At 68.5% G+C, this 57,671-nt stretch carries 37 protein-coding genes (2 of these 37 running past the window's edge); 26 read left to right on the forward strand and 11 right to left on the reverse strand.

The annotated features are described in order from the left end of the window. Together EDD41_RS12660 and EDD41_RS12665 are read right to left on the reverse strand one after the other, a co-directional pair. Positions 1-599: the 5' portion of a DUF6803 family protein gene (locus EDD41_RS12660; protein ID WP_211336659.1), read on the reverse strand. The gene continues 58 nt to the left of window position 1, outside the view; the window shows 599 of its 657 coding nt (coding positions 1-599); its start codon is at positions 597-599; its stop codon lies beyond the left edge, outside the window. Positions 600-645: 46 nt separating this feature from the next. Continuing rightward, positions 646-1,398, reverse strand: coding sequence for an AAA family ATPase (locus tag EDD41_RS12665; RefSeq protein ID WP_094763248.1), 753 nt, complete (start codon positions 1,396-1,398; stop codon positions 646-648). 89 nt (positions 1,399-1,487) lie between these two features. Here EDD41_RS12665 and EDD41_RS12670 point away from each other — a divergent pair, with 89 nt between their 5' ends. Beyond that, a complete protein-coding gene (locus EDD41_RS12670; protein ID WP_170165375.1) occupies positions 1,488-2,708 on the forward strand; it encodes an MFS transporter in 1,221 nt (406 codons plus the stop codon). Between the two features lie 19 nt (positions 2,709-2,727). Continuing rightward, positions 2,728-2,937: a MerR family transcriptional regulator gene (locus EDD41_RS12675; protein WP_245995650.1), complete on the forward strand. Its 210-nt coding sequence runs from the start codon at positions 2,728-2,730 to the stop codon at positions 2,935-2,937. Here the strand turns inward: EDD41_RS12675 and EDD41_RS12680 are convergent. Then, entirely contained in the window at positions 2,902-4,227 is a 1,326-nt protein-coding gene (locus EDD41_RS12680) for a Na+/H+ antiporter family protein (RefSeq protein WP_094763245.1), read from the reverse strand. The genes EDD41_RS12675 and EDD41_RS12680 overlap by 36 nt on opposite strands. A gap of 158 nt (positions 4,228-4,385) precedes the next feature. On the opposite strand from EDD41_RS12680, the gene EDD41_RS12685 reads away from it, so the two are divergent. Continuing rightward, on the forward strand, positions 4,386-5,579 hold the full coding sequence (locus EDD41_RS12685) for a cutinase family protein (protein WP_123576158.1): 1,194 nt from the start codon (positions 4,386-4,388) through the stop codon (positions 5,577-5,579). Next, complete coding sequence (locus EDD41_RS12690; protein ID WP_170165376.1) at positions 5,576-6,280, forward strand: LmeA family phospholipid-binding protein; 705 nt, start codon at positions 5,576-5,578, stop codon at positions 6,278-6,280. The genes EDD41_RS12685 and EDD41_RS12690 overlap by 4 nt, the downstream gene beginning before the upstream one ends. Positions 6,281-6,282: 2 nt before the next feature. Here EDD41_RS12690 and EDD41_RS12695 read toward each other — a convergent pair whose 3' ends face one another. From EDD41_RS12695 to EDD41_RS12710, 4 genes are all read right to left on the reverse strand, one after another. Then, the gene (locus EDD41_RS12695) at positions 6,283-6,954 is read right to left on the reverse strand and encodes a potassium channel family protein (protein ID WP_123576160.1); all 672 of its coding nucleotides are present in this window, start codon (positions 6,952-6,954) and stop codon (positions 6,283-6,285) included. A gap of 7 nt (positions 6,955-6,961) precedes the next feature. Then, on the reverse strand, positions 6,962-8,299 hold the full coding sequence (locus EDD41_RS12700; RefSeq protein ID WP_211336660.1) for a TrkH family potassium uptake protein: 1,338 nt from the start codon (positions 8,297-8,299) through the stop codon (positions 6,962-6,964). Between the two features lie 86 nt (positions 8,300-8,385). Next, positions 8,386-10,095, reverse strand: coding sequence for a ribonuclease J (locus EDD41_RS12705; protein ID WP_123576162.1), 1,710 nt, complete (start codon positions 10,093-10,095; stop codon positions 8,386-8,388). A 20-nt stretch (positions 10,096-10,115) separates the two neighbouring features. Next, complete coding sequence (locus EDD41_RS12710; protein WP_170165377.1) at positions 10,116-11,720, reverse strand: peptide chain release factor 3; 1,605 nt, start codon at positions 11,718-11,720, stop codon at positions 10,116-10,118. Between the two features lie 116 nt (positions 11,721-11,836). Between EDD41_RS12710 and EDD41_RS12715 the strand changes: the two genes are divergently transcribed. Then, positions 11,837-14,089: a sensor histidine kinase gene (locus EDD41_RS12715; protein ID WP_123576163.1), complete on the forward strand. Its 2,253-nt coding sequence runs from the start codon at positions 11,837-11,839 to the stop codon at positions 14,087-14,089. Between the two features lie 82 nt (positions 14,090-14,171). Then, entirely contained in the window at positions 14,172-14,558 is a 387-nt protein-coding gene (locus EDD41_RS12720; protein ID WP_245995651.1) for a DUF2277 domain-containing protein, read from the forward strand. Positions 14,559-14,662: 104 nt separating this feature from the next. Here EDD41_RS12720 and EDD41_RS12725 read toward each other — a convergent pair whose 3' ends face one another. Further along, entirely contained in the window at positions 14,663-14,932 is a 270-nt protein-coding gene (locus EDD41_RS12725) for a hypothetical protein (RefSeq protein WP_094763238.1), read from the reverse strand. 414 nt (positions 14,933-15,346) lie between these two features. Between EDD41_RS12725 and dnaK the strand changes: the two genes are divergently transcribed. The 7 genes from dnaK to EDD41_RS12760 all read left to right on the forward strand — a co-directional run bounded on the left by dnaK (position 15,347) and on the right by EDD41_RS12760 (position 24,470). Next, positions 15,347-17,194, forward strand: a complete 1,848-nt coding sequence (dnaK, locus tag EDD41_RS12730; protein ID WP_123576164.1) for a molecular chaperone DnaK — start codon at positions 15,347-15,349, stop codon at positions 17,192-17,194. Between the two features lie 147 nt (positions 17,195-17,341). Beyond that, positions 17,342-17,941 (forward strand): nucleotide exchange factor GrpE, encoded by a 600-nt coding sequence (locus EDD41_RS12735; RefSeq protein ID WP_123576165.1) that lies wholly within the window; start codon positions 17,342-17,344, stop codon positions 17,939-17,941. Positions 17,942-17,963: 22 nt separating this feature from the next. Continuing rightward, the gene (gene dnaJ / locus EDD41_RS12740) at positions 17,964-19,133 is read left to right on the forward strand and encodes a molecular chaperone DnaJ (RefSeq protein ID WP_094763235.1); all 1,170 of its coding nucleotides are present in this window, start codon (positions 17,964-17,966) and stop codon (positions 19,131-19,133) included. Continuing rightward, positions 19,130-19,558, forward strand: coding sequence for a heat shock protein transcriptional repressor HspR (locus tag EDD41_RS12745; protein ID WP_123576166.1), 429 nt, complete (start codon positions 19,130-19,132; stop codon positions 19,556-19,558). The genes dnaJ and EDD41_RS12745 overlap by 4 nt, the downstream gene beginning before the upstream one ends. Before the next feature lie 151 nt (positions 19,559-19,709). Continuing rightward, positions 19,710-21,086 (forward strand): sugar porter family MFS transporter, encoded by a 1,377-nt coding sequence (locus tag EDD41_RS12750; protein ID WP_123577109.1) that lies wholly within the window; start codon positions 19,710-19,712, stop codon positions 21,084-21,086. Between the two features lie 28 nt (positions 21,087-21,114). After that, on the forward strand, positions 21,115-22,086 hold the full coding sequence (locus EDD41_RS12755) for a carbohydrate kinase family protein (protein WP_123576167.1): 972 nt from the start codon (positions 21,115-21,117) through the stop codon (positions 22,084-22,086). A gap of 104 nt (positions 22,087-22,190) precedes the next feature. Further along, complete coding sequence (locus EDD41_RS12760) at positions 22,191-24,470, forward strand: glycoside hydrolase family 3 C-terminal domain-containing protein (protein WP_123576168.1); 2,280 nt, start codon at positions 22,191-22,193, stop codon at positions 24,468-24,470. On the opposite strand, the gene EDD41_RS12765 is transcribed toward EDD41_RS12760, so the two are convergent. Then, positions 24,436-25,965: an aspartate:alanine exchanger family transporter gene (locus EDD41_RS12765; protein WP_245995755.1), complete on the reverse strand. Its 1,530-nt coding sequence runs from the start codon at positions 25,963-25,965 to the stop codon at positions 24,436-24,438. The two genes, EDD41_RS12760 and EDD41_RS12765, sit on opposite strands and share 35 nt — an antisense overlap. A 131-nt stretch (positions 25,966-26,096) precedes the next feature. Between EDD41_RS12765 and EDD41_RS12770 the strand changes: the two genes are divergently transcribed. The 7 genes from EDD41_RS12770 to EDD41_RS12800 all read left to right on the forward strand — a co-directional run bounded on the left by EDD41_RS12770 (position 26,097) and on the right by EDD41_RS12800 (position 31,455). Beyond that, on the forward strand, positions 26,097-26,789 hold the full coding sequence (locus tag EDD41_RS12770) for a response regulator transcription factor (protein WP_123576170.1): 693 nt from the start codon (positions 26,097-26,099) through the stop codon (positions 26,787-26,789). A gap of 10 nt (positions 26,790-26,799) precedes the next feature. Further along, positions 26,800-27,165, forward strand: a complete 366-nt coding sequence (locus EDD41_RS12775; protein ID WP_123576171.1) for a DUF2200 domain-containing protein — start codon at positions 26,800-26,802, stop codon at positions 27,163-27,165. Positions 27,166-27,231: 66 nt separating this feature from the next. Further along, positions 27,232-28,143: an ABC transporter ATP-binding protein gene (locus tag EDD41_RS12780; protein WP_123577111.1), complete on the forward strand. Its 912-nt coding sequence runs from the start codon at positions 27,232-27,234 to the stop codon at positions 28,141-28,143. A 272-nt stretch (positions 28,144-28,415) separates the two neighbouring features. Next, on the forward strand, positions 28,416-28,766 hold the full coding sequence (locus EDD41_RS12785) for a hypothetical protein (protein ID WP_123576172.1): 351 nt from the start codon (positions 28,416-28,418) through the stop codon (positions 28,764-28,766). A gap of 42 nt (positions 28,767-28,808) precedes the next feature. Further along, positions 28,809-29,513, forward strand: coding sequence for a sensor histidine kinase (locus tag EDD41_RS12790; protein ID WP_123576173.1), 705 nt, complete (start codon positions 28,809-28,811; stop codon positions 29,511-29,513). 17 nt (positions 29,514-29,530) lie between these two features. Further along, on the forward strand, positions 29,531-30,352 hold the full coding sequence (gene nadE, locus EDD41_RS12795; RefSeq protein ID WP_123576174.1) for an ammonia-dependent NAD(+) synthetase: 822 nt from the start codon (positions 29,531-29,533) through the stop codon (positions 30,350-30,352). Between the two features lie 2 nt (positions 30,353-30,354). Continuing rightward, on the forward strand, positions 30,355-31,455 hold the full coding sequence (locus EDD41_RS12800) for a S1C family serine protease (protein WP_211336661.1): 1,101 nt from the start codon (positions 30,355-30,357) through the stop codon (positions 31,453-31,455). A 48-nt stretch (positions 31,456-31,503) separates the two neighbouring features. Here EDD41_RS12800 and EDD41_RS12805 read toward each other — a convergent pair whose 3' ends face one another. Continuing rightward, positions 31,504-32,094 carry a DUF305 domain-containing protein gene (locus EDD41_RS12805; protein ID WP_123576175.1) on the reverse strand — a complete coding sequence of 197 codons (591 nt, stop codon included), beginning with the start codon at positions 32,092-32,094 and terminating at the stop codon, positions 31,504-31,506. Positions 32,095-32,420: 326 nt separating this feature from the next. On the opposite strand from EDD41_RS12805, the gene clpB reads away from it, so the two are divergent. The 6 genes from clpB (at position 32,421) to EDD41_RS12835 (ending at position 57,079) form a co-directional block, all read left to right on the forward strand. Next, positions 32,421-35,003, forward strand: coding sequence for an ATP-dependent chaperone ClpB (gene clpB, locus EDD41_RS12810; RefSeq protein WP_123576176.1), 2,583 nt, complete (start codon positions 32,421-32,423; stop codon positions 35,001-35,003). Positions 35,004-35,073: 70 nt separating this feature from the next. After that, positions 35,074-35,484 carry a hypothetical protein gene (locus EDD41_RS12815; RefSeq protein WP_148060563.1) on the forward strand — a complete coding sequence of 137 codons (411 nt, stop codon included), beginning with the start codon at positions 35,074-35,076 and terminating at the stop codon, positions 35,482-35,484. A 40-nt stretch (positions 35,485-35,524) separates the two neighbouring features. Then, entirely contained in the window at positions 35,525-36,328 is an 804-nt protein-coding gene (locus EDD41_RS12820) for a spermidine synthase (RefSeq protein ID WP_123576178.1), read from the forward strand. Between the two features lie 101 nt (positions 36,329-36,429). Then, positions 36,430-55,989, forward strand: coding sequence for a DUF7507 domain-containing protein (locus EDD41_RS12825; protein WP_123576179.1), 19,560 nt, complete (start codon positions 36,430-36,432; stop codon positions 55,987-55,989). Next, positions 55,986-56,426 (forward strand): hypothetical protein, encoded by a 441-nt coding sequence (locus EDD41_RS12830; RefSeq protein ID WP_123576180.1) that lies wholly within the window; start codon positions 55,986-55,988, stop codon positions 56,424-56,426. The genes EDD41_RS12825 and EDD41_RS12830 overlap by 4 nt, the downstream gene beginning before the upstream one ends. Then, positions 56,426-57,079, forward strand: coding sequence for a class E sortase (locus EDD41_RS12835; protein WP_123576181.1), 654 nt, complete (start codon positions 56,426-56,428; stop codon positions 57,077-57,079). The genes EDD41_RS12830 and EDD41_RS12835 overlap by 1 nt, the downstream gene beginning before the upstream one ends. 137 nt (positions 57,080-57,216) lie before the next feature. Here the strand turns inward: EDD41_RS12835 and pyrE are convergent, their stop codons facing one another. Then, a protein-coding gene (gene pyrE, locus EDD41_RS12840; RefSeq protein WP_123576182.1) for an orotate phosphoribosyltransferase crosses the window boundary here: on the reverse strand, positions 57,217-57,671 show its 3' portion. Its footprint extends 85 nt past the window's final position; the window shows 455 of its 540 coding nt (coding positions 86-540); its start codon lies off the right edge, out of view; its stop codon occupies positions 57,217-57,219.

The raw sequence follows: 57,671 nt of genomic DNA on the forward strand, positions 1-57,671 counted from the left end.
TGCTGCATCGGCTGGGCCTCGTGGCCCATGACGGCGGGGTCCAGCATGCCGAAGATCATCGCGATGTGGGCGACGACCAGGAAGATCGCGACAAAGGTGACGTGCAGGCGGCGTCGAGCGTGGTCGTCGCGGCCCAGCAGGCCCGTCTCCACCAGGGTGATGCCCACCATGGGGATGGCGCCCAGCAGGTAGGCCAGCACCGCGATCACGTCGGCGGGGCCACGCCACAGGCCCTTGCTGGTGAGGGGTCCGACGGCGTGGATGAGGAGGTGCAGCGTGATCCCGATCATCACCGGCCCGGCCACCAGCCCGGCCCAACGGCTCAGCGAGTGCACCCAGGCAGGGGCATTGCGGTTGAGCAGGATGACCAGTTCGGTGATGGCCAGCGTCTCGGCCAGCACGACGGGCACGGCCATGAAGAGCAGCAGGTTCCACGGTTGCTGGACACTGAGCAGCTCCATGTAGTGGGTCATCGGCATCGCCATGGCAGCGCCGGTGGTGCGGTCATGGGACAGCAGGGCCCAGGCCACGGCCACGACGGTGGCGATGGCCGCGAAGGTGAGGCTGCTGCGACGGGTGGGGGAGGTCTTCTCGTTCATGCCCATCAGCCTGTGCCGCGGGTCTCCAGCCAGCCCCAAGCCCACCTCAAGATCTGGTCAATCCTGGCGCGTCCCAGCCGCGCACATCGATGCCGTAGCGCGTGGGGTCGGCAAGGAAGCGGCGAAGGTGCTCGGCCTGGCCCAGGTCCCACCAGTCCACCGGCGCCATGCCCTGCTCGTCGAGTTGCAGCAGCTTCGCGCCCGGGGCCGCCGCGACGACGGGGGAGTGGGTGGCCACCAGCAGCTGCATCCCGTCGCGGGCCAACTGGCCCAGGGTCTGCGCCAGCGCCACCTGCGAGGTGAAGCTCAACCCGGCCTCGGGCTCGTCGAGCACCAGCAGGCCGGCATTGCGCATCTGCACCAGCCGGGAGTCCAGCAGTTGGTTGAAGGCCTGGCCGTGGGAGAGCTCGTGGAAGTGCTGCTCACCGTGCAGCGGCGGGTTCTCCTCCAGGTAGGTGAGCAGGCCGTGGATGGTCTCGGCGCGCAGGAAGTAGCCCCGCTTCGAGGCCCCCGCACCACGCACCAGCCGCAGCGCCTCGTGCAGTGGGGACTCCGATTCCCGGGTCCGGTTCTGCGCCCCGGTGCTGCCGCCCTCCGGGTTGAGCCCGAAGGCCAGGGCGATCGCCTCGACGATGGTGGACTTCCCGACCCCGTTCTCCCCGACCAGGATCGTCAACGGTCCCAGCTCCAGCCTGTCGCGCAAGAGCTGGGCGACGGGCGCCAGGGTGAATGGCCAGCCGTCGGGCCACCGGTCCGCGTCGGCGACGACCTCCCGGATGGGCAGCTGCTGGATCCTCATGCTCGAAGACTAGGGGCCGGTTCGGACATTTCCTTCCCGTACGGCGACGCTTTGCCCTGACGCAGCATCAGGGCGGAAGACTCATGGACGTGACCCAGAATCCGTCGCCGACGAGAACCCGCGGCGCCACCTTTCCCATCTATCTGGCGGCCAGTGCCGCCAGCCTGTTCGGCAATGCGGCCATCAACATCGTGCTGCCCTGGCTGGTGCTGGAGCGCACCGGCAACCCGTCACTCGCCGGGACGGTGGCGGCGGTCAGCGCCGTGCCGTCGGCCATCGCGGCCCTTGCCGGTGGGCACCTGATCGACCGCTTCGGCCGCCGCCGGATGAGCGTCCTGGCGGACATCGGCTCCGCGGCCTCGGTCGCGGCCCTGGCCGTCGTCGACCGGTTGACCGGCCTGGACCTGACCTGGTTCATCGTGCTGGGCATCACCGGTGCCCTCTTCGACCTGCCCGGCATGACGGCCCGCGAGACACTGATGGCCAATGTCAGCCACACCTCGGGCCGTTCGGTCGATGCCATCGCGGGTGCGCGGCAGGGTGTCTTCGGGCTGTCCTTCCTGCTGGGGCCGGCCATTGCGGGCCTGCTGCTCACCTGGCTGCCGGCCATCGGCGTGGTGTGGATCACCGCGGCCTGTTCCGCGTCGGCCGCGGTGCTGATCGCCGTGATGCCCTTGACCCCGATGCCGGAGGATCCAAGCCCCGAGGAAAATCCGCTGGGTGCGCTGGCGACGGTGCGACGATCCCGGCCGCTGACGCTGCTGATCGTGCTCAATGTCATCTCCACCCTGCTGGTGGCGCCCCTGCTGGCGGTGCTGCTGCCCGCACACTTCCAGGCCATGGGCCGGCCGGACCGCTTTGGCCTGTCGATGTCTGCCTTCGCCATCGGCACCGTGCTGGGCGGCGGTGTCTACGCCGGCCTGCTCAAGACACGACGCCTGGTGGCGTGGGTGGCGGGCAACCTGTTCTTCCTGCTCAGTTTCCTGCTGATCGCCCCGATGAGCGGATTCTGGCTGCCTGCGCTCGGCATGCTGGTGGCGGGCATCGGGCAGGGCATCCAGGGGCCGATCGTCTCGGTGCTGCTCACCGAACACGTCCCGGAGCGGCTGCGCGGACGCATCTTCGGGTTGCTCACCTCGCTGGGTGCGTTGGCCAGCCCCGTCGGCCTGGGCCTGATGGCCGTCCTGCTGGCGGGTCATCCGCTGCGGGTGGGTGGTTGGGCGCTGGCCACCGCCTGGGCACCCGTCGCCATCTGGGCCTGCCTCTCACCCGGGCTGAGGGGGTGGCTGGTCCGTGCTGACGATCAGTGAGGTGGCCCAGTATGCGGGAGTGAGCGTTCGTGCGGTGCGGCACTACCACCAGCTGGGCCTGCTCCCCGAACCCGTTCGCGACGAGCTGGGACACCGCCGCTATGACGCCGCCGCCCTGGTGATGCTGCGCCGGATCTCGACCCTGGCCGACGCGGGGGTGCCATTGCGACGGGCCCTCGACGAGGCGGTGGCCTCAGAGGACCATCGAAGCGACCCAACCGGCCAGTAGCAGCGGGATGTTGTAGTGCAGGAAGGTCGGCAGGACCGTGTCACGGATGTGGTCGTGCTGGCCGTCGGCGTTGAGGCCGGCGGTGGGGCCGAGCGTCGAGTCCGAGGCGGGAGAACCCGCGTCACCCAGCGCGCCGGCGGTGCCGATGATGGAGACGGTCGCCAACGGCGAGAAGCCCAGTGACGCGCACAGCGGCACGAAGATGGTGGTGATGATCGGCAGGGTGGAGAAGGAGGAGCCGATGCCCATGGTCACCAGCAGGCCGACCAGCAGCATCACGAAGGATCCCATCAGCTTGGAACCGCCGAAGATGTCGGCGCTGGCCTTGACCAGGGAGTCCACCTGGCCGGTGTCGGTCATCACCTGGGCGAAGCCCTGCGCGGCAATCATGATGAAGCCGATCATGGCCATCATCTTCATGCCGGAGTCGAAGACGGCGTCGGCCTCGCTCCACTTGATCACCCGGGCGGCGACGAAGACGGCGAAGCCCACCAGGGCACCCAGCAGCAGGGAGTCGGCCCAGATCTGGACGACGAGGCACAGCACCACGGCCGCCAGCGCGACGCCGATCCGGTAGGTGCTGACCGGCTCGCCCAGGTGCACGTCGCCCTGGCCCTCGATCGGGCGGTCCTCGTAGTGGCGGGGCTTGCGGTAGCTGAACAGCACCGCGACCAGCAGGCCGGAGGCCATGCCCAGCGCCGGGATGCCCATCGCCTTCATCACGTTGATGCCGTCGGTCTCCAGACCGGCCTTGTCGATGTTGGCGAGCAGGATGTCGTTGAGGAAGACATTGCCGAAGCCGTAGGGCAGGTACATGTAGGTGGTGACCAGGCCGAAGGTCATGATGCAGGCCAGCAGGCGACGGTCCACGTCGAAGCGGTTGAAGACCAGCAACAGCGGCGGCACCAGCAGCGGGATGAAGGCGATGTGGATGGGCACCAGGTTCTGGCTCATGATGGCGGCCACCAGCAGCACGCCCAGCAGGCCCCACTTGAGACCCTTGCTGCGGGCGCTGTCCTCGTCGCCTGCCTTGCGGATCACCCACGAGGCGAACGCCTGCGGCATGCCGGAGCGGGCGATGGCGACGGCGAAGGCGCCCAGCATCACGTAGCTCAGGGCAATCGAGGCGCCGTTGGCGATGCCCTCGGTGAATGACTCCATGGTGCGGGTCATGCCCATCCCGGCGCTGATCCCGCCCACCAGGGCCCCGAGGATCAGGGAGATCACGACGTGCACCCTCGCGAAGGACAGGGCGAGCATGACGACAACGGCGAGCACGACGGCATTCATGGGCAGACTCCAGGTGTGGGGGGGGGAATCGTGTTCACGGTAGTCGGTGACCGCTGGCCTGTCTCCTCGGCGGCCGAGCGTCGAGACATGGGGCGGGGTCGGTCCCGTGGGTACGGCTCAGGCGAGGGAGGAGAATTCCGAACTGGCAGGATGGAGCCATGACCCTGACCGCGCTCCGCAGCCGGGCCGTCGCACTGGCCGTGGCATGTGGTCTGTCCGGCGTCTGTCTGGCCGGGCCGGCCGTCCCCGTGCCCGGGGCCAGCGCTGCCGGAACCTGGTCCTCCGAGGTACTCTCGTCGTCGGAGGCCATGGGCGGTGGCTGCGCCGAACAGCTCTTCGTGGGGGTTCGCGGTTCCGGGGAGCCGGCGCCCTTCGGGCCCACCATCGCGTCGGTCCGGGACCAACTCTCGGCCACCGTCCCGCTGCGCACCACCGTCGTCTTCGTGGAGTACCCGGCAGTGTCACCGCACACGATGACCCAGGAGGAGGCCGAGAGCCAGCTGCTCGACCAGGACCCGGTGCGGGCTGGCTATGCGGATTCGGTGGCTCGGGGCGTGGCGAACCTGACCGAGCTGGTCATGTGGTCGGCGCAGTCCTGCCCGAAGCAGAAGGTGGTGCTGGCCGGCTTCTCCCAGGGCGCGCAGGTCATCACCACCGCCATGGGAGCCCCGCGGGTGGGAGGGGCTGTGACCACGGCGCTGCTGCTGGGCAACCCGTCGCACTTCCCGGGCCAGAACGTGCGCGAGCTCGACCAGCAGGTGGACACCCCGGCCATCGGGCTGGCCGCCGCCCTCGACTACCTGCGTGCCAAGTCCTTGCCAACTCCCACCACCGACCGCCGCACTGCCGTGCACAACCTGATCACCCATGTCTTCGAACTCCAGAAGGGCACCGTGACCACGGCAGACCTGGCCGGCACGCTGCAGCGCACCCGAGCGGTGCTCCCGGCCGAGGGTTATGCCACCACCTTCTCGGTCTGCCAGAGCGAGGACATGGTCTGCGACGCGGCGCCCGCGATGTCCCGGATCATGGCGTCCTCGAGCACCCTGAGCGACGAGTTCTCGCGCAGCCGCACGGTGCACAACGGCTATGGACCCGTGGTGGCCCGCCAGTCGCTGACCGAGATGGCGCGCATCCTCAATGCCGGGCCGAGCAGCAGCGCCCCGGCCCCGGCACCAGCCGAGGCGACGACCAGCTCCACCGCATCCTCCACCCCGGCCTCGATGGAGCGGGCCGGGAAGTTCGTCGCCCGGCCATGGGTCGCGGCCAGCCTCGGGGCGCTGGCGATGGCCGTCCTCGGGCTCGTCGGATCACTGGTGTGGCGGCGCTTCGGCGGGGGTGCTTCCCGATGAGCCTTCGCCGCCCTTCGCGCAGGGCACTCGCCCTGTCTGGCGCCGTGCTGGCGATGGTGCTCGCGCTGGTGGTCGCCGACTGGGTGGTGCGGCGCACCGTGGAGCAGCGGGTGGCCGCCGCGGCGGAATCCGTCGTGGGCACCCGCCCGAGCGTCGAGATCGGTGGCTGGTCTGCGCTGGTCGGCCTGGCCACGGACCGCTGGTCCAGCGTGCGGCTCACCGCGGAGCAGGCGAGTTCGACCATCGAGGGGCAGGACGTGCGGCTGGCGATGGACCTGGAGGGCCAGGGGGTGGAGGGTCTTGCCCGGGGCGAGACGATCACCACCCGGCGCGCCGTGGGCCATGCGACGCTCGGATGGCAGGACCTGGGCAGGCTGGCCCACATCAGGCTGGCCCCCGCGGGCGACGGTGGCGTCGTGGCCACCACCGATGTCACGGTGATGGGGGAGAGGGTCCCGATGCGGGTCGTCTCGCGCCCCACCATCGCCGTCGACGCGCAGCAGCTGCACCTGATGGAGGCCTCGGCCACTCTCGACGGGGTGGACGTGCCACCCGACGTCGTCAAGGGAATGCTGCCCCGGGTGCAGTCCAGGGTCGCTCTTCCGGCGCTGCCGGGGATGCGTTTCGTGACGGTGCAGGCGGAGACCGACGGGGCGCGGCTCGGGGTGGACGGCCGGGACCTGAGCCTTCGTCGGCCCTGACCTCAGCCCTGCGAGGCGAAGCGGTCCAGGTCTGGTTTGGTGCCCGAGATGATCAGGTGGTCTCCCTCGCGGATCACCGTGTCCGGTTCGGCATAGTGGAAGGGTTCGCCCTCCCTCTTCACCCCGACGACGGTGACCCGGTACTCGGTCCGCACGCCCGATTCGGCGAGGGACCGCTCCCAGGTGCTGGGCGGTGCGGTGACCCGGGCGATCGCGAAGCCGTCCTCGAACTCGAAGTAGTCGATCAGGTGGCGCGCCACCGCGTGTGCCACGCGCAGTCCCGCCGCGGCCTCTGGGTAGATGACGTGGTCGGCGCCCACCCGGTGCAGGATCTCCCCGTGGGTCTGGGAGGAGGCCTTGGCCCACACCTCCTTGATGCCGAATTCCTTGAGCTTGAGGACCGTGACCACCGAGGCCTCCACGTGGGCCATGCCCACCACAGCCACCGTCACGTGGCCCAGGCCCACCTGGTCGAGCGCCTCCGCGTCGGTCGCATCGAGCACCAGGACGTTGTCGAGCTCGAGGGCCAGCCGCGAGACCAGGGCGGGGTCCCGGTCGATGCCGAGCACCTCGACCCCCAGTTCGTTGAGTCGTCGGGCGGCGGCCCGGCCGAAGCGGCCGAGGCCCACCACCAGTGCCGTGTCGGGCGAACCGATCTGTTGCTTGCTGAACATGGCTGTCCTATCCGACCAGGGGGTCTTCTTGGGGAACTTCGTAGCGGCGTGGGCGGCTGTGCAAGGCCAGGGCGGTGGCCACCGTGACGGGGCCGACGCGGCCCAGGAACATCAGCACCATCAGCACGGCCCATGATCCCGGGCGGAGCAGGGGTGTCAGGTTCATCGACAGTCCCACGGTGCCGAAGGCGCTGATCACCTCGAAGGTCAGGGCATGCAGCGGCTGATTCTCCAGGCTTGCCAGCACCAGGATCGCGGTGAAGACGACGGCGGTGGCCAAGGTGGTCACCGCCAGGGCCTGACGGGTCAGGGCCGAGCTGATCTTTCGCCCACCGAAGACGGTCTTGGCCTCGCCGGCGATCTCGGTGGAGACGGCGAGCAGGAGCACCGCGACGGTTGTCACCTTGATGCCGCCGGCTGTGCCCGCCGAACCACCACCGATCAGCATCAACCCGAAGTTGATGGCCAGCGTCGGTTGGCTGGCCTGGGCGTAGTCGATGGAGTTGAAGCCGGCAGTGCGTGGGAAGACGCTCCCACCGAGCGCGCCGAGGGCCTTGCCGGACCACGACTGCCCGCCCAGGGTGCCGGGATTGTTCCATTCGAAGACGACGAAGGTGAGGTAACCCGCCACCAGCAGGGCCAGCGTGCCCAGCACCGTCAGGCGCAGGTGCACGGAGGGGACGCGCCGGCTGGTGTGGCCCCGGTGCCTTTCCAGCAGTTCCAGGTAGACGGGGAAGCCCAGGCCGCCGGCCACGATGGCCACACAGATCGGCAGTATCACGAAGGGGTCGGCGTTGAAGCTGACGAGATTGTCCGAGTAGAGCGCGAAGCCGGCATTGTTGAAGGCCGAGACGGCGTGGAAGAAGCCCCGCCACAGGGCGGAGGGCAGCTCGTACCCGAGGCAGAGGAAACGTCCGGTGAGCAGCACCATGATGGCGCCCTCCGCGGCCATCGTCATGGTCAGGATGCGGCGAGGGATGTTCTCGATCCCGGTGATCGTGGAGCGGGTCTCGGTCTGCGCCAGGCGGGCCGTGCGATGGTCCACCCGGCGCACCACATGGAAGAGCAGCATGCTGGTCAGGGTCATGATGCCGAAGCCGCCGAGCTGGACCAGTGCCAGGATGACCACCTGGCCCAGCGGGCTCCAGTGGGTTGCGGTGTCGACCACGGCCAGGCCCGTGATGCACAGCGCCGACATCGCGGTGAAGGAGGCCTGCCACCACCCGGTGTGGTTGCCCGGCGTGGTGGCGGCGGGAAGCAGCAGCAGGGCGGTGCCGGTGAGCCAGCCGACCAGGTAGGCCAGCGGGACCAGCCGTCCGGGGCGCTGCGAGAAGATTCTACGCACTGCAGCAGCGTAATGCAGCCGTGGCGCTCACCCTGTTCGGCGAAGCGCCACGGCTTTCGGGCGGGGTGTGGATCAACCGGTGCCGATCAGGCGTCGACGACCACCGGGATCACCACGGGGCTGCTGCGGCGGCCGCGCTGGAACCAGTTGGTGACGGTGCGGCGCACCTCGTGCTCCAGCTGCTCCTGCTCCGTGCGGCCTGCGGCCACGGCACTGTGCAGTGCCTTCTGGATCTTTGGCGTGAGCTCCTGGAACTCCTCGTCGCTGGGCAGGGTGCCCTTGCTGATGTACTCGGGGTCCTCGACGATGTTGCCGGTCTTCGGATCGATGAAGAGCAGCACGGTGACCATGCCGTCCTCGGCCAGGGCGCGACGCTCGGCGAGGGTGTCGTCATTGACGACGTCCACCTGGCCGCCCTCGACGAAGACCTGGCGGGCGGGAACCTGCCCGACCACCTGGATCCGGCCCTTGACCAGGTCGATCACCGCACCGTCGCGCACGACGACGACGTGGTCCTCCGGGACGCCGGTGCGCTTGGCGATGCTGGCCTGGGCGTCCAGGTGGCGCCACTCGCCGTGGATCGGCAGCACATTGCGGGGCTTGATGATGTTGTGGCAGTAGGCCAGCTCGCCCGCCGAGGCGTGGCCGGAGGTGTGCACCTTGGCATTGCCCTTGTGCACCACATTGGCGCCCAGTTCGGAGAGCTGATTGATGATGTTGTAGATGGAGCTCTCGTTGCCGGGGATCAGCGAGCTGGCCAGAAGCACGGTGTCACCGGGGCCCACCTTGATCTGGTGGTCGTTCTTGGCGATCCGGGCCAGGGCCGCCATCGGCTCGCCCTGCGAACCGGTGCAGATCAGCACGGTCTTGTTGTCGGGCATCCGGGTGAGGTCGCGGTGGTCCACCAGCACGCCCTCGGGGATCTTGAGGTAGCCGAGGTCGCGTGCGATGCCCATGTTGCGCACCATGGAGCGGCCGACGAAGGCCACCTTGCGGCCATGCTCCTGGGCGGCGTCGATCACCTGCTGGATGCGGTGCACGTGGCTGGCGAAGCTGGAGACGATGATCCGCTTCGGGGAGGTGCGGAAGACCTCGGCGATGGCGGGGGCCAGGTCACGCTCGCCGGTGGTGAAGCCGGGCACCTCGGCATTGGTGGAGTCGGGCATGAAGACGTCGACGCCCTCCTCCCCGAAGCGGGCGAAGGCGCGCAGGTCCGTGATGCGCTCGTCCAGCGGGAACTGGTCCATCTTGAAGTCGCCGGTGTTCAGCACCGTGCCGCCCGCGGTGCGGACGAAGACGGCCAGACCATCAGGGATGGAGTGGTTCACCGCGGCGAACTCGCAGTCGAAGGTGCCGATGTGGACGCGGTCGCCCTCGCGGACGGTGCGGAGCACGGGCTTGATCCGGTACTCCTGCAGCTTGGCGCTGATCAGGGCCAGCGTCAGCCCGGAGCCGATCAGCGGGATGTCGGGGCGCAGCTGCAGCAGGTAGGGCACGCCGCCGATGTGGTCCTCGTGGCCGTGGGTGAGCACGATGCCCTCGACGTCGTCGAGGCGGTCTGCGATCCAGGCGAAGTCCGGCAGGATCACGTCGATGCCGGGCTGGTCGGGGTCCGGGAAGAGGACTCCGCAGTCGATGATGAGCATGCGTCCGTCGAATTCGAGGACGTGCATGTTGCGGCCCACCTCACCCAGGCCACCGAGTGGGATGAGGCGCAGCACGCCCTTCTCTGCGGGGGCGGGTTCGCCGGTGCGTGGGCGGGGCTTGCGGGTCTGGTTGGAACGATTTCGAGCCATGGGTGCTCCTTCGTGAGCGTTCAGGTGCCGGCCGGGCCAGCGTGGTCGTGGGTCAGGGATTCGAGCGTGACGTCGGGGTTGCGCTGGCCGAACCAGCGGGCCTGCCAACTGTCAGCGAACAGCGCCAACCAGGTGCCGTCGCTGCGCTCGGCTGCCTCGGCGCCCGGATAGGCGTCGACGGCGGGGGCATCCTGCTTCTGGATGCCCATGGCCAGCCCGAGAGGGAGCTGGTCCAATCGGATCGGAGCATGGAATTCGTGCTCCATGCGGTGCGAGACGACCTCGAACTGCATGGGGCCGACGGCGGCGAGGATCGGCATCTGGCTGGGGCGACGCTCGGAGCGCAGCACCTGGATGACGCCCTCCTGGTCCAGCTGTTCGATGCCGCGCTGGAACTGCTTGTGCTTCGACGGGTCCATCGCGCTGGCCTGCCGGAAGTGCTCCGGCGGGAAGGTGGGGATCTCCGGGAAGGTGACGGGTTCCTCGAGGTAGAGGCTGTCCCCGGCGCGCACGTCGCCGGCATTGACCAAGCCGATCACGTCGCCGGGCCACGCCTCCTCGATGGTCTCACGTTCCCGTCCGAAGACACCCGACGCGTACTTGGTGGCCAACTGACGGCCGGTGGCGGCGCGGGTCACCACGTCACCGCGGTGGAAGATGCCGGAGCAGATCCGGGCGAATGCCAGCCGGTCGCGGTGGTTGCGGTCCATGCCGGCCTGCACCTTGAAGACCTGGGCGCTGAAGGGTGCCTCCAGCGGTCGCGGGGCGCCGTCGGCGTCGGGGCGGGCGTGCGGCGGCGGAGCGAGCTCGCTGAGCACGTCGAGCAGCTGTCCGATGCCGAAGTTCAGTACCGCGGCGGCGAAGAGCACGACGGTGGAGCGCTGCGCCAGGTAGTCCTCGAGGTCGTGTTCGTAACCGTCCAGGGTCAGCAGTTCGGCCTCCTCGACGGCGGTGGTCCAGGTCTCGCCCATGGCAGCCTCGGCCTGCTGCGGCGTCATCCTCTTCTCGATGGCCAGCGTGCTGCCGCCCGGGGTGCGGGTGTACTGGACGTACTCGCCGCTGCGGATGTCCAGCACACCGTGGAAGTCGCCGGAGATGCCGACGGGCCAGGTCAGCGGGGTGGGGCGCATGCCCGTGCGCTCCTGCACCTCGTCGAGCAGTGCCAGTGCGTCGTGGCCCGGCCGGTCCCACTTGTTGATCACGGTGATGATCGGGATGCCGCGTTGCTTGCAGACGCCGAAGAGCTTCATGGTCTGCGGCTCCATGCCCTTGGCGGCGTCCAGCAGCATGATGACGCTGTCGACGGCGGTCAGCACCCGGTAGGTGTCCTCGGAGAAGTCGGCGTGGCCGGGGGTGTCGACCACATTGAAGACCAGCCCGTCATGGGTGAACTGGATGGCTGAAGAACTGATGGAGATGCCACGGTCCTTCTCCATCTCCATCCAGTCGCTGACCGTGGCCTTGCGGCCGGCCTTGCCATGCGTGGCGCCGGCCTCGTTGAGCACGTGCGCGTGGAGGAGGAGTGCCTCGGTGAGGGTCGACTTGCCGGCGTCGGGGTGGCTGATCACCGCGAAGGTGCGGCGACGCGCCGCCTGGTTGAGCAGTTCTGTGGTGTCCGCGGACAAGGGTCTCCCAATGATGTTGTCGTAGGCACTGAGCCTATCGTGCCGGGCTGAAGGCTCGCTGGGCTGGCAGGATGGGGGTGTCGCTCGGGGGCGGCGAACCCAGGAGGAGTCCGTCCGTGTTGCCACGCCCCGAAGCGCCGCTGGCAGATCCTGCCATGCCCACGGAGGCCGTGCACCGCGGGCTGCGGATGCTGGCGCTGGGCACCTGGCTGGCTGTTCTCCTGGTCGGTGGTTCCCGGCTGGTTGCCTCCTTCGGCCACGGCCCGTGGTCCGACGCGGGACTGGCCCTGTTTGCAGCCCATCACCTGGTGGTGCTGGCGGGGCTGCTGTGGTGGTCGCGGTCCCGGACCGTGATGACGGTGGCCGGGGTGCTGCTGGTCCTGGGCTGGCTGGCCCTGCTGCCGCAGTGGCGCCAGCTGCCCATGGGGACGATGTGGGCGCCGGGTTACCTCGGCTTCTCGTGGGCCATCTGGACCACCATGACGGGTCCGCGCCGCCGCCAGGAGCTGTTGGTGTGGCTGGTCTTCGTGGTGCTGGGCCTGATGGACCTCGCGCTCCTGATGTGGCGTGACTGGCCGGTGCCGGGCACGGTGGTCCTGACCGGTCTGTGGTTCCTGGTCCCCACGGCACCGCTGTTGCTCTTCGGTCTCGCCCTGCGCCGGGTGGCCCGCCACCTGGAGTGGCAGATCGTGCAGAGTGAGGCCTCCGCCCGGGAGGGGGAGGAGCGACGCGCACAGGCCGCGGACCGGGCCGAGGCCGCCCGGCTGCTGCACGACCACGTCCTGCACGCCCTGCATGCCGTGGCCCATGTGGGCGACGGGGGAGTCACGCCGCGGATGGCCAGCCGGGAGTGCCGCGCCGCCCTGGGGGAGCTCGCGCGTCCCCGCAACGCCGAGCCCGTGTCGTCCGTACGAGAGCTGCTGGTCAACGACTCCCTGGTCCGCGGGATGTGCCTGGTGCCGGAAGGGGAGACCGGTCTGCTGCCCACAGACGTCGCCGAGGCGATGGCCGCGGCGACACACGCCGCGCTGGTCAATGTCCGTGACCATGCCCGCACCAGTGCCGTCCAGCTGGCGCTGCGGCGGGGTGGGTCCGCCGCCCGCGTCGTGGTGCGCGACGAAGGCGTCGGCTTCCATCCGGGCAAGGTCCCTCACACCCGGCTGGGGGTGCGCCGCTCGATCCGTGAGCGGATGGAGGACATCGGTGGCGAGGCGAGTGTGGTGAGTGCGCCGGGGCAGGGCACGGAGGTGACTCTCAGCTGGCCCAGGGTCCGGGAGGACGGGCCGGATCCGGCCTGGTCCGCCGGGGCGCGCCGGGAGCTGGCCCGGCTGCTGGGGCGGACCGCCTGGCCGGGGATGCTGGCGACCCTGGTGGCCATGCCCATTCTTGGGCCCTCTACGGGTGGCTGGCCCGTCGTCCTGGTTGCCCTGGCGGCACTGCTGGTCGGGTGGTGGGGCACCCACTCTTTCGCGGACGAACCCGCCCTGCCCGGCCGGGCCGTGGTCTTCCTGGTCGTGAGCGTGGCCTGCTGGTGCCTGACCCTGTGGCTGGGGCCCGAGAGCCTAGGGATGGTCAGCCAGCACCAGTTGTGGCCCTTGTGGGCGTGCGTCTCCCTGCTGCACCTCGCCGTGCTGTGCCTGTCACCGGTCGGGGGTCTGGCGGCCGTCGCTGGCTGGCTGGTGTTGGTGATGGCCGGGCTCGAGGTGCTCCATCCCGCGCTGGAGTGGCGCCGCTTCACCTCCATGTGGATGATCCCGGTGGGTGATGGTCTGATGACCATCGCCGTACTTGTGGCCTTCCAGCACCTGGTCTCGCGCCAGTTCTCCGAGCGGGAGCTCACCGAACTCAGCCGACGCTCCGCCGCCCGGGTGCGGAAGGCGTCCAGCCTGCAGGAGTTCTGGTCCGCGCAGGTGACGGCGGAGGCCATGCCGCTGATGAAGGCCGTCGCGGAGGGCGACGGGCGGGTCAGCCGGGAGCAGATCGACCAGGCCCTGCTGCTGGAGGCAACCCTGCGCGACGAGCTGCTCCTGGGGCCCGACCAGCCGAGGATCCTGACCGTCCTCAACGACCTGCGACGCCGCGGCTGGCACATCAACACTCCCTCGGTGACACCCGCGGAGCGAAAATTCCTGGACGGGATGGCGTACTGGACGTCGAAGATCGGTGATCCCGTGTGTTTCAAGCAGGAGCTGAAGGTCACGATGTCCGGCGCTCAGGCGGTGCTGGTGGTGCTGGAGCCCAGCGAGGAGCAGGTGGCCCTGTGGCGGCGCACCGCCCAGGAGATGGGTGCCGAGCTGGACCACGACGAGCACTTCGCCCGCCTGCGTGCCAGCCTGCCCGGGGAAGCCAGCAGCTCCTTCCCCCTGTGAGCCTTCACGCTCAGGCGAGTGGGTTCGCTCAGGCGAGTGGGTTCCCGGCAGCCGCTCGGGTTTCCGGCAGCCGCTCGGGATCGTGCGATCCGAGTGTGTTGCAACACACTCGGGTGTCCAGAACCCACGCGTCACGCCGGATCCTGCTCGTCTGGCGCCGGGCTCGTCCTGGGCGGGCCGGCGAGGCCACAATGACTCCACGTGCCGCAACATCCGCCCGCTGAACAACTTCGAGTCGCCCGCCACCGACGACGAGGTCCACGCCGCTGCGCTGCAATATGTCCGCAAGGTGGCGGGCACCACGAAGCCGAGCAAGGCCAACCAGGAGGCCTTCGACCGAGCGGTGGAGGAGACCGCCCACATCACGCGTCACCTCGTGGACGACCTGGTCACCACCGTCCCGCCCAAGGATCGCGAGGCCGAGGCAGCCAAGGCCAGGGCCCGCGCCCAGCAGCGCTACGCGAGCTGACCGAACGCTGCCGCGGTGTCCCGGAACAGACGAGTGGGGCGGCCCGGAGAACCGCCCCACCCTTGTGGTCTTGTCTCTTGTGGTCTTGTCTCTTGTGGTCTTGTTCAGTACTTCTGCTCCTCGGGCTCGTCGCCGAGGTGGTTTCCGTCGTCATCGCGGCCGTGGGCGCCGACGCCCTGGGGTTCGCGCCCGACGGTGTCCTGACCCTCGGTGGGCTCCTGGGACGCGCCGCCGAACGAGGAATCGTCCTGCGGGGTGTTCTCGAAGGTGCCCTGGCCCAGCTCGGTCTCGCCCTGCTCGTTGCCGAAACCCTGGGCACCATCGCGTGCCTGGTCCGGGTCCTCGCGCGGTGCGAAGTCGTTGTTCTCGCTCATGGTCTTCCTCCTTCGTGCTCTGTCTGCGGTGTGCCGTAGCGGTGGATTCCACTGGCTCCACGGTGGCATTCGAGGAGGGCCACGTCCGAGCGGTTCAGCTGGCCGCGGACAAGGCTTTCCAAACATCACCCTGCCGCGTTTCAGGCACCGGGAGAAGGACCGACCAACAACCTTGAGCCGACCCGGCTCAAGTCATGGGGAATAACCCCGAAAGAACCATGATTGAGTCAGGTGAACTCAATCTTGGCCTTGAGTGACTGGCCCTCAAGGCCTAGAGTTGAGTCCGTAAGGCTCAAGGGGCTAGCCCCGAGGCCTGGACAACAACGAAGAGCTTCCCGGGCAGACCGCCCAGCGGCTCCCGGTACACATCTGACAAGCAACAACACTGTTTTTTACAACATTGGAGGAATCACCATGGCTCGTGCAGTCGGTATCGACCTCGGCACCACCAACTCCGTCGTCGCCGTCCTGGAGGGTGGCGACCCCACTGTCATCCCGAACGCCGAAGGCGCTCGCACCACCCCGTCGGTGGTCGCCTTCTCGAAGACCGGTGAGGTCCTGGTGGGCGAGGTCGCCAAGCGCCAGGCCGTCACCAACATCGATCGCACCATTCGCTCCGTCAAGCGCCACATGGGCACTGACTGGAGCATCAAGATCGACGGCAAGGACTACAAGCCCCAGCAGATCAGCGCCTTCGTGCTGCAGAAGCTGAAGCGTGACGCCGAGGCCTACCTGGGTGAGCCCGTCACCAATGCCGTCATCACCGTCCCGGCCTACTTCTCGGACGCCGAGCGCCAGGCCACCAAGGAGGCCGGCGAGATCGCGGGCCTGACCGTCGACCGCATCATCAACGAGCCCACCGCGGCCGCCCTGGCCTACGGCCTGGACAAGGACGAGCAGACCGTGCTGGTCTTCGACCTCGGTGGCGGCACCTTCGACGTCTCGCTGCTGGAGATCGCCGACGGCGTCTTCGAGGTGAAGGCCACCAAGGGTGACAACCGCCTCGGTGGCGATGACTGGGACCAGCGCGTCGTCGACTGGCTGGTTACCCAGTTCAAGAACAAGAACGGCATTGACCTGAGCCAGGACAAGATGGCCAAGCAGCGCCTGCAGGAGGCCGCCGAGCGCGCCAAGATCGAGCTGTCCTCCGCCCAGGAGGCCTCCATCAACCTGCCCTACATCACGGCCGGCGCCGAGGGCCCGCTGCACCTGGACGAGAAGCTCACCCGCTCCGAGTTCCAGCGCATGACCCAGGACCTGCTGGACCGCTGCAAGGTTCCCTTCAACGCCGTGATCAAGGACGCCGGCACCTCGGTGGACAAGATCGACCAGGTCATCCTGGTGGGTGGCTCGACCCGCATGCCCGCCGTCGCCGAACTGGTGAAGCAGCTGTCTGGCAAGGAGCCCAACAAGGGCGTCAACCCCGACGAGGTCGTCGCCCTGGGCGCCAGCCTGCAGGCCGGCGTGCTGAAGGGTGAGGTGAAGGACGTGCTGCTGCTCGACGTGACCCCGCTGAGCCTCGGCATCGAGACCAAGGGTGGCGTGATGACCAAGATCATCGAGCGCAACACCACGATCCCCACCAAGCGCTCCGAGGTCTTCACCACGGCCGAGGACAACCAGCCGTCGGTGATGATCCAGGTCTACCAGGGTGAGCGTGACTTCGCCCGCGACAACAAGTCGCTCGGCAACTTCGAGCTCACCGGCCTGATGCCCGCCCCGCGCGGCGTGCCGCAGGTCGAGGTGACCTTCGACATCGACGCCAACGGCATCGTGCACGTCCACGCCAAGGACATGGCCACCGGCAAGGAGCAGAGCATGACTGTCACCGGCGGTTCCGCCCTGGGCAAGGACGACATCGACCGCATGATGAAGGACGCCGAGGCCCACGCCGAGGAGGACAAGAAGCGTCGCGAGGCCGTCGAGATGCGCAATGAGGCCGATGCCCTGGCCTTCCGCACGGAGAAGCTGCTGGCCGACAATGCCGAGAGCATCTCGGACGACGTCAAGGCCCCCGTGGTCGAGAGCCTCGACAAGCTGAAGGAGGCCCTGAAGGGCACCGACAACAACGACGAGGTCAAGGCCGCCATGGATGACCTGAACGAGAAGGCCTCGGCCATGGGTCAGGCCATGTATGCCGCCACCCAGGCCCAGCAGCAGTCCGAGGCCCCGGCCGAGGGTGAGGCTGCCGGCGAGCAGGCCGCCTCGGACGACGACGTCGTCGACGCCGAGATCGTCGACGAGGAGAAGAAGGACAACTGATCCTGGTTCTCCGGTGAGCCCGGGGCGGTGGTGGACCCATCGCCCCGGGCCCTTCCGAAGGACCATGATCAACGGTGGTTCGCCCGTCAGATGCAAGATCAAGAAGTTCCGACAAGCACAGACGACGTCAGCAGATATGAGGAGACCATGAGCGAGAATCAGCCGCAGGAGCCCCTGGACCCCCAGGGCGAGGAGCTCAGCGAGCAGACCCGCCAGGAGATCGACGAGGCACTGGCCGGTGCCGAGGCACCGGTGGAGGGCAGTGTCGAGGAGCCGGCCGATCGCGTCGCCGAACTCGTGTCCCTGGTGGCCGAGCGCACCCTTGACCTGCAGCGACTTCAGGCCGAGTACGTCAACTACAAGCGTCGCGTCGACCGTGACCGCCAGATGGCCAAGCAGCAGGGGGCCGAGGGCATCGTGCGCGAGCTGATGCCGGTGATGGACAGCATCCACATGGCCCGCCAGCACGATGAGTTGACCGGCGTTTTCAAGATGGTGGCCGACGAGCTGGGCAAGCTTGCCGAGAAGCACGGTCTGGTGGCCTTCGGTGAGGTGGGCGACGAGTTCGACCCGAACCTCCACGAGGCCCTGATGCAGGTTCCGCTGCCCGGCGCCACCACCACCTGCGTCTCGCAGGTGATGCAGCGTGGCTACCAGATGAACGAGCGCGTGCTGCGCCCGGCCCGCGTCGCCGTCAGCGACCCGGATCCCGACGCGGCCGCGGACCCCGCGAAGACCGAGTACTGAGTACAGGGAAGGAGGAGGCGCCATGAGCGTTAAGGACTACGCGGACAAGGACTACTACAAGGTCCTCGGCGTCTCCAAGGACGCCAAGCCCGAGGAGATCAAGAAGGCCTTCCGCAAGCTGGCCCGGGAGAACCACCCGGACCAGCACCCCGGCGATGCCAGGGCAGAGCAGCGCTTCAAGGACGTCTCGGAGGCAAACTCCGTGCTGTCCGATCCCAAGAAGCGCAAGGAGTACGACGAGGCCCGCAGCCTCTTCGGCGGGGGCGGATTCCGCTTCCCGCGTGGCGGCCAGCCCGGCAGTGCGCCGGGCGGCGTCAACGTCGAGGACCTCTTCCGCAATGCCCAGGCCGGCGGCGGTCTGGGCGACATCTTCGGTGACCTGTTCGGCCAGGCGGCCGGCGGGACCAACCGTCGCGGGGGCGGACGTGTCACCCGTCGTGGCGCCGACGTCGAGGGCGACGTGACGATCAGCTTCGAGCAGGCCGTCGACGGCACCACCGTCGGCGTGCAGATGGTCTCCGAGGCTGCCTGCGCCGCCTGTCGGGGCACCGGCGCCAAGGCCGGCACCGTCCCAGAGGTCTGCCAGACCTGTCAGGGATCCGGGGTGCGCACCTCCACCAATGGTGGCGTCTTCGGCATCACCGAAACGTGCACGGACTGCAAGGGCCGGGGCCTGGTGGTGAAGGAGGCCTGCGAGGTGTGTAGCGGCTCCGGACGCGCCAAGTCCGCCAAGACCATGCAGGTACGGATCCCTGCGGGCGTCACCGATGGCCAGAAGATCCGGATCAAGGGCAAGGGCTCGCCGGGCGAGAACGGCGGCCCCAACGGGGATCTGTACGTTCTGGTGCACGTGCGGCCGCACCCGCTCTTCGGGCGCAAGGATGACCACCTCACCATCACGGTGCCGGTCACCTTCCCCGAGGCGGCGCTGGGGGCCGAGATCGAGGTGCCCACGCTCAAGGGCGGCAAGGTCAAGCTCCGGATTCCCGCCGGCACCCCCAATGGCCGCACCTTCCGGGTGCGCGGCAAGGGCGTGGCGCGCAGCAATGGCACGACGGGTGACCTGCTGGTGACCGTCGAGGTGGAGGTGCCCGCCGAGCTGGACGAGGACGCCAAGCGGGCCCTGGCCGAATTCGGCCGGGCGCTCGGGAACAGGAACCCGCGGGCAGGGCTGTTCGGGAACGTCTCATGAGTGAGAAGTACCCGCAGGTCGTGGACCGCGACGCCGCCATCTTCGCCATCGGCGTCGCGGCCAACCTGGCCGGCATGCACCCGCAGACCCTGCGGCAGTACGACCGGCTGGGCCTCGTGGTCCCGCACCGCTCCCGCGGGCGTGGGCGCCGCTACTCGCCACGTGATGTGGCGAAGTTGCGGCTGGTGCAGCACCTCTCGCAGGAGGAGGGGATCAACCTCAGCGGCATCCAGCGGATCCTGGAGTTGGAGAACGAGCTGGACCGGGTGCGCCACCAACTGGCCGAGGCCAATGCGCTGCTCGACGAGGCGCGTGCCGCCCGGCTTGCCCCTGCAGGGACACGTCTGTTCACAGCCGGGGCCTCCGGTGACGTGCACCTGGGGCGGCCCGTCGTGCGCCGTCAGCTGGCACTTCCTGGGCGATGAACACATCTGCACCAGGTAGTCCACATATGTCCGTTTTGACGTGACGCACCTCACAAAAGTGGGATATAACGGACATGACCCCACATGATTGGTGGAAATTCGGCGCTGAGAATCCAGACGCGACTGGCTCGTCCTACGTAGCGTCGTGGGCATGAAACCACTCGTCACCCGCAGCGCGATCGTCGCCTCACTCGGCGGCTTGATCTTTGGCTTTGACACCGCCGTCATCTCCGGAACGACCGACGCGCTCAAGAGCTATTTCTCCCTGACCTCTGCGGAGCTCGGCACAGTCGTGGGCGTCGCCCTGCTGGGCACGATCCTCGGCGCGATGACTGCCGGCCAGCCCGCCGACAAGTACGGCCGCAAGAAGGTCCTGTTCGTCATCGGCATCCTCTACATCCTGGGCGCGCTCGGCTCCGCCTTCGCCCACGACGTCTGGGTGCTGAGCCTGTTTCGCTTCCTGGGCGGCATCGGCGTCGGCGCCGCCAGCGTCTGCGCCCCCATCTACACCGCGGAGATCGCGCCGGCCAAGGTGCGCGGACGCCTCGTCGGGCTGGTGCAGTTCAACATCGTGCTCGGCATCCTGCTGGCCTACCTGTCCAACTGGGTCGTGCGCACCCTGGTGAACGATCCCACCCTCGACTGGCGTTGGATGTTCGGCGTGATGGCCGTCCCGGCCGCGATCTTCCTGGCCCTGCTGTTCACCGTCCCGGAGACTCCCCGCTGGCTGATCTCCCACGGGCGCGAGGTTGAAGGCCGCGAGATCGTCGGCCGTCTCACCATGACCCGCGACGAGGCGGAGCTCCAGATCCGGGAGATCGATGAGGGTCTGGCCGAGGCCGAACGCAACAACGACAAGGACGCCAAGTTCTTCACCAAGGGCAACCGCAAGGTGATCCTGCTGGCCTTCACCATCGCCATGTTCAACCAGATGTCCGGCATCAACGCCATCCTCTACTACGCCCCCACCGTGATGCAGAAGGCCGGCGCCAGCGCCAATGCCGCCTACCTGATGAGCGTGGCCGTCGGTTTCATGAACCTGGTGGCCACCATGACCGCGCTGACCGTGATCGACAAGATGGGCCGCCGCAAGCTGATGCTGGTGGGCTCGATCGGCTACCTGATCAGCCTCGGCTTCCTGGCCGGCGTGATGTTCTACTACGAGAATGCCAAGAACGGCGCCTTCACCAGCACCTCCTCGATCCTCGTCCTGGTCGGTCTGCTGGTCTTCATCGCCGCCCACGCCTTCGGACAGGGCTCGGTGATCTGGGTCTTCATCAGCGAGATCTTTCCCAACCGCATCCGCGGCCGCGGGCAGTCGCTGGGTTCGCTGACCCACTGGGTCTTCGCCTGGCTGACCTCCACGCTCTTCCCGCCGATCATCGATGCCCTGGGTGGTGGCGTGGCATTCTCGGTCTTCCTGGTCTTCATGGTCGCCCAGCTCTTCTGGGTGCTCAAGGTGATGCCCGAGACCAAGGGTGTCCCACTGGAGGAGATGGAAGCCGAGCTCGGACTCGCCCGTGCATGATCTTGGTGCCAATGAGAGGATCACAGCCATGAACAGTGAAGTTCCCAGCAAACCGTCGGTGCTCTGCCTGGGTGAGGCCCTGGTGGACGTCGTGATCCGCGACGGCGTGACCACCGGCGAGCACGTCGGTGGAAGCCCACTCAATGTCGCCTGCGTGATGTCGCGGCTCGGCCACGACGCCACCATCGGCGCCTGGTGGGGCAAGGACGAACGGGGAGCCGCGATCGAGCGGCACGCCGCCGATCATGGGGTGCCCGTGCAGCCTGGCAGCGATGGGGCCGCGAAGACGCCCGTCGCCTTTGCCCACCTGGATGCCGAGGGGCGCGCAACCTACGAGTTCGATCTTGAATGGGCGCTGCCCGACATGACCGATGTCTCGCGCTATGCCCACCTGCACACCGGTTCCATCGCGGCGACGCTGGAGCCCGGTGGCACCCAGGTGGTCGACGCGGTCACGGCGGTCAAGCCCACCGGCACCACCAGCTATGACCCCAATGTCCGCCCGGCCCTGATGGAGGCCCCGGAGAAGGTGCTGGGCCGGATCGAGGAACTCGTTGCCCTGGCCGATGTGGTCAAGGCCTCCGACGAGGACGTCGAATGGCTCTATCCGGGAATTCCCGTGGAGGACATCATGCGCAGGTGGGCCGCCATGGGTCCCGCACTCGTGGTGATCACCCGCGGTCCGTGGGGTGCCTACGCCCTGCTGGGCCACAACCGGGACATGCTGCACGTGGACCAGATGACCGTGAAGCTGGCGGACACCGTCGGCGCCGGTGACTCCTTCATGGGTGGTCTGCTGTCCGGCCTGCTGGATGCGGGGCTGCTCGGCTCCCGGGAGGCTGCCGCTCGGCTGGCCGATGCCGGGTGGAATGAGGTGCAGCCCGCGCTGCACCGCGCGGTGGTCACCTCGGGTCTGACGGTGAGTCGCGCCGGGGCGCACGCGCCGATCCGCGAGGACATCGAGGCCGTCGTCCGCGAGGATCCCAGCCTGGCGAACTGACGCCGAAGGCATCTGGAACCCCTTCTCCGCGCCGCGGGGGAGGGGTTCCTTTCCATCTGGTCAGAAGTTAGCATGGGTCCACCACCACTGGCGAGGGAGCCCCGATGGATGTCGACATGCTGCTGTCCGAACTGACCCTGCAGGAGAAGGCCGCGCTGGTCATCGGCAAGGACTTCTGGCACACCCGCGACGTCGAGCGGCTCGGCCTGCCGTCGATCATGGTCTCCGACGGACCCCACGGGATGCGCACCCAGCTGCACGTCGACGTAGAGACGAATGTGGGGGGCTCCGAGCCCGCCACATGTTTCCCCACGGCGAGCAATGTCCATGCAGGGTGGGATCGGGAGATGGTCCGCCGCGTCGGTGAGGCCATTGCGGAGGAGGCCAGGGCACTGGGTGTCGGCGTCGTGCTCGGCCCCGGCGTCAACATCAAGCGCTCCCCCCTGTGCGGCCGCAACTTCGAGTACATCAGCGAGGATCCCTACCTTGCCGGTGAGATGGGCCTGGCCCTGGTAGAGGGCATCCAGAGCCGCGGCGTCGGAACATCGCTCAAGCACTTCGCCGCCAACAACCAGGAGACCGACCGGATCCGGATGAGCTCGGATGTGGACGAGCGCACCCTGCGTGAGATCTACCTGCCCGCCTTTGAGCGCATCGTGACCGCGGCCCAGCCGTGGACGGTGATGTGCTCCTACAACAAGATCAACGGGGTGTGGGCCAGCCAGAACCACTGGCTGCTGACCGAGGTGCTGCGCGACGAATGGGGCTTCGACGGGCTGGTGGTCAGCGACTGGGGCGCCGTGGCGGACCGGGTCGCCGCGGTGAAGGCCGGTCTCGATCTTGAGATGCCGCCGGCGCTCGACCACTCCGAACTGGCCGTGGTGGCCGCCGTCGAGTCCGGCGAGCTGACCATGGAGGACCTGTACGCCTGCGTCCGCAGGGTGCTGGAGCTGGTGGCCAGGGCCGAGGCCTCGACGGGCTCGGCCATTGGTGGGGCGGGTTCGGTCACCGTCGACTTCGACGCCCATCACGCCCTGGCCCGCGAGGCCGCAGCCCAGGGCATCGTGCTGCTGGAGAATGACGGGGTACTGCCGCTCTCGCCGCAGGCGCGCATCGGGGTGATCGGCGAATTCGCCCGGACCACCCGCTTCCAGGGCGGTGGCTCCTCGCAGGTGAATGCGACCAGGGTCACCAGCGCGCTGGAGGCGCTGTCCAAGACCTACGGCGAGGTGCCCTTCGCGCCCGGCTTCACCCTGGATGGGCCGGACGAGGCCCTGGCCCGGGAGGCCGTCGAACTGGCCCGTCGCGTGCAGGTGCCCATCGTCTGCATCGGCCTGACAGATGCCGAGGAGTCCGAGGGCTTCGACCGTACCCACATGGACCTCGCGCCGCACCAGGTGGACCTGGTCACACAGGTCAGCGCCGTCAATCCCCGGACCGTCGTGGTGCTGAGCAATGGCTCGGTGGTCTCCATGGCCGAGTGGAAGGACGCTCCGGCCGCCATCCTCGAGGCGTGGCTCGGTGGGCAGGCGGTCGGCGGTGCAGTCGCGGACGTGTTGACGGGCAAGGTCAATCCGTCCGGGCGGCTGAACGAGACCATCCCCATGCGTCTGGAGGACAATCCCTCGTACGGGAACTTCCCCTCCCATGAGGGACACGCCCGCTACGGCGAGGGCATCATGGTGGGCTACCGCGGCTACGACGCCCGAAAGCTCGACGTGCTCTACCCCTTCGGGCACGGCCTGTCCTACACCAGCTTCGCCTGGAGTGGCCTGCGGTTGGAGACCGCGGGCTCGGTGGCGGGCGGTGATCTTGCAGCCCGGGTGCGTCTCACGGTGACGAACACCGGAGAGCGGGCCGGCGCCGACGTGGTGCAGGTCTATGTTCGTGACGTGGCCAGCGAGGCCAAGCGGCCGGTGCGCGAGCTGAAGGGCTTCACCAAGGTCTTCCTGGAACCGGGGGAGAGCCGGACGGTGGAGCTTGCGCTGGACCAACGCGCCTTCAGCTTCTGGTCCCAGGTCACGAATGGCTGGGAGGTGGAGGCCGGCGAATTCGTCATCGAGGCCTGCCGCAATGCCCGGGAGGTGGTGCTGGAGCAGTCACTGCAGGTGGAGGCGCCACGGATCGGCCTGCCGCTGTCGATGTCCTCGACGGCGGCCGAGTGGCTGGCCGACGAGCAGCTGATGGAGCGCGTCATCGCCCGCTGGGGCGACGACTCTGGCCGGCCCCCGGGGCTCTTCGGGAACGAGGAGATGATGACCCTGGTGGGCAACTTCCCGATGGATCGGTTGCTCTTCTTCCCGGGAAACCCGTTCAGCTATGCCGAGCTGGAAGAGGTGCTGGGCGAGGTCAGCGCGCAATCACCTGCACCAGCAGGATTTTGATGATCGTTCCCAGGGCGAACAGGGCGCCGTAGGCGCTCTCGATCCGCTCGTCGTTGACCTTGGCATTGGCGAAGGCGAGGATGGCAGGCTGCCCCACGAAGCCCGCGAAGCCACCCGTCGCGCGCTGGGCGGACAGGCCGATCAGCCGTGCCCCGGCCAGCACGATGACGGTGCCCAGGACCAGGCTCGCGCCCGAGACGAAGATGATCTTGGCGCCGGTGAGGGTGAAGGCCTGGGAAAGGAAGGCCGGTCCCGACGCCAGGCCGACGGCCGCCAGGAAGATCATCAGCCCCAGCTGGCGCAACGTCGCATTCACCGCGCCGGGCAGATCCCAGCGGAAGGGGCCGGTGCGGTGCAGTGCGCCGAGCGCCATCCCCACCACCAGCGGCCCCGCCGCAGCACCCAGGGCGAAGCGGATCCCACCCGGCAGGGGCAGGACCACGCTGCCGGCCAGCAGGCCGAGGCTGATCCCCAGGCCCATGGTCAGGGCATCCACCTGGCTGACGTGGCGCTCGGAGTCCCCGAAGAAGTCCACCGCGTCCTCGATCTGGTTGCTCGGCACCACCGCCAGCACCCGATCACCCGGTTGCAGCACCAGGTCATCGCGGGCCAGCATGTCCAGGTCACCACGGCGGACCCTGGTGATCACCCCGTGCAGATCCGTCTGCACATTGAGCTCACCGATGCTGCGTCCCACCAGATGCGGGGAGCTGACCAGGAAGCGGCGGAAGTCCACGTCACGGCGCAGGTGGGTGAGGTCGCCCTGCTGGCTCGCATGGCCAAGGAAGGCGATGGCGTGCTCCACATCGTCCGGGGAGCCGATCACCAGCACCCTGTCGTCGGGCAGCAGCGGCCCCAGGCCACGGGCCACGCGCATGTCGCCGTCGCGTTCCAGGTAGGAGAACTTCACGCTCTGGTCGGTGAAGCCGGGGACCTCGCGCAGCTCGGCCTGACGCTTGACGTGGCAGGTGATGGCCACGATCCCGGCCTCGGCCATGGACCGGTTGTCCCGCTTCCCGGGCCAACGCTGGCCCACCACCAGCGCGACGACCACCATGCCGATCACCACGCCCGTCGGATAGGCCAGGGCATAGCCCACCAGGGTGTCGCTCGAACCGTGGGTCGCGGTGGTGGCTGCGTCGATGGCCGGCGAGGTGAGCACACCGGCATAGGCCCCGGCGACGTGCGCGGGGGACAGACCCAACAGGTCGCCCAGCAGTCGGCCGGCCGCCGCCATCGCCCCCAGCCCGACGATGCCGGCCACCATCAGTGACCACTGGCGCTTGAGGTCGGAGACGAAGGTGGAGCCCGCGGCCAGACCGACGGTGTAGCAGAAGAGCACCACGCCCAGGCTCTTCACCATCCCCAGCCCGTTGCCCAGCCTGGCGTCGAAGGCGCCGATCACCAGGCCCATGAACAGGGCGCCGGCGGCGCCGAAGCGCAGCGGCCCGAACTTGATCTGGCCGAGCAGTGCGCCGGTGGACAGGACCAGCATCAGGGTCAGCAGGGGATTGGCGGCGAGATGGTCGAGCAAGTGGGCTCCAGACATGAGGGGTACAGGGCATTGTTGCGCCGCACGCGGACCGGCGCCACGCGGTCTCAGCTCGCACAGGGCAAGATGGGGCCGTGAACCAGATTCCCGGGCCCGTCGTGCTGGTCGTCGAGGACGACCGGCAGGCCAGTGACCTGCTGGCCGAGATCCTGGGCGAACGGGGAATGCGGGTGGTGCAGGCCTTCACCGGCCCCGACGGCATGCGCCTGGCCCACACGGAACAGCCGGACCTGGTGCTGCTGGACCTGATGCTGCCCTTCAAGAGCGGCGACGAGGTGCTGCGAGCCATCCGGGAACGCAGCCAGGTGCCCGTGATCATCCTCTCGGCCCGGGAGACGACCCGCACCAAGATCGACCTGCTGAACCTGGGCGCCGACGACTACATCACCAAGCCCTTCGACATCGACGAGGTGGTTGCTCGCTGCGAGGCCGCACTGCGCCGCGCGGGGGGCAGCGCCGCGCCCCGCACGTTGCATCGACACGCCGGACTGGAACTCGACGAGGACGCGCTCACCGCGACGGCCGGTGGCGTGGACCTGGCCCTGACTGCGACGGAGTTCGGCCTGCTGACTGCGCTGATCCGGGACCCGCGGATCGTGCACCCGAAGGCGCGCCTCTATGCCGAGGTCTGGGGCGAGGAGTACGGCTACGACGAGCGCACCGTCAATGCCCACATGCACAACCTTCGTCGCAAGATCAAGAATGCCGTTGATCTTGATCCGATCAGGACCGTCTGGGGCATCGGCTACACGCTGCGCGAACAGTAGGCTGACCGGCATGGCCCGACACAAGATCTTCGACATGAGCTATGCCAGCATCCACCCGCACTATGTGGCGAAAGTGGAACGCAAGGGGCGCACCGTCGCGGAACTGCTGCAGGTGATCGATTGGTTGACCGGATATGACGAGGCAGGGCTGCAGGCCGCCATCGACGACGAGCGCAGTCTGGAGGCCTTCTTTGCCCAGGCCCCGGCGATGAATCCGCACGCTGAGTTGATCACCGGCGTGATCTGCGGAATACGCGTCGAGGAGATCGAAGATCCCCTGATGCAGCAGATCCGGTGGATGGACAAGCTCGTCGACGAGCTGGCCCGCGGCAAGAGGATGTCCAGCATCCTGCGCACCCCGAAGGACGTCGGCTGAGGCCTTGGCAAAGTCTTGAGGGGCTTCTTCACCAATTCTTGACACCTGTCCAGCATGCTCGGGGTCATGGACGAGATGGTGGTGCGGACCCAGGGCCTGGCCAAGGCCTATGGCAAGGTCAAGGCCCTGGATGACGTCGGGATCGAGATCCCGCGTGGCGAGATCTATGGCCTGGTGGGGCAGAACGGTGCGGGCAAGACGACGCTGATCCGGCTGCTCACCGGCCTGGCTCGCCCTTCGGCGGGGACGGTGGAGCTCTTCGGAGCAACCGGATCCGCGGTGGTGGCGCAGCGTTCGCGGATCGGCGCGCTGATCGAGGCGCCGGCGCTGAGCCTGGACCTGACGGCCCGGCAGAACCTGGAGGCGCTGCGGGTCCAGCGAGGACTGGCCGGAAAGCACTGGACGGACGAGGCTCTGGAGGTCGTCGGCCTGGCCGACACCGGCAAGAAGCCGGCTGGCAAGTTCAGCCTGGGCATGCGCCAGCGCCTGGGGCTGGCCGTCGCCCTGCTGGGTCGCCCCGAGCTGCTCATCCTGGACGAGCCGGTCAACGGGCTGGACCCCACCTGGATGGCACGGGTCCGGGAGGATATGGTGCGCCGTGCCCATGAGGACGGCACCACCATCCTGATCTCGTCCCACCTGCTGGCCGAGCTGGACCTGTTCGCCACCCGATACGGCTTCATTCACCATGGGCGGCTGGTGCGCCAGCTCACCGCCGGCGAGCTGCACGAGCAGTGCCAGCGCACGCTGCGGATCCGCGTCGACGACGCCCCGCGCGCCGCCACCGTGCTGGAGGAGCAGTTGGGCATCTGCGGCTACCGGGTGACCGATGGCCACACGCTGCAGCTGACCGATCATCTGGATTCCTCCGCCAAGATCAACTCCGCCCTGGTGGGTGCCGGTGTCCAGGTCAGCGCCCTCGACGTGCGTGGCGCCTCGCTGGAGGAGTACTTCACCGACCTCGTCAAGGGCGCCTGACATGTTCGCCAACATGCTTCGTGCCGACGCCTACCGCTTCCTGCGGTCGCGCTTCGCCAGGACCATTGGGGTGGTCTTCTGCCTGATGATCAGCCTGCCTGTTCAACTTCGCCGATCACAGCAGCACGTCCTTCGCCTTCGGTGGCTCGATCGGCGTCGCCCGGGAGGGGGTCGAGCTGATCGACGGCTTCGTCGGCTTCGCCTACACGCACCCGGGGCACCCGCTGTTCTGGGAACTGGTCTACTCCGCCACCTGCTTCACGGCGGCGACGATGTTCGCGATCCCGATCACCGGAATGATGATCACCACGGCCGATGACCAGAACGGGATCACCAAGATCGCCGTGGCCCAGGGCCAGTCGCAGACCCGGCTGTACCTGTCCAAGGCCCTGCTGGCGGTGCTGGTCATGGTTTGCCCGATCCTGGCCGCCGTGGTGCGGGCCCACCCGTCGCGGATTGTCGACTCCCTGCTCGGGCTCAATCCGGTCTGGCACCTGAACCGGGTCTCCCGGGCCTGGGCCCAGACCCAGATCGTCGGGCACACCTGGCTGCTCTTCGCGATGGGGTGCGCGGTGCTGATGGCCGCCAGCCTCGCGTGGCTTCGTCGCCGCGAGCTGAGCTGACTGCAAGACTGACGCCATGACGGGCTGGATCGTGGCCGCGGTGTGCGCGGCAGTGGCGCTCCGGCCGTCCTGGGCGTTCGCGGCCTGCGACGGGAGATCGCGGACATCTCCCATGACCTCAAGACGCCACTGATCGCGGTGCGTGGCTACCTCCAACTGGTCCAGCGGGATGGTGCTGCCGCGGACACCTCCCCGCGACGCCTGCAGACGGTGCTGGAGCGGGTTGATGATCTTGGACGGCTGGTGGACGACTTCTTCGAGCTCAGCGTGCTGGATGCGGGGGGCCGAGATCTGGAACTTGGGGCGGTGGACGCCACCTCGGTGGTGAGCGAGGCCCTGCTGGGCTTCTACGTCGCCTTCGAGGGCAAGGGGATCGAGCCGACGGTGGACCTTCCGCCCGAGCCCCTGATGGTGCATGCCGAGGCCACCGCACTGGGCCGGGTGGCGCGAAACCTCGTCGCCAATGCGCTGGCCCACGGAGGTGGGGACGTGGAGGTCTCGCTGGCGCGCGAGGGGGAGCGGGCCCTGCTCGCGGTGGCCAACCAGGCTCCGGGACTTGCCCAGGACGAGGCCGAAAGGCTCTTCGAACGCTTCTACCGGGCGGATCCGGCCCGGACCGGGGCGCATGCCGGGCTGGGCCTGTCCATCGTGCAGGAGCTGGTGCGCCAGATGGGTGGCCGGGTGCAGGCTCGGGTGGCGCATGGCCGGCTGCGGATCACCGTCGAGCTACCGCTGGCCGTTGGCTGAGCCTCTAGGCTGTCCTCATGCGTGAACTGCAGAAGGTGATCATGGAGGAGATGGGCGTCAAGCCCGCCATCGACCCCGCCGAGGAGGTCGAGCGTCGCGTCCAGTTCCTGTGCGACTACGTGAAGGCGACCGGGACCAAGGGCTTCGTCCTGGGCATCTCCGGCGGCATCGACTCCACCCTGGCCGGCCGGCTGGCCCAGCTGGCCGTCGACCGGCTGCGTGCCGAAGGGGCCGAGGCGGACTTCGTCGCGGTGCGCCTGCCGCACGGGGTGCAGGCCGACGAGGCCGACGCTGCCGCCGCGATGGACTGGGTGGCCGCCAGCACCGAGGTGACCATCAACATCAAGGCCGCCACCGATGGCATGGAGGGCGCCTTCGAAGAGGGCACCGGCATGCAGATCAGCGACTTCAACAAGGGCAATGTGAAGGCCCGGATGCGGATGGTGGCGCAGTACGCCATTGCCGGCGAGCGCAATCTGCTGGTGATCGGCACCGACCACGGCTCGGAGTCCACCACCGGCTTCTTCACCAAGTTCGGCGACGGTGGCGCGGACATCCTGCCGCTGTTCACCCTGGACAAGGGCCAGAACCGCCAGCTGCTGCAGCACCTCGGCGCCCCGGAGCGGCTGTGGGCGAAGGAGCCGACGGCGGACCTGCTGGACGGCAAGCCGCTGCGCAGCGACGAGGACGAGCTGGGCATCAGTTACGACCACATCGACGCCTACCTGCAGGGCCAGGAGATCCCCGACGGGGTGGCCGAGAAGCTGGAGACCAAGTACCTGCGCAGCCGTCACAAGCGCACCACTCCGGTGGAGATCCGTGACACCTGGTGGAGGTGACCGTGGGGTTGCGACGCCACCTTGCCGCGCTCGCCCTGGCCTGGGCCCTGACGGCCTGTGCCCCCGGCGCACCCACCGACACCTCGCCCCCGCCGTCCACCGCCGACGGTCGATCGGCTGCTCCTTCCGCCACGTCCCCCGGCACTCCGGGGCAGGGCGCGCCCGCCGCTTCGGCGGTGGACTGGTCCGATGTGGCCAAGCGCGTCTCGCCGAGCGTGGTGGCCATCTCCGTGCAGGCCCGTCAGGGTTCCTCATCGGGTTCCGGTGTGGTGATCGATGACAAGCACGTCGTGACCAACCACCACGTGATCGAGGCGGCCTCGCAGGGTGGTGGGCAGGTGCTGGTCACGCTGCATGACGAGCGTGTCTTCGCCACCCGTCTGGTGGGCAGTGATGCGGCCAGCGACCTCGCCGTGCTGGAGGTGGTGGATCCACCCAAGGACCTGACCGCCATCGAGACCGGCTCCTCCGATGATCTGGTGGTGGGTGCCCCGGTGATGGCGGTGGGCAATCCGCTGGGTCTCGCGGGGACGGTCACCACCGGAATCGTCAGCGCGCTCAACCGTCCGGTGACGGCCGGTGATGCCTCGCAGGGCAGCGGCGAGCCGGTGGTCACCAATGCCATCCAGACCTCGGCCGCGGTCAACCCGGGCAACTCCGGCGGGGCTCTGGTCAACGCCGACGGGAAGCTGGTGGGGATCAACTCCTCCATCGCCACGCTGGAGCAGGGCAGTGGCAACATCGGCATCAGCTTTGCCATCACGCAGCGCCAGATGCAGTCCGTGGTGGACCAGATCCTGAAGTCCCGCAAGGCCGAGCACCCGTGGCTGGGTGTCCAGGTGCAGGACGCCATCGTGGAGGTGGACGGTTCCCGACGGTGGGCCGCCGGCCTGGGGGTCGTCGGCGCCGACACGCCCGCGCAGAAGGCGGGGCTGAAGGACGGCGACGGCATCACGGCGATCGACGGGGAAGCAGTGGACTCCGCGCTCAGCTTGATTGCGCAGGTGCGGGAACGTCGGGTGGGCAGTACGGCCAAGCTGACGGTCGTGCGCGACGGGAAGCAGCAGCAGCTCGAGGTCTCCCTCGCCGCACGCCCGTCCTGACCCGACGGCCGAGCACTGGAACCGGCGGCCGAGCTTGTCGAGGCCCCGTCAGCCGGCCAGTGGTGTGCGCATCCGCTCCAGCTGTGGCTTGCGCTCCGTGGTGATGCGGGCGGCCAGTGCCTTGGCTGCGGGCTCCGTGCCGTCGGCCATTTCCGTGGCGGCCAGGGCGAGGCCCTGTTCGTGGTGCGCGACCATCGCGGTGAGGAAGGCCTTGTCGAAGGCGGCGCCGTCGAGCGCCGCCAGCTTCTTGGCCGTGCCCGCTTGCTTGACATTGGCACTGCTGTCGACGGACTGGCTGCGGTTCAGCAGCCAGCGCTCCAGCTCCGAACGCTGCGGCCCCTGCTGCAGTTCGATCTCCGCGGCCAGCTGCTTCACCTCGAGGGACGACGCGCGGGAGGGGGCGAGCTTGACCAGGTCCAGCGTCTCCTGGTCGTGCCGGAGCAGGGCGCGAGCGAAGGCGACGTCGGCCTCGTTGTGTGCGGCGGTCGGATCCGCGCTGACCGAGATGTGCGCCGCGGGTCCGGACTCGGTGGGCGTCGCGATCACGGGTGTCGGATTGTCCGTCGGCTCGCCGCTGCAGGCAGTCAGTCCGCTCGCGGCCAGGGCCAGGCCGATCAGCAGGGTGCGACGGGTGGTCATGGGATTCTCCTGGGATTGCGGGCGAAGTCTCCATCCTGCCCGACGGTCTGCCGACCGGGACGGCGGGGGTGCGGACTGATCCCGTTGGGTCTGCGATCCGAGTGGGTTCCAGCGATCTGCGTGTGTTGCAACCCGAGGGGACCGCGGGAACCCGAGCGGCTGTGGGGAACCAGAGCGGATGGGTGGCCGAGGGCCGCGGCATGCGGGGAGCTGGGCGGGAATAGAAGCCCCGGAAACAAGGTTGAGTCTGGTGTACTCAAGTTTGCTTGATCCACCGATGGATCCGGTTCATACTTGAGCCACGGCCACTCAACCCAGAAGGAACCATGGACACCGAGAAGCTCACCACCAGGAGCCGGGACGCACTCTCGGCTGCACTCCGCAATGCCCTGGCCAACGGCAATCCGAATGCCGAGCCGGTGCACCTCCTCCACGCCCTGCTGCTGGTGCCGGACAACACCGTCGCGCCGCTGCTGACCTCCATCGACGTCGACCCCACCACGATCAGCACCGCGGCACAGGCGGCCATCAAGAAGCTGCCCAGCGCGCAGGGCAATTCCGTCAGCCAGCCCCAGCTCTCCGGCGCCCTGGCGCGCGTGCTCGCCGACGCCGAGCTGCGCGCCGACGAACTGGGGGACTCCTATGTCTCCACCGAGCACCTGCTGCTCGCCCTGACCGCCGTCACCAGTGATGCCAGCAAGATCCTGATGGACGCCGGCGCCACCGTCGACAAGCTCACCAAGGCCTTCAATGACAGCCGCGGCGACCGTCGTGTCACCTCCCCCGAGGCCGAGGGCGGCGAGTCGGCCCTGGGCAAGTACTCCGTCGACCTGACCGAGCGCGCGCGCGACGGCAAGCTGGATCCGGTGATCGGCCGGGACCAGGAGATCCGTCGCGTGGTGCAGGTGCTGGCCCGCCGCACCAAGAACAATCCGGTGCTGATCGGTGAGCCCGGCGTCGGCAAGACCGCCGTCGTCGAGGGCCTGGCCCAGCGCGTGGTGGCCGGCGACGTGCCCGACTCCCTGAAGGGTCGCCGCGTCGTCAGCCTGGACCTGAGTTCCATGGTTGCGGGCGCGAAGTACCGCGGCGAGTTCGAGGAGCGGCTGAAGGCCGTGCTGAAGGAGATCCAGGAGTCCGAGGGTCAGATCATCACCTTCATTGACGAGCTGCACACCGTCGTCGGCGCCGGTGCCGGCGGCGAGGGTGCCATGGATGCGGGCAACATGCTCAAGCCCATGCTGGCCCGCGGTGAGCTCCGCATGATCGGCGCCACCACGCTCGACGAGTACCGCGAGCACATCGAGAAGGACCCCGCCCTGGAGCGTCGCTTCCAGCAGGTCTACGTCGGTGAGCCGACGGTGGAGGACACCATCGCGATCCTGCGCGGCCTGCGCGAACGCTACGAGGCGCACCACAAGGTCCGGATCACCGACAGCGCCCTGGTGGCCGCCGCCAGCCTGTCCAACCGCTACATCACCAACCGTCAGCTGCCGGACAAGGCCATCGACCTGATCGACGAGGCCGCCAGCCGGCTGCGGATGGAGATCGACTCCTCTCCGGAGGAGATCGACGTGCTGCGCCGCCAGGTCGACCGGATGAAGATGGAGCAGTTCGCCGTCGAGAAGGAGACCGACGCGGCCTCGAAGGCTCGGCTGGAGCGGCTCAACCAGGAGCTGGCCGACGCCGAGGAGGAGCTGCGTGCCCTCGAGGCCCGCTGGGAGTCCGAGAAGGCCGGGCTGAACCGGGTGGGCGACCTCAAGACGGAGATCGACAAGTTGCGCGGCGAGGCCGAACGCTTCCAGCGCGAGGGTGACCTCGCCAAGGCGGCCGAGATCCAGTACGGCCGGATCCCCGCCCTGGAGAAGGAACTCGAGGAGGCCAGCGCGGCAGAGGCCGAGCAGCAACGCACCTCGATGGTCTCCGAGGAGGTGGCCAGCGCGGACATCGCCGAGGTGGTCAGCGCCTGGACCGGTATCCCCGTCGGCAAGATGCTGCAGGGCGAGAGCGAGAAGCTCCTGCACATGGAGGACCACATCGGCCAGCGGCTGATCGGCCAGAAGCAGGCCGTCACGGCCGTCGCCGACGCCGTGCGGCGCAGCCGTGCGGGGATCAGCGACCCGAACCGGCCCACCGGCAGCTTCCTCTTCCTCGGCCCGACGGGTGTCGGCAAGACGGAGCTCGCCAAGTCCCTGGCCGACTTCCTCTTCGACGACGAGACCGCCATGGTGCGCATCGACATGTCCGAGTACTCGGAGAAGCACTCGGTCAGCCGCCTGGTGGGTGCCCCTCCGGGCTATGTCGGCTACGAGGAGGGCGGCCAGCTCACCGAGGCCGTGCGTCGGCGCCCCTACTCCGTCGTCCTGCTGGACGAGGTGGAGAAGGCGCACCCGGACCTGTTCAACATCCTGCTGCAGGTGCTCGACGACGGGCGCCTGACCGATGGCCAGGGGCGAACGGTCGACTTCCGCAACACCATCCTGATCCTGACCAGCAACCTGGGTAGCCAGTTCCTGGCCGACCAGAACCTGGCCAAGGATGCCAAGCGCGATGCCGTGATGGGCGTGGTGCGCGGTGCCTTCCGTCCGGAATTCCTGAACCGGTTGGACGAGATCGTGATGTTCGATCCGCTGACCCAGGAGGACCTGACGCACATCGTCGAGACCAACCTGTCCAAGATCAACAATCGGCTCGCGGAGCGCCGGATCAAGATCAACGTCACCGACGAGGGCAAGGAATGGCTGGCCAGGGCCGGTTTTGACCCGGTCTACGGCGCCCGGCCGCTGCGCCGCCTGGTGCAGACCACCGTCGAGGACCAGATGGCGCGCAAGCTGCTGGCCGGTCAGATCGCCGACGGCGACGAGGTCACCTTCGACGTCGACGAGAGCGGCGACGGTCTGCGCATCGTCTGAGGTCCGACGGGTGACCTGAAGGGGCGGTGGGGCTTGTGTCTCGCCGCCCCTTCAGGGATACCATGACGTCATGCATAACAACGCCCGCTCGTCGCGCATGCGCCAACTCCTGGCCGGAGCCCTGGCGCTCGGCGTCGTGGGCGGCGGCTTCGCCATCACCTCGCTGGCCAGTGCCGAGGGCGCGGTTCCCGCGGCCCCTGCCCCGGCGGCGACGGCAAGTGCCTCCGCGAGCACGGCTGCCAGCCAGGAGGCCTCCGAGGTCACACCGCCGGCCTCCAGCTCCCCATCGCCCACGCCCAGCAGGCCCACGCCCCCGCCGTGCATCGTGGACGAGTCCGAACTCGCCACCATCTACCCGGGCGCACGGACGGAGAAGTTCGAGATCATGGGCACCGTGCACACGTACTACTACATCAAGGACACCTTGGTGGCGCAGGCCGTCGACGGCAAGGCGCACACGGCCATCTGCCTGATGTCCTGACCCGAGCCGTTCGGTTCGTCTGGATCTAGACTCCTGCCCCATGGCAGAGCGCGTCGTTCCAGACCCACACACCCCCGGCGCCTGGGTGGTGCGCGTCGGCGGTGCCGACCAGTCATGGGTGGACCCGGACGATCCGACGCGGCTGGAGTTCGACTACGTCCAACGGCTCGCCGACCAGATCGACCACCACGCCCCGGCTGGGGAGCGGCTGCGCATCATCCACGTCGGTGGTGCGGCCATGACTCTGGCCCGCTATGTGGCACACACTCGTCCCACCAGCCCGCAGATCGTGCTCGAGCCGGATGCGGAGCTGACGCAGGAGGTTCGGGCGAAGATTCCGCTGCCCCGCAACAGCGGGATCAAGGTGCGTCCCGTGGACGGTGCCGCGGGCATCGCGGCCATGCGCGACGACTTCGCCGACGTGATCGTCGTCGACGCCTTCGCCGGCGCGCGGGTTCCGGGAGAACTGGCCAGCGTCGACTTCTTCGCCCAGTGCCGACGAGTCCTGCACTCCGACGGCCTGCTGCTGGCGAATGTCACCGACACACACCCCTTCGGTTGGACCCGACGCGTGCTGGCGGGGCTCGAGACCTACTTCGGGCATCGGATGCTGGGTGCTGAGAGCTCCACCCTCAAGGGCCGCCGCTTCGGCAATGTCGTGATCGCGGCCAGCAATGTGCCGCTGCCCCTCCAGCGCTTGGAGCGCACCGCCTCCGGGGCCGTCTTTCCCTATCGGCTGGTCCATTCGGAGCACCTCGACCGTCTGGTGGGGGGTGCCCAGCCCTTCCACGGCGTGGGCGAGGACTCTCCCGGCCCTCCGGCGGGCCGCACCTTCTTCGAGTGATCTGCGAGTGAGCCGCGCAGTCCAATGGCTGTGTTGATGGGGTAAGTGAGCTGTTCGCTTGCCGTGAAACTGAATGCCTGACACGATATCTCTATGACGAGGTGCAGACTCGGCGCCTCGTGCACCTGTGCTCGGGGGAGTATCGGAGCGTCATCGTGGTCGTCAGCCCCTTGCGGCGTCGTCTGTATCTGCTGCTGGCCTTGGTGCTGGCGGCCTCGGTGGCCGTTGTCGCGCCCGTCGATGCCCTGACCATCACCCCACTGACCAATACGGTCAACCAGCAGGTGCACGGTGACTACATCCTGGCCGGCAACGGTGTCCTGACCTGCTCCGGGACCAACTGCCAGAGTCTGCTGAGTGGCTCGAGCACCATTGCCAATGACAACAACAAGATGGTCTACACAGGCGCCCAGACCGGAATGCTCAACTCCTCACAGGCCGCCATCACCGTTCCCACCGGAGCCAAGGTGGTCAGAGCCCGCCTGCTGTGGGCCGGGAGCATGGGCACCTCCGTTCCCCAGCGCACCTGGTCCGACGGCCAGTACACCTACCCCGTCTACGGCGCCCCGACCACGCAGCGATCCTGCAGTCCCAATGTCGGCACCGACTACTACGGCAACTACACCGGGCCCACGACGTCCGCGACGCTGCCCACCGGCAGCCCGGCGACCACCACCCCGAAACTCGTGGTGAACGGTGTCACCACCACGGTTGGCGTCTCGAACTACAAGAATGACGTCGGTCTGGTGGACGAGAGCGCCGAGTACTACTCGGCGTGGAGTGACGTGACCTCCGTCTTCGCGAACATCCCCACGGGCAGCGCCCAGACCATCACCGTCGGTAACGTCTGGGCCCCCACGGGCAACAACTGCATGGGCGGCTGGTCCATCCAGGTCGTCTACGACTACGGCGAGTACGTGCCCGGCAATGCCAACTCCGTGATGCGCCAGATCTACTCCTACGACGGCATGGTGCGCGAGTCCTTGGGTGACGTGACCTCGGTGCCGCTCAGCGGCTTCGCCGTCCAGGGCACCGGTGCCCGCGCCGGCTTCGTCAGCTACGAGGGCGACATGTCCATCAACCAGGACTACGCCCGCTACTCGGACCCGACGACGGCCGAGTACGCCCTGGCGAACCCGCAGGCCGGCGGCGCGACGAACAACATGTTCGTTTCCTATGCCGACGGCGCCGTGCCCTTCAAGACCACCGACGGCCTGAGCAAGACGAGCACCAACTTCTACAACGGCAGCGTCGATGCGCGCTCGGTGAACCTCCCCGGCCTGGTCACGGGTGACACCTCGTTTACCCTCAAGCTGGGCACCAACATGGACTCCTACCTGCTGCAGAACGTCACCGTCTCCGTTCCACTGGCCGACATCACCCTGCTCAAGACCGCCAGCAATGGTGAGGAGGACCAGGCCATCGCGCCCGGTGCCACGCCGAACTTCCGCATGACGATCTACAACTCGGGCTCCGCGCCACTGCAGAACCTCAGCGTCAGCGATGCCCAGGCTCCCGGCTGTGCCCGGACCACCAGCCAGATGCTCACCATCCTGTCCGCCTCCGGCTACACCAATGGCCAGATCCCGGGCGGTGGCTCGGTCACCTATTCGTGTTCGGGAAGCCCAACCTCCAGCTCCTTCACCAACTCCGCCACCGTCAGCGCGAAGACACTCGACGGCGCGGTCCTCGTGGACAAGAGCGACACGGCCGGCGTCCAGGTTGCCAGCTGGAAGCTGAGCAAGACTCCCAAGACCCCCGACGTGCCCAAGGGCACCGACGTCATCTGGGTGATCAAGGTCGAGAACACCGGTGGCGCCGACATCCACGACATCACCGTCAGTGACCCGTCCACGCCCTCGTGCACCAAGACGGTTCCGCTGGTCGAGGCCGGCAAGACCCTCACCTATGAGTGCACCGCCACCGTCAACGACACCACCACGAACACGATCAGCGCGACGGGTACCGGCAAGGCCACCCAGGGCGCGAAACTGACCGTCCCGATGACGGCCACAGCCGAGGGCACCGTGCTGGTCAGCGCCGTCGACGTCACCAAGACCGTGGACAAGGCGATCGTCGGAGTGGGGGAGAAGGCCACCTTCACCTTCGTCGTGAAGAACACCGGCACCGCGACGCTGGACACCGTCGCCCTCAAGGATCCGGACTTCCCCTCCTGTGACCAGGCCAATGTCGGGCCCCTGGCCCCCGGGGCCAGCAAGACGGTCACCTGCACCGTCACCCCCTTCACCCAGGCCGCGGGCGCCACCCTGACCAACCACGTCACCGCCACCGGAACCCCGCCGTCGGGCCTCAAGGTCACCGACACCGCGGAGGTCGACGTGAACAACAAGGCCCTGGAGGTCACCAAGAAGGCCACCAGCACCGACGTCAACGCCAACTCGATCCTGGACATGGGTGACCAGGTCAACTACACCTTCACCGTCACCAACACCGGCTCGAGCCAGCTGACCGGAATCACCGTCGGCGACCCGTTGCTGGCGGGGGCGAGCATCACCTGCACGCCCACCGCACTGGCCGTGGGTGCCACCGCGACCTGTACCGCGTCGAAGCCGTACACCGTCACCCAGGCCAATGTCGACGCCGGAACCCTGAAGAACACCGCCACGGCCACCGGCACCGCCCCGGACAACTCCACCACCGCGGGCACCGCCACCCTGACCCTCACCCCGGTGGCCCAACCGGCGGTCACCATCGCCAAGACCGCCAGCCCCACCACCGTCTCGGCCGTCGGGACCGTGGTCAACTACACCTTCACCATCACCAACAGCGGCAACACCACGCTGACCGGTGTCACCCCGGCGGACCCGCTGGCGGGCCTGTCCGCGCTGACCTGCCGCACTGCCGCCGATGCCGCGGTGACCCTGCCCACGACGCTGGCGCCGAAGGCCGTGCTGACCTGTACCGCCTCCCGCAGCACGACGCAGGCGGACCTCAACGCGGGCTCCGTGGTGAACACCGCCACCGTGACCGCCACCGGACCCACCGGCACCAAGGTCAATGATTCGGCGAGCGCCACCGTCGTCGCCACCCAGCGCAAGACGATGGAGGTCACCAAGGCCGCGGACAAGACCATCTTCTCCACCGTCGGCGAGGTGGTCAGCTACACCTTCACCACCACGAACACCGGCAATGTGGTGCTCAGCGGCGTCCAGATGACCGACCCGATGACGCGCCTGGCCAACCGCACCTGCACCCCGGCCCAGCCGGCCGTGCTGCAACCGGGGGAGAAGGTCACCTGCACCGGATCGCTGACCGTCACCCAGGCAGACATCGACGGCGGGGCGATCGTCAACACGGTCTCCGCCACCGCCAACCCGCCCTCGGGTGCCGCCCTGAGCGGTAGCGCGACGTGGACCGTCGCCCCGGCACCGAGCGCTGGCCTCACGCTGGCGAAGGTCCCCAGCCGTGACGCCATCACCGCCGCGGGGCAGGCCGTCACCTACACCTTCACCGCCACCAACACCGGCAACACCACGATGAACAATGTGCGCATCGCCGACCCGATGGCCGGGCTCGCGATGGGCACCTGCACCCCGGCCGCGGGCAGCAGCCTGGCGCCGGGCGCGAAGATGGTCTGCACCGCCAGCTACACCTCGACCCAGGCCGACGTGGATGCCGGACGCATCCTCAACACGGCCATCGCCACGGCCACCGACTCGCACGGCCAGAACCTCAGCGTCCCCGCCACAGCCACCGTCACCGCCACGCCCGCCCCCGCGATCAAGCTCACCAAGAGTGCCAGCCCCGCCACCGTCAATGCCTTCGGACAGCAGGTCACCTACACCTTCGCCGTGCAGAACACCGGCAATGTGACGCTGCGCAGCCTGGCGCTGACGGACAAGCTGACCGGCCTGTCGGCCATCACCTGCACCCCGACCGCGCTGGGCGGTTCCCTGGCTCCCGGCGCCACCACCACCTGCACGGCCACCCGCAGCACCACCCAGGCGGACCTGAATGCCGGCGCGGTCAACAACACCGCCACCGCCACCGGTACCCCGCCGGCCGGTGCCGCGGTCACCAGCACCTCGGCGGCCAAGGTGACCGCCACCCAGAACCCCAGCTTCACCGTCGCCAAGAGCGCCAACCCGCTGGAGGTCACCGCGGCCGGGCAGCGGATCACCTACTCCATCGTCGTGACCAATGACGGCAATGTCGCGCTGAGCAACCTGCGTGTCTCCGACCCGAAGATCACCACCTTGACCTGCACCCCCACTGCCGCGGGTGCCACCCTGCAGCCCGGGGCCAGTACGGCCTGCACCGGCAGCTACACCGCCACCCAGACCGACGTGAACTCGGGGGCCATCAACAACACGGCCACCGCGACGCTCGCCTCGCCCACGGGTGTGGACACCAGCAATACCGCCAGCGCCGTGGTGACCAGCAGCCGGACGCCAGCCCTGGCCATCGACAAGACCGGCTCCACCGCCAGCTATGCGGCCGTCGGTGACACCATCGCCTACACCATCACCGCCACCAACAGCGGCAATGTCACGATGAACCAGGTGCAGGTGACGGACTCAATGTTCCCGTCCGCGCAGCTGGTCTGCTCTCCGACGGTCCCCGCCACCCTGCAGCCCGGGCAGAAGGTCACCTGCACAGCAACCCGCACCACCACCCAGGCGGACCTGGACCGCGGTACCCTGCCCAACACGGCCACGGCCCGCGGCACCAGCGCCACCGGCACCACCGCCGAGGTCAGCGACGACTTCGTCGCCGCCGCCACCCAGACTCCGGCCATCACGCTGGCCAAGACGCCGAACCCCACCACCATCAACTCCGCCGGGCGCCCGATCGACTACACCATCGTGCTGACCAACAGCGGCAATGTCTCGGTGACCAATGCGCAGATCAGCGACCCGAAGTTCGCTTCCTTCACCAGCTGCACGCCCGCGCTGGGCTCCAAGCTGGCACCCGGGGCGACGATGACCTGCTCCGGCACCTACACCAGCACGCAGGCCGACGTGGACGCCGGTTCCATCCTCAACACGGCCCGCGGCACTGCCGTCGGCCCCACCAACACGGCCCTGTCCACCACGGCGACCGCAGTCGTCGAAGTCACCCGCAGCCCGGCCCTCTCCCTGCAGAAGAGCGCTGCACCCACCCGCGTCGGCACCGTCGGCCAGGTGGTCACCTACTCCTTCCAGGTCACCAACACCGGCAATGTGACCGCCACCTCCCTGTCGATCAGCGATCCGCTGCCCGGCCTGTCCGCGGTGAACTGCCCGGTCACGACGCTGGCCCCGGGAGCCACCACCACCTGCACCGCGACTCGCGCCACGACCCAGGCGGACCTGAACCTGGCCTCGGGGCGGATCGACAACACCGCGACGGCCAGTGCGAAGGACCCCGCCGGAGCCACTGTCATCTCGCCCAGCGCCAGCGCCACCGTCACCATGAACCAGAGCCCGAAGCTGGCCGTCACCAAGACCGCCAGTCCCACCACGGTCACGGCCGTCGGTGATCCGGTGACCTACACCATCGTGGTCACCAACTCCGGCAATGTGGACGCCACGAATGTCCGGGTGGACGACTCCCTGATCGATGCCGCGCTGGTCTCCTGCAGCCCGGCCCAGGGCGGCACCCTCGCGCCCCGGGCGACGATGACCTGTACCGCCACCCGCGCCACCACCCAGGCGGACCTGGACAGTGGCAAGGCGGTCAACATCGCCACTGCCACGGCTATCGCGCCCAATGGGCAGCCCATCACCCCGGCCCAGGGCACCGCGACCGTCGACGCGACGCGTTCGCCGAAGGTCACCATCGACAAGAGCTCGACGACGACGCTGGCCTCGGCCGTCGGCCAGACCGTGCAGTACAGCTACCTGGTCACCAATACCGGCAATGTCACCCTGGCCTCGCTGGCCGTCACCGATCCGCACCACGGACTGTCCGGCATCAACTGTGGGGGCACGACGAGCCTGGCACCGGGGGCCAGCGCCACCTGTGTGGCGACCTATTCGGTGACGCAGGCGGACCTCAATGCCGGTGCCGTCACCAATACCGGCAAGGCCTTCCTGGAGGCGCCCGGCGGAGACAATGCCAACCCGGCGGACAACATCACCGCCACGGACTCCCTGGTGATCCCGTCCGAGCAGAAGCCCGCCCTCGACTTCCTCAAGAAGGCGAACGTGGCCACCTACTCGGCCGCCGGCCGCGTGGTCACCTACTCCTTCGCCGTCACCAACTCCGGCAATGTGGACGTCACCAATGTCCGCGTCGCGGATCCGCACACGGGGCTGTCGGCGCTGACCTGCACCCCGGCACAGGGATCGACGCTGGCCCCGCGCGCGACGATGAACTGCACCGCCACCTACACCACCACCCAGGCTGACCTCGACCGGATGAGCATCGCCAACACCGCGACAGCCACCGCCACCGCGCCCGACGGCAGCACCCTGAGCCGCACCGGCCAGGTCACGATCACGGCCACGCTCGACTCGAAGCTGGACCTGAACAAGACCCCGTCGCCGCCCACCATCACGGCCGCCGGGCAGCGGATCACCTACACCTTCGTCGCCACCAACACCGGCAACTCGACGCTGCGCGATGTCACCGTCACGGACACCGACCTCGCGGGCCTGTCCGCCATCAGCTGTGACACCACCACCCTGGCGCCGGGCGCGAAGGCCACATGCACGGCCAACTACACCGCCACCCAGGCAGACGTCGACCGCGGCAGCATCCCGAACAGCGCCTCGGTGGCCGGTACTGACCCCGCGGGGACTGCGGTCAATGCCACCGCGAAGGCCAATGTCACTGTCCCGCAGAGGCCCGAACTGACGCTGGACAAGGCAGCGAGTCTCACCGCGGTGGACCAGGTGGGCCAGCGGATCGACTACACCTTCACCGTCACCAACAGCGGCAATGTCACCGTCAACGCCTTGACCGTCACGGACCCGATGAAGGGCCTGTCCGCGCCGGTCTGCGCCCAGACGAGCCTGACCCCCGGTGCCAGCACCACCTGTACCGCGAGCTACACCACCACGCAGTCCGACCTGGACAACGGCGGCATCACCAACAAGGCCTCGGTGACCGGAACCACGGCGACCAGTGCCACCGTGCCGCCGGCCACCGACACCGTCACGGTGCCCGCCACCCAGGATTCGCAGGGCAGCTTCACCAAGACCGCCAGCCCGCTGACCTATTCGCAGGTGGGTGACGAGATCACCTACACCCTGCGCGCCACCAATACCGGCAATGTCACCTCCGGCGGTGTCCTGATCAAGGACCCGACCATCGCCACCCGCGTCGCCTCGCTGTCCTGCAGCATCCACTCCGGCGACGGCACCCGGCTGCGTGACGGCAATGGTGCCGTGTCCCTGGCCCCCGGGGAGTACAAGGAGTGCCTGGCCACCATCAGCGCCACCCAGGCGGACCTGAACGCCGGGTCCTTCACCAACACGGCCAATGTCAATGCCACGCGCCCCGATGGCACCCCCATGCCCACGCTGACTGACGACGCCGTCGTCACCGCGGAACAGGCGCCGGCCATGACCTTCACCAAGTCGGCCGACACCCAGACCTACTCCCGGGTCGGCCAGTCGATCGGCTACACATTCCTGTTGGCCAATACCGGCAATGTCGAGATCACCAATGCCCAGGTCAGTGACCCGCGCATCCCCGCCGCCGAGCTGAGCTGCACCCCTGCGCTCGGCTCCACCCTGCAGCCCAAGACCTCGATGACCTGCTCCGGCAGCTACAAGGTCACCCAGGCCGACCTCGACGCCCAGCGCATCGTGAACACCGCGACGGGCACGGCACGCGGTGGCGGTCAGGACCTCAGCCAGGACGGCACCGCGACCGTCACCGCAGACCTCGCCCCGGCCATCTCCCTGACCAAGAGCGCCGCGCCCAACCCCGTCGCCAAGGCGGGAGACGTTGTCACCTACAGCTTCGTCGTCGGCAATGTCGGCAATGTGACGCTGCACGACGTGGGGGTCGCGGACCCGCTGCAGGGCCTGTCCGCCGTGAGCTGCCCGGTGAACACGCTCGCCCCCGGCGCCACCACCACCTGCACCGCCACCATGAGGGTCACGCCCGCACAGATGGATGCCGGGCAGGTGAACAACACCGCCACGGCCACCGGAACCGACGTCACCGGAACCACTGTCACCAAGACCGGCAGCGCGGTGCTGCGCACCACGCAGAGCCCGAAGCTGGACGTGACCAAGACTGCCTCGCCGACCACCGTCTCGACGGTGGGGGACCAGGTCACCTACACCTTCGTGGTCACCAACAGCGGCAATGTCACGGTCAATGACCTGGCGCTGACAGACCCCATGTTCACCCCGCAGGCCATCACGTGCCCGGCCACCAGCCTGGCCCCCGGCGCCTCCACCACCTGCACCCGCACCTGGACCGTCACCCAGGCCCAGGTGGATGCCGGGACCTTCACCAACACGGCCACCGCCACCGGCACCACCGCCACTGGTGCCCCGGTGCCGCCGGCCAGCGGCAAGGCGACGGTCACCAGTCAGGCCGACCCGTCATGGACCTTCGTGAAGACGGCAGACCATGACCAGGTCTCCGTGATCGGTGACACCGTCACGTACACGCTGGTTGTCACCAATACCGGCAATGTGACGCTGCGCAATGTCTTCATGTCGGACCCGCGGGTGGCCGATCCGGCCACCAGCCGACTGTTCGACTGCTATGTGCTCAATGCCGACGGCTCCCGCGCCGTTGACGCCCCCGGTGCGATCGACCTGCTCCCCGGCCAGCAGAAGGTCTGCCACGGCTCCAAGACCTTCGGGCAGGCTGACTTCGAGGTCCCCGACCCGAACACGGCCACCGAGGGAATCGACTGGCCCAACCAGGGTTACGTCAACGCCGTCACGCCCGACGGCAGCAAACTGCCCACCCTGTACTCCAGCCCCTCCGACGGCGCCCCGGCTGGCCCGACGACGGTCTACCTGAACCCGGCTCCCGACTTCAAGATGACCAAGAGCGCCGATGCACAGCGCTATTCCCGCGTCGGGCAGGTGATCAACTACACGATCGACGCCACCAATACCGGCAATGTCGCCCTGAACAACGTCACCATCACGGACAAGAAGCTGGCCGAGGCCACCTTCCAGTGCACCCCCGCGATGGGCTCCACACTGCAGCCCGGCGCGACGATGACCTGCTCCGGCGCCTACACCGTCACCCAGGCAGACATCGACGCCGGTTCCATCACCAATGAGGCCGTGGGCCATGGCACGAACAACCAGGGCGTGCAGCACGACGCCAGTGCCGCCTCCGTGCTCACCGTCATCTACTTCGGCCAGACCGGGATGATGCTGGAGAAGTCCGCCGAACCCCGCACCGTGGCCCGGGTGGGTGACCAAGTCACCTATTCCTTCGTCGTCACCAACCTGGGCACCGGCCAGATCACCGACCTGACCGTGGCTGATCCGATGATCACCAATGCCGGGGGCACCGTCAGCTGCCCGGCCACCACGCTGGACGGTTCTCCCGATGCCGACAATCCGTCGCAGATGACCTGCACGGCCACCTACACCGTCACCCAGGACGACATCGACGACCGTGGCTTCACCAATACCGCCACCGCCACCGGCGAGACGATCAATGGCGGCGTCACCCAGCAGCTGTCCTCGGAGGCCACAGCCAAGGTCAGCGCCAACCACGCTCCCGAACTGTCGTTGACCAAGACCGCCACCCCGGCCGATGCCTCGGTGGATGCCGCCGGTGACCTGGTCAACTACTCCTTCGTCGTCACCAATACCGGCAATGTCGCACTCACCGGCGTGACGCTGACCGACCCGCTGCCCGGCCTGAGCGTCCCGAGTTGCCCGAAGACCGCCCTGGAGCCGCTGGAGGCGATGACCTGCACGGGGACGTTGACCGTCAGCCAGGGGCAGCTGGACGGTGGCTCCATCACGAACAAGGCCAGCGTCCAGGGCGTCGATGCCGACGGTCAGCCGGCCATCGCCAATGCCACGGCCACGGTGAGGACCGCCCCCGTCGCGAAGATCGAGTTCACCAAGACCGCCGACAAGACCGAGATCAATGTGGTGGGCGAGAGTGTCGTCTACACCTTCACCGAGAAGAATGTCGGCAACACCACCGTCTACGGCTGGAACCTGACCGAGGGGCTGCCCGGTCGCCTGACCTCGATCAGCTGCACCCCGGAGGTCACCAACCTGGCGCCGGGTGAGACCCGCACCTGCACCGGGATCCTGACCGTCAGCCAGGCCGACCTGGACGCCGGTGCCATCATCAACACCGCCTCCGTCAGCACCGTGCTGGCCGATGGTGCGCCCGGACCGACCGCCACGTCCGGGGTGACGGTGCCAGCAGTGCCCAAGCCGGGACTCCGGGTCATCAAGACCGTCGACCTGACCGAATTTGCCAGCGTCGGCCAGGTGCTGGACTACAACATCGTCGTGGAGAACACCGGCAACCTGAGCGTCGACGATGTGCAGCTCACCGAGTCCCTGACCGACGGCATGGGCGCGCTCAGCTGCTCGCCGGCGCTGGGAGGCACCCTGGCCAGCGGCGAGACCATGACCTGCCACGTCAGCAAGACCGTCAGCCAGGCCGATCTGGACGCCCAGCGGGTGGTCAATGTGGCCACGGCGACCGGCAGCACCAGCCTGGGCGGCCTGACCCAGCCCAGCAATGAGGCCGTCTCGGTTGCCAAGCTGTCGCCGGCCATAAACGTGGTGAAGAATGTCAACCCCTCTTCGGCGGGCACCAAGGGCACGGAGATCACCTACACCTTCGACGTCACCAATACCGGCAATGTGGCGCTCAGTGACCTGCAGGTGAGCGACCAGTTCACCAACCTGGGCGGAGGGGCCACGCTGTCCGTCAGCTGTCCGCAGACCACGGTGCCAGCCGGCAGGACCGTGCAGTGCACCGCCAGCTACACCCTCACCCAGGACGACATCGACGCCGCACGCCCGGCCGAGGGCAAGGGACTGGAGAACACCGCCATGGCGACGGCCACCGACGTCGCCGGCACCGACGTGACCGACGAGGACTCCTCGAAGGTGGTCATCAATCTGGCCCCGGAGATCGTCGTCGACAAGTCCGTCACCCCGCAGAACTTCTCCGCGGTCGGCGATGTGCTGGACTACACCATCACCGTCACCAATACCGGCAATGTCTCGGTGATCGCCGGGCAGATGAGCGACCCGCTGCTCACCCGCACCCGCCCCGACGGCACCGTCACCTGTGACTACCAGCTGGCTCCCGGCAAGGTTGCCACCTGCACCGGCAGTTACACCGTCACCCAGCAGGACCTCGACTACGGCCGGGTGCCCAATACGGCCACAGCCACGGCCACCGACACCGCCGGAACCCCGGTCCGTGCCCAGGACAGCGTGCAGGCAACGGCCGTGAAGAAGCCAGCCATGACGCTGGACAAGAGCGTCGACCCCGGCACGGTGACCGCGGTGGGACAGACCGTCACCTACACCATGGCCGCCACCAACACCGGCAACGTGACCCTGTCCAATGTCTTCCTCTCAGACCCGCTGCCGGGCCTCAGCCTGCCCTTGCAGTGCACCATCACGGCGCCAGACGGGAGCACCCGCGCCGGTTCCGGCCCGGTCTCCCTGGCTCCCGGTGAGGTGGAGACCTGCACCGCCACCCGCTCTGCCACCCAGGCCGACATCGACGCGGGGTCCGTCACCAATACCGCCAAGGTGGTCGCCGACGGCCTGACACCCGTCACGGACCAGGCAACCGTCACCGCCACGCAGCAGCCCGGCCTGACCACCACCAAGACCGTGGACCAGGCGAACTACTCGGCCGTCGACCAGGTACTCACCTACTTCATTGGTGTGACCAATACCGGCAACACCACCGTCAAGAATGTCCAGCTGGCCGAGAGCATCCCCACCGAACAGGTGACCTGCTCCCCGGCGCTGGGCTCCAGCCTGGTCAGTGGCGAGACGATGCACTGCACCGTCACGCACAAGGTCACCCAGGCGGACCTGGACGCCACGCAGATCTCCAACATCGCGACCGCCTCCGGCACGGACCCGAACGGACAGACGGTCACGGCTCCCTCTGGCCCGGCCGTGTCCACCGCGGACCTGGCCCCCGCCCTGACGGTCTCCAAGGTCGGCAGTCCCGCGAGCGTCAGCGTCGTCGGCGAAGCCATCACCTGGACCGTCATCGTCAAGAACACCGGCAACGCCACGTTGGAGGACATCACCCTGGCCGACTCGCTGGCCGGACTGTCCGCCTTCACCTGCGACTCCACCTCGCCGTACAGCCTGGCACCGGGCAAGGAACTGACCTGTACCGCCACCTCGGTGGTCACGCAGGACCAGATCAATGCCGCCGACGAGACCGCCACCCCGCCGGTCGGCGTCGAGAACCACGTCGACGTCACCGCCCATGACGCGAACGACACCCCGGCCGAGGGCAGCGCCGATTCCCACGTCGGCGTGCAGCAGGAGCCCGCCGTGACGCTGGACAAGAGCGTCAGCCCCGGGACCTTCGACGGCCCGGGCCAGACGGCCACCTACACCCTCGTCATCACCAATACCGGCAATGTCGCGCTGACGGACCTGACGCTGGCTGACCCGCTGCCACGGCTGAGCACGATCGTGTGCGACACGCCCCTTGCGGGTGCGACGCTCGCACCCGGCGGCCGGATCACCTGCACCGCCACCCGCGACTCCCTGCAGCTGGCGGTGGACCTGGGCCGGATCACGAACACCGCCACCGTCACCGCCAGCGATCCCGACCGCAGCACCACCGTCAGCGCGCAGGACAATGCGGTGCTCACCGCGGTGCAGCGCCCGTCGATGACGCTCACGAAGTCTGCGGACGTCGAAGAGGTGCATGCAGACGGTGACGTGGTCACCTACACGATGGTGATGACCAATACCGGCAATGTGACGCTGGAGAGTGTCTACGTCGGGGACCCGAAGGTGGATGCGGGCAGCTACGTGTGCTCGATCACCTCCGCCGCGGGCACGGTCCAGGGCGGGGTGTCGGGAGCCAGCGTCGAACCGGGTGGCACGAAGAAGTGCACCGGGACGCACACCGTCACCCAGGCGGACCTCGACGCCGGCAGCATCCTCAACGTGGCAGAGGTCACCGCGATCACCCGAACGGGCACCACCCTGGCCGAGGACTCCAATCCCGTCGTCGTCGACGCCGTCCAGGAACCGGCCATCAAGCTGGTCAAGACGGCCTCCCCGGCCCGTGTCGCCGCCGCCGGCGACACCGTCTCCTATGCCTTCATGATCACCAACATCGGCACCACGAGTCTTGACGCCATCATGCTGGAGGACCCGATGCCAGGCCTGTCAGCCTTCGACTGCGACGAGCCCCTGGGTGGCAGGCTGGCCCCCCAGGAGGAGATGCACTGCACGGCCACGCGTCAGGTCACCGCGGACGAGATGAACCTGGCCACCATCGAGAACACCGCCACCGTCACCGGCACCGTCCCGGGAGCGGGGGGCACGATCAGCTCGCCGAGCACCGCCACGGTGATCCCGATCCACAATCCGTCGCTCTCGTTGAACAAGAGCCACGACGTGGCCGCCGTCACCGCGGCCGGTGACCCGGTGACCTACACCTTCACCGTCACCAATACCGGCAACATCGAGGTCACCGATGTGGCCGTCGAGGATCCGCTGCTGGGCTCCGCGCCCATCACCTGCCAGGCCACCACCCTCGCGGTGGGCGCCAGCACCGCCTGCACCGGCCGCTACACCGCCACCCAGGCGGACCTGGACCGGGGCCGGATCAGCAACAACGCCACCGTCACCGGCACCGACCCGGTGGGCGGGGACCCCGTCACGCCGGGCACCGACTCCGATGAGGTCCCGGCGCCCCAGAGCTCCTCGCTGGAGATTGCCAAGACCCCCGTGTCCGCCGGACCCCTGGCGCTCGGAGACCCCGGTGAGTTCCGGATCGTGGTCACCAACTCTGGCAACACGACCGTCGCTGACGTCAAGGTGAGCGAGGACGAATTCCTCTACCCGGGCACCACCCTGTCCTGCCTGCCGGCCCAGGGTTCGAGCCTCGCTCCGCAGGAGACGATGACCTGCAAGGCCGTCCGGATCACCGGCCAGGACGCCATCGACTTCGGCGAGCTGGACAACCGCGCCGGCGTCGTGGGCACCGATCCCAACGGCAACCCCGTCGAGGCCACCAGCGACGAGGTCTCCATCCCCACCGTGGAGGGCACCTTCGACGTCGAGTTTGCCAAGACCGCCTCGGCCGAGACCGTCACCCGCGTCGGGGAGCAGGTGACCTACACCATGGTCGCCCGCAACACCGGGACCAAGACCCTCTTCGCCGCCGACATCGTCGACGAGAGCCTGCCCGGCCTCTCGACGCCCAGCTGTGACTTCGGGGCCCCCGACGACCTGCGCCCCGGCGCCACGTTCACCTGTACCGCCACCTACACGGTGACCCAGGGGGACCTGGACCACGGCCGGATCGACAACATCGCAACCCTGGACGGATACGTCTCCGGGTCCGAAGCGTACGACCACACCGAACTCACCGCTGATGCGACCGTGACCGCCGACGCCGCGCCGCGTCTGGACCTGACCAAGACCGTGGACCACACCACCGTGAGGGCGGCGGGCGACCCGCTGGTCTACACCATGACCCTGCGCAATGGTGGTAATGCCACCGCGCGGCAGGCCACCATCACCGACAAGTTGCCAGGTCTTGGGGCGCTGCAGTGCGTGCGCGCCGACGGCAGTGCCGTGACTCTTCCCGTGGACCTTGCCCCGGGTGAGGCCGTCACCTGCCAGGCGAACCATGCTGTCACCCAGCCCGACATCGATTTCGGTGCCGTGGTCAACAGCGCCACCGCCGGCGCCACGACACCGCAGGGCGATCCGGTGACCTCGCCGCCCGCCAGCACCACGGTGCTCGCGAACAGCGACCCCGGCCTGCGGGTGGAGAAGACGACCTCCACCACCCTGGTGCAGAGGGTGGGCGAGGTGGTGCCCTTCACCATCACCGCCACCAATACCGGCAATGTCACCGTCGCGAACGTCCAGGTGGCCGACTCGCTCCCGCTCGATGCCGCACTTGACTGTTCGCCGGCCCTGGGCAGCAGCCTGCAGCCGCAGCAGACCATGACCTGCACCGGCAGCTACACGGTGGTCCACGCGGACCTAGAAGCCTCCGGAATGACCAATGTGGCCACCGTGAGCGGCACCGATCCGTCGGGTGCCGCCGTCGCGGGGGAGGGCGCGGTCCACGTGCCCGCGCTGTACAACCCGGAGCTGGACTTCACCAAGCAGGTCAGCGGTCCGGAGAACTGGGTGGCCGGGGACACGCTCGAGTACACCTTCCACGTGCAGAATGTCGGCAACATGGGGGCCCGCTACGTCAACGCGGTCGACACCATGGCCGACATCTCCGCCATGACCTGCGTCCTGGACGGTACCGACATCGTCGTCCCGCAGAACTACGACGTCCCCATGCAGCCCGGCATGGGCGCCACCTGCAAGGCCACCTACACCGTCAAGCAGTCCGATGTCGACCGTGGCTTCGTGACCAATACCGCCACCCTGAACGCCAAGGAGGTGACGGGCCAGCCCTACCCGACCGAGGTGGCCAGCGCCATCACCAGGAGCGCCCACACCGCCTCCCTGCGTTTGGACAAGACGGCCTCGCTGGACCAGATCACTGCCGCCGGTCAGCGAGTGGACTACTTCGTCGACATCACCAACACCGGTCAGCTGACGGTCTCCGGTGGCCAGATCACCGACGCCCTCCCGGGACTGTCCGGCATCACCTGTGACGGCTACGAACTGGAGCCGGGCGGCGTCACCCACTGCCGCGCCAACTATGTGGTGACCCAGGCGGACATGGACCGTGGCGAGCTGGTCAACACCGCGCAGATCACCGCGCGTGACCGGCACGGCAACCCGGTGGAGCCCTCCGCCGACACGGTGCGGCTGCCCGTCGTCGGTGCTCCGGAACTCGCGGTCACCAAGCAGGCCCGTAGCTCCGAGGTCACCCGGGCGGGGGAGACCGTCGACTTCAGCGTCGTGGTCACCAATACCGGAACCGTCAGCGCCCACGACGTGGAGATGACCGACAACTCCGCCACCACCACCGGCTGTGACCTCAAGGCCCCGGTCGTCCTGGCCCCCGGCACCAGCATGACCTGCACCGTGCAACACGTGGTCACCCAGGCAGAGATCAATGCCGGTCAGGTGGTCAACGTCGCCACGGCCACGGCCAAGACCCCCACCGGGGAATCGGTGGATCCGGCCACGGGCAGTGCCACGGTCCCGGCCCAGCGCCAGCCCGAGCTGGTGCTGGACAAGGCGGCCAGCCCCGCCACCTTCGACACCCTCGGCCAGCAGGTGACCTACACCTTCACCACCACCAACACCGGCAACACGACGCTGGAGAATGTCCGGGTGGACGACCAGATCGACGGCCTGTCCGCACTGACCTGCACCCCGCTGCAGGGTTCGGCGCTGGATCCCGGCCAGAAGCAGACCTGCACCGCCACCCGGGCCGTCATACAGGCGGACCTGGACCGCGGACTGGTTGCCAACTCCGCCACCACCACGGCGGAGAATGTCGTCGGCAATCCCGATGATCCTGCCGATGACATCAGCAGCACCGACACGGCGAAGGTGACGAGCGTCGGCACGCCGGCACTCAGCCTCACCAAGGCCGCGGACCTCACCGAGGTCACCACCCGGGCCGACGTGATCACCTACACCTTCGTCGCGAAGAACACCGGCAACGTGACCATCCACGACGTGGTGGTCTCCGACCCGAAGACCGGCCAGGGCATGACCCCGATCCAGTGCCCCAGCACCGTGCTGGCACCCCAGCAGTCGATGACCTGCAAGGCCACCTTCACCGCCGCCCAGATCGACCTGGACCGTGGCAGCATCCCCAACACCGCCACGGTCGCGGGCCTGGACCCGTGGGGCCAGGCCGTCACCCCGGCGGAGGGCTCGACCACCGTGGGCGTCGTCCAGCAGCCGGCCTTCGGCCTGACCAAGACGGCCGACCACACGCTGGTCACCAATGCTGGCGAACGGGTGCTGTACACCTTCATCGGCACCAACAGCGGCAACGTGACGCTGCGCGGCGTCACCATCAGCGACCCGCTGCCCGGACTGGGCACGATGGACTGCTACCCGCAGATGCCCGCCGAACTGCCCCCGGGCGAGCGGGTCCTCTGCCGGGCCTGGTACTCCGTCACCCAGGCGGACCTGGACGCCGGTTCGCTGCTCAACACCGCCACCCTGAAGGGCAATGACCCGGCCGGCACGGCGCTGGACCCGGTCACCGACGACGAGACCATCGTCACGGTGCCCGCGGACGTGAAGATGGGCCTGACCAAGACCGTCGACGCCACCGAACTCACCGCCGCCGGGCAGCAGCTCACCTATACCTTCGAGCTGGCCAACACCGGAAACCAGACGCTGTCCGATGTCGTGCTGTCCGACGAGCTTGCCGGGCTCGGGGCGATCACCTGCACCGACGCGGCCGGCACCAGCCGTCCCATGCCGGACGCCCAGGCGCCGCTGAGCCTCGCACCCGGGGAGAAGCGCACCTGCGCCGCCGACTACACCGTCACGCAGGCAGACATCGACCGCGGCGAGCTGTACAACGTCGCCACCCTCAATGCCACCCAGGGCGGCACGGCACTGGAACCGCTGCGTGCCGACCGTCGCCTGCTGGGCACTCGCACGCTCGGCCTGGACGTGGAGAAGGCGGCCTCGGCCAGCAAGGTCACTGCGGCCGGGGACCGGGTCACCTGGACCTTCTCGCTCACCAACACCGGTACCGTCACCGCGACAGACCTGCGCCTGGCCGACACGATGGAGGGACTGGGCAACCCGGCCTGCACCGTGGACGGGCAGAATGTCGAGGCCACCCTCGTCGACGGCGTGCTGTCCCTGCCCGGCACCAGCCTGGCTCCCGGGCAGCTGGCCACCTGCACCGCGGACTACGCCGTCACCCAGGCCGACATCGACCGCGGCAGCCTGTCCAACACCGTCGTCGCCAGCGGCGGCACCCCGGGTGGCCCCGCCGATGACAAGGACACAGTCACGGTCCCCGTGGAGCCCACGCACACCGTCGGCTTCACCAAGACCGCGGACAAGACCGTCGTCGAGCCCGGCGAGGTGCTGACCTACACCTTCACGATGACCAATGACGGCACCGCCACCGCCACCGTCAGCGCCCTGTCCGACCCGATGCCGGGGCTGTCCACGCCGGTCTGTGAGACCCCGCTGCCCGCCGTGCTGGCACCGGGCGCGAGCAATGTCTGCCACGCCAGCTACACGGTCTGGCGGCAGGACGCCGAGATCGGCACCGTCACCAATGGCGCCCACATCAAGGCCAGTGACCCCTTGGGCACCGAGATCCCGACCGATCCGGTCTCCGTCGTGACCCCGGTCACCCCGAGCCCGGCCGCCACCCTGGCCAAGACCGCCGTCCTGGTGGACGGCAACGGGGACGTCGTCGGCAGCGTCGGCGAGACCGTCAACTACACGATCACCATGACCAATACCGGTGACGTGAGCCTGCGCGGTGCCACCATCACGGACCCGATGCTCCCCTCGCTCACCTGCGCCCCGGCCCTGACCGAGCCGCTGGCCCCTGATGCGGTGCGCACCTGCACCGGGAGCCACGTGATCACCGAGCAGGAGGCCAAGGCGCGACAGGTGCGCAATGTGGCCACCCTGGCCTCCCCGCAGCTGCCGGAACCGGTCACCGGTGAGGCAGTCCTCGAGACCAGCCCCAGCGTCAGCATCACTCTGACCAAGTCGCCCAACCTGGACGACACCAATGGCGACGGGGTGGGTTCGCTGGGCGAGAAGATCACCTACACGCTGGCGGTCACCAACAATGGTGACGTGGCGGTGCCCGGCCTGACCGTCACCGACGCGATGCTGCCCGACCTGACCTGCACGCCGGGCCAGGACGAGCCGCTGGCACCCGGCCAGACCCGGACCTGCACTGGCGTCCACGAGGTGACCCGCGCGGACATCCAGGCCGGGCAGGTGGTCAACCGGGCACAGGCCAGCAGCGAGCTGACCGGCACGATCTGGTCTCCCACCGTCGTGGTGCCCGCCAAGGGCCAGCCCGGTGCGACGCTGGTGAAGACCGCCAGCGACGCCAGCGGCGACGGTGTGGGCACCGTGGGCGAGACCATCACCTGGACCATCACGCTGACCAATACCGGTGACCTGCCCCTGACCGATGCCGTGGTCACCGACCCGATGCTGGGCGACTCGCTGACCTGCACCTCGGCCCAGGACCAGCCCCTGCTGGCCGGTGCCGCGCGGGTCTGCACCGGAACCCACGTGGTCAGTCCGGAGGAGGCGGCAGCGGGGAGCCTGGTCAACACGGCGACGCTGCACAGCCCGTCGACCCCGGATGTCCCGCCGGCCACGGCGATCGTCACCACCCGGGTGGACGAGCCGGAGCCCACCCCGACGCCGACGCCGTCGGTTCCGGCACCGAGCCCGTCGGTTCCGGCACCGAGCCCGTCGGTTCCGGCCCCGAGCCCGTCGGCTCCGGCCCCGAGCCCGACCACCCCTGCACCGCAACCGATCGCGAGCACCGGTTCGCCCGTGCCGCCGTGGTTGCCGATCGCTGGCTTGTTGCTCACCCTGTCGGGCATCATGCTTATTGCACGCAAGAACAAGGAGAACTCGTGACCACCTTCCCCCGCACCGCCATCACGCTTGCCGCCTGCGCGGCCCTGAGCCTGTGGATGGCGGGGTGCAGTTCCGACGAGAAGGCTGCCGACTCCGCCTCCGCCGTCCCCCAGGTCTCGGCGCCGCCGCTGCCCAAGGAGCCCACCTTCGCCAAGACCCCGGCCGGCGCCGTCGGTGACGTCAAGCTCGTCTCCTGCGGGCTTGAGAAGGGGGAGCAGACGGCCAAGCTGGAGCTCACCAACTCCGCCAAGGCCAAGCGTGACTACTCGATCATGGTGATCTGGTTGAAAAATGACTCGGGCACGCCCCGCGGATCCGCCCTGGCCAAGCAGCTCGACGCCGCGCCGGGCAAGAAGATCGAGCTGAGCGCCAAGGCCAAGGTCGTCGAGAAGTCCGACCGGTGCGTGCTCAAGGTGCTCGCCGGGGAGGTCAAGTAGTGGCACGGTCGTCGCGCCGGGGGCCGCGCGCCTCGACGATCATCGGGGGCATCCTGCTCCTGGTGGGTCTGGGCGTGCTCGGTTGGGCCGGATGGCAGTTCTTCGGCACCAACATCACCTCCCGGCAGGCGGCCACCCGGCAGGTCGACGAGCTGCGTGACTCGTGGGCCAGGGACGGACAGCCGGGAAAGGTTGCCGACGGCAAGCAGGTGCCTGGCCAGGCCATTGCCCTGATGCGGATTCCTCAGCTCGGGGGAGAGCGGCCAGTGCTTGCGGGCACCGACGCCGACACCCTCAGCAAGGGGATCGGCTGGTACGAGGGCACTGCGGCACCGGGCGAGGTGGGCAACTTCGCCGTCGCCGGCCACCGGATCACCCGGGGCGAGCCCTTCCGTCACCTTCTGGAGCTGGACAAGGGCGCGGAGGTGGTCGTGGAGACCCGGGAGGCCATCTTCACCTATGAGCTGGACAGCGGTGCCTCGCAGCTGACGGTCGCCGACGTCGATGGCGGCTGGGTGCTGGACCCGGTGCCCGGCAAGCCGACGGCCAAGCCCTCCAGGGCGATTCTGACCCTCACCACCTGCCAAGACCTCTTCCACTCACCGGACCGTTCCGTCGCCTTCGCCCACCTGGTGAAGACGGAAAAGAAGTAGCGGCCGGTCCCCGAACTCCCAGCACACTCCCCGAGCTTGTCGAGGGGCCGCTCGGGTTTGTGCGATCCGCTCCTGTTGCAACACACGCGGATCGCACGAACCCGAGCGTCTTCGCGCTGGGGGAGTGCGCGTCGGGCTCAGAGCCCCAGGTCCTCCAGACCCAGCGCGTAGCGGTACTGCAGCCCCGCGGTCTCGATGGTCTCCTTGGCGCCGGTGTTGCGGTCGACGATGCAGGCGACGCCCACCACCTCGGCACCCGCCTCGCGCAACGCCTCGACGGCGGTCAGCGCGGAGCCACCGGTGGTGGAGGTGTCCTCGACCACGAGCACCTTGCGTCCCGAGACCTCGGTGCCCTCGATCCGGCGCTGCATGCCGTGGGCCTTCTCGGCCTTGCGCACCACGAAGGCGTCGAGGCGGCCACCGTCGTGCGCGGCGGTGTGCAGCATGGCGACGGCGATCGGGTCGGCGCCCAGTGTGAGGCCTCCGACGGCCTCGAAGTCCCAGTCGGCGACGAGGTCGCGCATGACGCGGCCGACGACGGGAGCGGCGGCGCCGTCCAGCGTCACGCGGCGCATGTCCACGTAGTAGTCGG

The sequence above is a fragment of the Luteococcus japonicus genome, from assembly GCF_003752415.1.
In the GTDB taxonomy this organism is placed as follows: Bacteria; Actinomycetota; Actinomycetes; order Propionibacteriales; family Propionibacteriaceae; genus Luteococcus; species Luteococcus japonicus.

Bases quoted from the DNA above. Each gene is read 5' to 3' on its own strand.
- EDD41_RS12820 (WP_123576178.1), top strand. From the start codon at position 35,525: ATGGCAGAGCGCGTCGTTCCAGACCCACACACCCCCGGCGCCTGGGTG.
- dnaK (WP_123576164.1), top strand. From the start codon at position 15,347: ATGGCTCGTGCAGTCGGTATCGACCTCGGCACCACCAACTCCGTCGTC.
- EDD41_RS12775 (WP_123576171.1), top strand. From the start codon at position 26,800: ATGGCCCGACACAAGATCTTCGACATGAGCTATGCCAGCATCCACCCG.
- EDD41_RS12680 (WP_094763245.1), bottom strand. From the start codon at position 4,227: ATGAATGCCGTCGTGCTCGCCGTTGTCGTCATGCTCGCCCTGTCCTTC.
- EDD41_RS12705 (WP_123576162.1), bottom strand. From the start codon at position 10,095: ATGGCTCGAAATCGTTCCAACCAGACCCGCAAGCCCCGCCCACGCACC.
- EDD41_RS12805 (WP_123576175.1), bottom strand. From the start codon at position 32,094: ATGACCACCCGTCGCACCCTGCTGATCGGCCTGGCCCTGGCCGCGAGC.
- EDD41_RS12735 (WP_123576165.1), top strand. From the start codon at position 17,342: ATGAGCGAGAATCAGCCGCAGGAGCCCCTGGACCCCCAGGGCGAGGAG.
- nadE (WP_123576174.1), top strand. From the start codon at position 29,531: ATGCGTGAACTGCAGAAGGTGATCATGGAGGAGATGGGCGTCAAGCCC.
- dnaJ (WP_094763235.1), top strand. From the start codon at position 17,964: ATGAGCGTTAAGGACTACGCGGACAAGGACTACTACAAGGTCCTCGGC.
- EDD41_RS12765 (WP_245995755.1), bottom strand. From the start codon at position 25,965: ATGCTGGTCCTGTCCACCGGCGCACTGCTCGGCCAGATCAAGTTCGGG.
- EDD41_RS12725 (WP_094763238.1), bottom strand. From the start codon at position 14,932: ATGAGCGAGAACAACGACTTCGCACCGCGCGAGGACCCGGACCAGGCA.
- clpB (WP_123576176.1), top strand. From the start codon at position 32,421: ATGGACACCGAGAAGCTCACCACCAGGAGCCGGGACGCACTCTCGGCT.
- EDD41_RS12815 (WP_148060563.1), top strand. From the start codon at position 35,074: ATGCATAACAACGCCCGCTCGTCGCGCATGCGCCAACTCCTGGCCGGA.
- EDD41_RS12665 (WP_094763248.1), bottom strand. From the start codon at position 1,398: ATGAGGATCCAGCAGCTGCCCATCCGGGAGGTCGTCGCCGACGCGGAC.
- EDD41_RS12695 (WP_123576160.1), bottom strand. From the start codon at position 6,954: ATGTTCAGCAAGCAACAGATCGGTTCGCCCGACACGGCACTGGTGGTG.
- EDD41_RS12755 (WP_123576167.1), top strand. From the start codon at position 21,115: ATGAACAGTGAAGTTCCCAGCAAACCGTCGGTGCTCTGCCTGGGTGAG.
- EDD41_RS12750 (WP_123577109.1), top strand. From the start codon at position 19,710: ATGAAACCACTCGTCACCCGCAGCGCGATCGTCGCCTCACTCGGCGGC.
- EDD41_RS12780 (WP_123577111.1), top strand. From the start codon at position 27,232: ATGGACGAGATGGTGGTGCGGACCCAGGGCCTGGCCAAGGCCTATGGC.
- EDD41_RS12745 (WP_123576166.1), top strand. From the start codon at position 19,130: ATGAGTGAGAAGTACCCGCAGGTCGTGGACCGCGACGCCGCCATCTTC.
- EDD41_RS12785 (WP_123576172.1), top strand. From the start codon at position 28,416: ATGTTCGCGATCCCGATCACCGGAATGATGATCACCACGGCCGATGAC.
- EDD41_RS12690 (WP_170165376.1), top strand. From the start codon at position 5,576: ATGAGCCTTCGCCGCCCTTCGCGCAGGGCACTCGCCCTGTCTGGCGCC.
- EDD41_RS12685 (WP_123576158.1), top strand. From the start codon at position 4,386: ATGACCCTGACCGCGCTCCGCAGCCGGGCCGTCGCACTGGCCGTGGCA.
- EDD41_RS12760 (WP_123576168.1), top strand. From the start codon at position 22,191: ATGGATGTCGACATGCTGCTGTCCGAACTGACCCTGCAGGAGAAGGCC.